Origin of the sequence: Oxalicibacterium sp. (assembly GCF_035565035.1) — a bacterium.
GTDB lineage: Bacteria > Pseudomonadota > Gammaproteobacteria > Burkholderiales > Burkholderiaceae_D > Oxalicibacterium.
On sequence record NZ_DATMTD010000037.1, the window covers coordinates 1 to 53760 of the forward strand.

Genomic DNA, 53760 nt, shown 5'->3' on the forward strand with positions numbered 1-53760 from the left:
CCAGGCCGTCGATTCCGTTGCATAAAGTGTGAAGCAACAATACGGGCAATAAAAAACGCCCCGGGAGAATTTCGCGGGGCGTTTTACGGGGAAAGCGGATCAGCGTGCCAGATGCGGCAGCTTGTTCTGCTTGTCCTTCCATTCGTCGGCTTCCGGCAAGGCAGCCTTCGTCTTGGTAATCGACGGCCAGTCGCGCGACAGTTCCGCGTTCAGCTTGATGAAATGCTGCTGATCGGCCGGAACGTCTTCTTCGGCATAAATCGCATTGACAGGGCATTCGGCCACACAGACTGCGCAGTCGATGCATTCATCCGGATCGATGGACAGGAAATTCGGGCCTTCGCGGAAGCAATCCACCGGACACACATCGACGCAGTCCGTATAACGGCAGAGGATGCAGGAATCGGTTACTACGTGGGTCATACCAGTCCTAACTTGAATATTTGGAAATAGCGGCAGGCTGTCAGAGGATGTGCAGACAGGCAGCAATCAGTCCCGCAGCCGCAGAACACAGCATTTTAATGCATATCGGCGACGCTCACAAACCCGGCTTATACGGATTTGGAATAAGCAAATGCGCTCCGGACGTGGAGATTTTTCGGTCGCATCGCGCTGCGCGGGGACTGCCGGCTCGTTGCCCGGAACGGCAATCGCGAAGCGTTTGCGATAAAATCCGGCCCTTTCATCACAGGCAGCAAGAGAAAAAGCAATGGCGGATATCAGCATCAGGCGCGAGCACCGGCTCTCGCTGCAACAATCGAAAGACGCAGCGCAACAGATCGCGGAAAAAATGGCGGGCGAGTTCGACATGACGACGCAATGGAACGGTGACGTGTTGTCGTTCCGACGCAGCGGCGTGGCCGGCACACTGGCCCTGCGCGAGAACGAGGCGCAGATCGACATCACGCTGGACTTTCTTTTCAAGGCGTTTGCGGCGACGCTGGAAGAAAAAATTGCGCGCAACATGGACAAGTTCTTCGGCGCACCGGCCTGACACCCATACCGGATGTACATCATTTCACACCAGTAAAAAAGCTCCGGCCGGCGTCTAAACGCCATGCACGGAGCTTGCGGGAAGAATGCGGGACAGCAGTTCGCTGCGTCCTACCCTTTGAGGCTTGCGACCAGATCGATGTACTGCTGTTTCGCTGCGTCCTGCGAAACGCCCTTGAGATTGTTCCACGCGTCCCATTTGGCGCGCGCGACGAAATCGGTCATCGCCGGTTGCTCGCCGTCGACGTCGCCGCCTGCCGCCTGTTTATACAGTGCATAAATTTTCAGCAGCGTCAGATTGTCCGGCCGTTCAGGCAGGTTCTTTGAATCGGCGACTGCCTGTTCGAACTGTTCCTGCAGACTCATGGGATCTCCCTTGTGACAGCACCGGCGTCGCTTGCGCCTTGATTTGCCGCTTGTTGGCAAGCGAGCGGGATTAAACGCCCAGCAATTCCACTTCGAAAATCAGCGTGGCATTCGGTGGAATCACGCCACCAGCGCCGCGCGCACCGTAACCCAGCGATGCCGGAATGACCAGTGTGCGGGTACCGCCGATTTTCATGCCTTGCACGCCTTCATCCCAACCCTTGATCACATGACCGGCGCCCAACGGGAACTGAAACGGATCGTTGCGATCCTTGCTGGAATCGAACTTGGTACCGGCGCTGCCGTCAGGATTCTGCAGCCAGCCCGTGTAATGCACGGTAACGTAGTTGCCCGCGGCTGCTTCTGCGCCGTCGCCGACGATCTTGTCTTCGTATTGCAGGCCGGATGATGTCGTGGTGGTCATGTCTTTTCCTTGAAAGTGTTGTCAAAAAGCCGACAGATTGTAGCAGGTGAAGCTGCGGCATCTCACGTGCCCGCCGTGTTGCCGAAGTGCATCGGCACGGTTGTCGTCGCCAGCGTCGTACGGGGGCGCACGGTAAAATGCGGCGACTATTTTCAAAAGGATGCATCTTTTCATGCGACCGATACTGATTGCATTCGGCCGGGCGACTTACTCGCAACTCCATATCCGCATGGTGATGCTGACAGTTGTTCCGTTCATTCTGTCCGTCGCGGTGTGGGGCTTCGTGCTGTGGCTTTACCTGCAGCGGATGATCGACTGGCTGCAGGATTATTTTGTGCAGAACGACGGCTTTGCCGTTGCCGGTGGCGTGCTGGCAATGGTCGGCATGGGCGCACTGAAAACGGTCATCGTGCCGCTGATCGCAATGTGGGTGCTGTTGCCGTTGATGATCCTGACGGCGCTGCTGTTCGTCGGCACGATGGCGATGCCGGTCATCGTCAGGCATGTCGGCAGACGCGGTTACGGCGAACTGGAGCAGCGCAAGGGCGGCACGTTCATCGGCAGCCTGTGGATGTCCTCCTCATCGTTCGTTGTTTTCCTCGTGTTGTGGCTGGCAACGCTGCCGCTGTCGCTGTTCCCGCCGCTGACGTTCGTGATCCAGCCTTTGTTGTGGGGCTGGCTCACGTATCGTGTAATGGCCTACGACGCGCTGGCAGATCATGCCGATGCGGAAGAGCGTAAAACGATTCTGAAACAGCATCGCTGGCAGTTGCTGGCAATCGGCGTGATCACCGGCGCGATGGGTGCTGCACCGACATTGCTGTGGTTGGGCGGCGCACTGTCGGTCATCTTCTTCCCGGTGCTGGCGGCGGGGGCGATCTGGTTGTACGTGCTGGTATTCGTGTTTACCGGATTGTGGTTCCAGCATTACTGCATGCATGCATTGCGACAGCATCGATCAATGCAGCCGAATGCACAGCCGAATGTACAACCGGCAGCAGAATCGCAAGTGCAAGCGGCTGCGATCGAAGAAGGAACATGATGTCATCGGCGTCGTATCCGGTTTTTCCATCTTCGGCATAATGATGGGCGCTGGATATCAACGTCAGCGCAAGGAAATCTCATGGCATTCGGACTCATCATCATCGGCGACGAAATTCTCTCCGGCAAACGGATCGACAAGCATTTTTCAAAAGTTGTCGAATTGCTGGGTGCGCGCGGGCTGTCATTGGCCTGGTCCGAATGCGTGGGTGACGATCCGGCGCGTATTACGGCAACCTTGAAGCGCACATTCGACAGCGGCGATATCGTCTTCAGTTGCGGCGGCATCGGTGCAACGCCGGACGATCACACGAGGCAATGCGCGGCCGATGCCCTTGGCGTACCGCTGGTTCTGCATCCGGAAGCGAAGCAGAAAATCCAGGAACGCATGCTCGACATGGCGCGTGAAGCGAACGTCCCGTTCGATCTGAACAAACCGGAAAACCTGCATCGCCTGAAGATGGGGGAGTTTCCGCAGGGCGCGGAGATCGTTCCGAATTCTTACAACAAGATCCCGGGTTTCGCGATCCGTCACAAGGGCAGCGCTGGCGGCGTGCATTATTTCGTGCCGGGTTTTCCGGTGATGGCATGGCCGATGATCGAATGGGCACTCGATACACATCATGCCGATCTGTTCCATCGAAAGCCGCATCTGGAAAAATCGGTGCTGGTGTTCGAAGCAATGGAGTCGGCGTTGACACCGTTGATGGAAGCGATCGAAAGCGCGTTTCCGCAGGTGAAGGTTTTCAGTCTACCCAGCGTCGGTGATGTGCAGACGCGACGACACATCGAGCTGGGCGTCAAAGGCGATCCGCAACAGACCGAGCAGGCATTCGACAAACTGCTGGCCGGATTGACGCAGTTTGGCAGCGAGATCCGTCCTGTCTGATTTTTGTCACGCAACGCAATGCCCATTTGGGCGTCGCGCGGTTTCGCGTTCGGCGCATCGTTGGCAGACGCATGATGTGCGATGACGCCCCATGGATCAAAGAATGAATTCCACAATCAAACCGCTTCCTTCCGCTTCATCAGATTCCCCCGTCCGGCATCCCTGGCTGGCTGCAGTGCCGTTCCTGTTCGTGATCATCTGGAGCACCGGATTCATCGTTGCCAAATTCGGTCTGCCGTATGCACCGCCGCTGACGTTTCTTTCGCTGCGTTTCGCCGGCGTTCTGATTTTTCTGCTGCCGCTGGTATTGATGATGCGCGCCCCGTGGCCAACGGGAAAAATTCGTCATATCGCGGTCGCCGGGATGCTGGTGCAGGCCGGGTATCTTGCCGGCGTATGGTGTGCAATCCAGCTCGGCATGCCGGCCGGACTGTCCGCGCTGATCGTCGGCATGCAACCGGTGCTGACGGCATTTGCCGCACCGCTGATTGGCGAGCGTGTGCGCGGTCGCCAATGGATCGGACTGGTCCTTGGATTGTGCGGTGTGGCGCTGGTTGTCGCCAACAAGATTTCACTGATCGGCTTGTCATGGCAAAGCATCGCGTTATGCGTAATGGCGCTACTGTCGATAACCATCGGAACGATGTATCAAAAACGATATTGTCCGCATTTCGATTTGCGTACCGGTACCACGATCCAGTTTGCTGCATCGCTGGTTCTAGTGTTGCCGCTGGCGATCGTGTTCGAGGGCATGTCGCCGGCACTGTCATCGGTGCAATGGACATGGAGCTTCGTCGCTGCATTGCTGTGGTCGGTGCTGGCGCTGTCGGTGGGTGCGATCTTCCTGCTGTTTGCATTGATTCGAAAAAGTGCAGCAACGCAGGTGACGAGTCTCCTTTACCTGACGCCGCCGACAACAGCGGTGATGGCGTGGCTGGCTTTCGGCGAAGTGTTCAGCCTGACGGGCATGGTGGGCATGGTGCTTGCGATCATCGGCGTGGTGTTTGTGGTGAAGAAATGACGCTGTCGGAACCCGGAGGGCTGCTGAAACCTGACAGAAAAATGACAAACCGGAAATTAATCATTAGAAAATAGATTAATGAATAACGCTAACTATCTAATTATCTTGCGTATTTTCGCTGTTTTGCTACACTGCAAGCAATTTTCTTGGTACGAATCGGGAGTCGCAGATGGTTAAATCCGCGCTGGGGATACTCATTTCATTGCTCGTCATGTGCAGCGTTCCTTTTGCGAGCGCGCAGGAATCCGCTGCCTCGAACAAGAAAACAACGGCCAAGAAGTCCGCAACCAAGAAGCCGGTTACGGCTAAATCGGGCAAAGTAACCAAAACCGTCACCAAGACAAGCAAGCGTTCCACCACCGCCAGCAAGGCTGCGCCCGCCAAAAAGACTGCCAAAAAATCGACGCGCCAGAGTTCGGCACGTCAGACCGCATCGCTCAATTCCAAAGAAAAACTCGTTCGCAAGGTCGTCGTCGTTCGCGGCAAGCGCAAGGTGATTTACGAACGCGTCGCGCGGCCATCGGTGCCGGTTGTTCCTCCTGTCTTGTCGGCAGGCGATCTGGCCGGCCTGAACATGACACGCGATCCACTGGCACTGGCTTCGAATGTCGCGCTGGTGCTCGATCAATCATCGTCCGAAGTACTGCTCGAAAAGAACGCGAACGTGACGCTGCCCATTGCATCGATTACCAAGCTGATGACGGCGATGGTGGTGGTCGGTGCGAATCAGGACATGGACGAGATTCTTGAAGTGACCGACGACGACGTCGACCGCATCAAGCACAGTTCGTCGCGTCTGCGCGTCGGATCGCGCCTGTCGCGCGCCAACATGCTGCACATCGCGCTGATGAGTTCGGAGAATCGTGCCGCGTCGACGCTGGGTCGCAATTATCCCGGCGGCGTGCGTGCCTTCGTCACGGCGATGAACGCCAAGGCGCGCGAACTCGGCATGACCGGTACGCACTATGTCGATCCGACCGGCCTGTCGAGCGACAACGTGGCGACCGCGCGCGATTTGTCCAAGCTGGTGATGGCGGCGTTGCAATATCCTGTGTTGCGCCAGTATTCGACCGATACGCAATACGTGGTCGAGCCAAGCGGCCGTTCGCTGCATTATGCAAACTCGAACCGGCTGGTTGCCAATGCGGACTGGGATATCGGAATCCAGAAAACAGGCTATATCAGCGAAGCGGGACATTGCCTGGTGATGCAGGCGAATATCAACAACCGACCGATCGTGATGATCTTCCTCGATTCGAAAGGCAAGTATTCGCGGATTGGCGATGCGCAACGCATTCGCAAGTGGCTGGAGAAGGATCCGAAGAATGCGATCGTCGCGCATGCGGCGCATGTGGTCGAAAGCTGACCATATTGATGCTCTCTTTGTACAAATAAAAAAGGCGAACTACGGTTCGCCTTTTTTATTTCGCCATCACATTGCCGATCGAATTGTTTGTGTTCGCAGGTGCTGACATCAGGTTGGTGAATTATATTCCGCTGTTTTCCGCATAGCCGAGCGCGACGGAAATCTGTTTTGCCGTCGTCATCAGGTCATCCAGCCAGGCATCCTGCAGGCGATCTGCCGGCGCCGAGATCGACAGGCCGGCGATCAGTCGCCCGCTGTCGTCATGGATGCCGGCCGCCATGCAGCGCACACCCAGTTCGAGTTCCTCGTTATCGCGCGCATAACCGTGTGCCCGAACCTGCCCCAGTTCGCTTTCCAGTCGCGACAGTTCGGTGATCGAATTCTTGTTGTGACCTGCGAGGCCGGTGCGCTTTGCATAGTCCTGCACCATGTTCGGCTCGTCGATGGACAGGAAAAGCTTGCCGGTCGAAGTCAGATGCAACGGTGCGCGACCGCCGACGGCGCGCACGACCTGCATGCCGGAGCGTTCGGAAAAGGCACGGTCAATGTAGATGATTTCGTCGTTCTGCCGAACCGACAGGTTGACCGTCTGGTTGGTCTTGCGGTGCAGCGCACGCATCAGGTCGATGGCGGCATCGCGTACGTTGAGGCGACTCTTCACGATATTGCCCAGTTCCAGCAGGCGCATGCCGAGACGGTAAGTGCCGGGTTCGGAGCGATCGATGAAGCGTTTGAGGACCAGGTCGTTCAGGATGCGGTGCGCGGTCGATGGATGCAGGCCGGTGACGCCGGCGAGCTCTTTCAGACTGACCGGGTCGGGATAGGTTGCCAATGCGTCGAGCAGCGATACCATGCGCTCGATGACTTGAATGGAGGTTTTTTCGTCTGCAGTTGGTGCCGTTTTCATGTCTTGTTTCATGCAATGCAGTGGCATCTGTTATACCACATTGTGAAAGATCGAAAAAGGTCATGTCATCTTTGCAATAGAAAACGACTGCAGTAAATGAAGCAAAATTAACGCGATGTTCACGCGAAACATCGATAATCTAGCTGCGCTTTCAGAATTTCCTCGCAATGGCGGCGCGATAGCACCTTGCGTTCATGTCGTGCTCGTCATATTCCTTAATCAACCGTACCCGCGATGATCAATACCGAACAATCCGCCGGCGAACAGCCGGTCAGCGAATTCAAAAGCAAGAGCGGTCTCAAGCGCATTTTTCCTGCGCTCGTCTATTCGATGGCGGGATTTCGCGCGGCGTGGCGCGGTGAGCATGCGTTTCGCCAGGAAGTCTGCGCTTTCATCATTGCCACATTCGCCGCTTTCATGCTGCCGGTCATGCCGTGGGAACGTTTGCTGATGATTGGTGTATTCGTGCTGGTGCTGATCGTCGAACTGATCAACTCGGCGATCGAAGCCGTTGTCGATCGCGTTTCGCTGGAGCGTAATTCACTGTCGAAGAATGCGAAGGATTTCGGCAGCGCTGCCGTGCTGCTGACGCTGATGCTGGCGGGCGTAACCTGGCTGGTGATTCTGTGGCCGCTGTTCTTCGGCAGATAAAGCTGCATATCGGCTACATATCGATTTGCTATGAAAAAAAGCCGGGGTGGCATTGTGCTACCCCGGCTTTTTTCATGTGCAGTTGCGCGTAGGCGTCAGGCTTCCTTGTTGCGCTCGATCCAGTTCGCAAATGCATTGAGGAACTTGTCCATGAACTTGATGGTGGAGGCATCGATCAACGTGCCATCTGCATCGAATTGTGCGGCGGCATTGCCGACGTAGGCTTCCGGTTGCGACATCGTCTTGATGCCGACAGCCGTCATTACCTGACGAAGATGATGATTTGCACCAAAGCCTGCCAGCGGTCCTGGCGATACGCTCACCACAGCTCCCGGTTTGCCGATCCATGCGCCTTGACCGTACGGCCGCGATGCAACGTCGACGGCGTTCTTTAACACGCCCGGTACCGAACGGTTGTATTCCGGCGTCAGCAGCAGAACGGCATTGGCTGCCTTGATCTTTTGACGGAAGTCGAGCACGTTCTGTGGCGGATTTTCTTCCCAGTCCTGATTGAAATGCGGCAGATCGGCGATCTCCACGATGGACATCGACAATGATGGTGGCGCCATCTTGATCAATGCGTTTGCCAGTTTGCGATTCAGCGAATCCTTGCGCAGGCTGCCGACGACGATAGCCACAGTATGAGTAGTCATAACGATCCTTTTTCAATGAATAGTGCAGTTGCCAGCGTAATCCGAACGAACGGAAAACAGATATCCGGCAAAAATTCTTGTACGAAAACTTTCCTGAAAATGTCTCACGAGCCTTTATGCATCAACGTTATGCGTAAAACGCATATGCAACGGTGAAACAATTCGTTCTGTTTTCCCCTGCAGCATTTTAATCTGCACCTCTCGAAACAAACGCTCAGGGGAAACAAAATGCTGATTAAAAAATTTGCAGCTGCGAAATTGACCACTGCGGTTCTCGCACTGACATTGATCGCACCAGGCCTGCATGCGGCAGAAGTGTCTCTGCTCAATGTCTCTTACGATCCGACACGCGAACTGTATCAGGAATTCAACAAGGCCTTTGCCGCGGAATGGAAGGCAAAGACCGGTGACGACCTGAAGATCAAGGCATCGCACGGCGGTTCCGGCAAGCAGGGGCGCGCAGTCATCGACGGTCTGGAAGCGGACGTCGTCACGCTGGCGCTGGCCTATGACATCGATGCGATCGCGGAACGTGGCCTGATTGCAAAAGACTGGCAGAAACGACTGCCGCACAACAGCGCGCCATACACGTCGACCATCGTCTTCCTCGTGCGCAAAGGCAATCCGAAACACATCAAGGACTGGAATGACTTGGTCAAGCCGGGCGTTTCCGTCATCACGCCGAATCCGAAAACTTCTGGCGGCGCTCGATGGAATCACCTCGCTGCATGGGGCTATGCGTTGAAGCAACCGGGCGGCAATGAAAAGACGGCAACCGACTTTATCACCAGGCTGTACAAGAACGTGCCGGTGCTGGATTCCGGTGCACGCGGTTCGACCACGACCTTCGTTGAGCGCGGCATCGGTGACGTTCTGCTGGCATGGGAAAACGAAGCGATCCTGGCACAAAAGGAGCTTGGTCCGGACAAGTTTGAAATCGTTGCACCATCCGTCAGCATTCTGGCCGAGCCGCCCGTCGCGGTCGTCGACAAGGTTGTGGATCGTCGCGGCACGCGCAAGGTAGCCGAAGCGTATCTGCAATATCTGTACACGAATGCCGGCCAGGAAATCGCTGCACAAAATTACTACCGTCCTATCGATGAAAAAGTTGCGAAGAAATACGCAGCACAGTTCCCGAAAGTGAAACTGTTCACGATCGATGAAGTGGCTGGCGGCTGGACCAAGGCGCAGAAGGATCACTTCTCCGACGGCGGCGTGTTCGATCGCATCTATCAGCCCGGAAAATAATTCGGGCAAGTAATCACCGATAACGCCAATCGAACCGTTTCATTCTGGAATGCACATGAACATCCTGTTACTTGCCGGCAGTCCATCTGCACCGTCCCGCTCCACGCGTCTGCTGTATCACGTCGGCGAAAGGCTTGCACTGTTAGGGCACCGTTATGCAAAGCTGAATGTGCGAGACCTGCCGGCGCAGTCGTTGTTGCATGCCGATTTCGGTGACGTGGCATTGAAGGCGGCGCGTGAACAGGTTGCCGCAGCCAACGCGGTCGTGATTGCCACCCCGGTTTACAAGGCGGCCTACAGCGGCATTCTGAAAGCGTTTCTCGATCTGCTGCCGCAGGATGGTTTGAAAGGAAAGCTGGTGTTGCCGTTGGCTACCGGCGGCAGCCAGTCACACATGCTGGCGCTGGATTACGGCTTGCGTCCGGTACTGTCCGCACTCGATGCGCGACATGTTCTGCCGAGCATTTACGCGACCGAACAACAGATCGCATGGTCGGAAGAAGCGGGCCTGACGATCGATGAAGTCATCGCCAGGCGGGTCAGCGATGGCGTGGAAAACCTGTCTGCCAGCCTGATCGCATTGCAGGATACTGCGTTGAGCGGATTCGAATCGATTCCGTTTTCCAGCGTGCGATGTAGCGTGTGACGTTGAACATCAACACATGAACCATGCGGCGAGCTGAAGCGTTCGGCGCCGCTAAAGAAAACCCCGATTCTGTTTCAGAAAAACGGCACGACTGTGCCGACGGGATTCCTTTTGTCAAAAATCTTGAATGTCAGGAAAAGCGCAATGAATGATTCAATCGATAACGTGGTTGATGCAGCAGACGAACCATTGGAAAACAAACGTGCCGGCAGACGGCGCACACTGGGTTACCTGTCTGCCGCCGCGCTCGGTGCGCTGGCCGCCGGTTTGCCGAATTCTGTCACGGCCCAGACGAAAACCGTCTTGCGCATCGGCTATCAAAAGTACGGCACGCTGGTGATCTTGAAAGGTCGCGGCTCGCTGGAGAAACGTCTGGCAACAGAAGGCGTGGAGGTGAAGTGGACGGAATTTTCCGCCGGCCCTGCGTTACTGGAAGGCTTGAACGTTGGCAGCATCGACTTCGGCACGACAGGCGAAGCGCCGCCGATTTTTGCCCAGGCCGCAGGAGCCGATCTTGTCTATGTCGGTAACGAGCCGCCATCGCCGCTCAGTGAAGCGATTCTGGTACCGCACAACTCGCCGTTGAAAACGGTGGCCGATCTCAAGGGAAAAAAGGTTGCGTTCAATCGCGGCTCCAACGTGCATTACCTGTTGGTCAAGGCGCTGGAAAAAGCCGGGCTTGCCTATTCCGATATCCAGACGCTGTTTCTCGCGCCGGCCGACGCGCGCGCGGCATTCGAACGCGGCAGTCTGGATGCGTGGGTCATCTGGGATCCGTTCCAGGCCGCTGCCGAAGTGCAGTTGAAGGCGCGTGTGTTGACCGACGGCAGCGGCCTGGTGGCGAATCATCAGTTCTTCCTCGCTTCCCGATCCTACGCGCAAAGGAATCCGAAGATCGTCGCCATCCTGCTGGACGAACTTGATCAGGTCGATCAGTGGAGTAGCAAAAATCTGAAGGAAGTCGCCGGCATCCTTGCCGCGCAAACCGGACTCGATCGACCGACGGTCGAACTGGCGACGAAGCGTCTTGCCTACGGCGTTCGCGCCGTCACGCCATCGGTCATTGCCGATCAGCAGAGGATTGCCGACGCGTTCCATCAACTGAAACTGATTCCGAAAAAGATCAGCGTCAAGGACGCGGTGCTTCCGCTTGCATCCTGATGCACACGCACGGATTGCGCACGGAACGGTCAGCGCGACCCAAGTTCACGAACAGGTTTTGAAGGATTGCATGATGAGTTTGAACGTATTCTGGTTTTTGCCAACGCATGGCGATAGCCGTTATCTCGGGACGTCGAAGGGCGCGCGACAAGTCGATTTCGATTATCTGAAACAGGTCGCGACCGCGGCCGACACGCTCGGTTACGACGGCGTGCTGCTGCCTACCGGGCGCTCGTGCGAAGACGCATGGGTGACTGCATCCAGCCTGATCGGCGAGACGAAAAGGCTGAAATTCCTGGTCGCGATCCGACCGGGGTTGAGCACGCCGGGTTTGTCGGTGCGCATGGCGGCCACGTTCGATCGCCTGTCGAAAGGCCGCTTGCTGATCAACGTGGTGACCGGCGGCGATCAGGCGGAACTGGAAGCCGATGGATTGCACGCGAACCATGCGGAACGTTACGAAATCACCGATGAATTTCTGCGCGTCTGGCGTGCATCGCTGGCTGGAGAAGGTGGCAATGCCGGTTTCGATTTCGACGGCAGGCACATTCAGGTGAAGGGCGCAAAGACGCTTTATCCACCAATGCAGAAACCCTATCCGCCGCTATATTTCGGCGGCTCGTCGGAAGCAGCACACGAACTGGCGGCAGAACAGGTCGATGTCTATCTGACCTGGGGTGAGCCGCCGGCTGCGGTTGCGGAAAAAATTGCCGACATGCGTACCCGCGCTGCCAGACATGGCCGTACATTGAAGTTCGGTATTCGCCTGCACGTCATCGTGCGCGAAACGAATGAAGAAGCATGGAAGGCCGCCGATGAATTGATCAAGTACGTGGACGACGATCTGATCGCGCGTGCACAGGCATCGTTCAACAAGATGGATTCGGAAGGACAGCGGCGCATGGCAGCGCTGCATGGCGGCAAGCGGGACAAGCTGGAAGTGTCGCCGAACCTGTGGGCGGGCGTGGGTCTGGTGCGCGGCGGTGCAGGCACGGCGCTGGTTGGCGATCCGGAAACGGTCGCGGCACGCATGCAGGAATATGCCGATCTCGGCATCGAGACATTCATCCTGTCGGGCTATCCGCATCTGGAAGAATCGTATCGCTTTGCTGAACTGGTATTCCCGTTGCTGGGCAAGGGCAGGGAAGGTGCGAATGAACCTGTGCTCACAGGCCCCTTCGGGGAAGTGATTTCCAACGACATTCTGCCCAAGGTATCGCAGAGCTAGGAAGGAGCAACCATGAGTGCAATTCCAGCCAATCTCTCCGGCGCACCCACAACATCCGGTGTGGCCGTCAAACCGATATCGACATGGCGCGGTGCGTGGTGGAAACGCGTGCTGCCATGGATCGTGCCGGTCCTGCTGCTGACCGTATGGCAGGTCGCCGCGCATGTCGGATGGTTATCCAGCCGCATTCTGCCCGAGCCGTTCGCAGTAGCGAAAGCGGCGTGGAGTCTGGCGGGCTCGGGCGAGCTGTGGACGCACGTCAAGGTCAGCCTGTGGCGCGCGGTGGTCAGCTTTGGCGTGGGCGGAGGACTGGGGTTGTTGCTCGGTCTGCTGACCGGCACCTTCAAGACTGCGGAAACACTGCTCGATACGACGCTGCAGATGATCCGCAACATTCCTGCGTTGGCGTTGATTCCTCTGGTGATTCTGTGGTTTGGAATTGAGGAAGCATCGAAGATATTTCTGGTCGCGGTCGGCGTGTTTTTTCCCGTGTACCTGAATACCTTTCACGGCATTCGCGCGGTCGACAAGGGTTTGATCGAGATGGCGAAGAGTTACGGACTATCGGGCTGGCCGCTGTATCGCGATGTGATTCTGCCAGGTGCGTTGCCCTCGATTCTGGTCGGTGTGCGTTTTTCGCTCGGTCTCGTCTGGGTGTTGCTGATCGTGGCGGAAACAATTTCCTCGCAATCCGGCATCGGCTACATGACGATGAATGCACGCGAGTTCCTGCAGACCGACGTCGTGCTGGTGGGCATCCTGTTGTACGCATTGCTGGGCAAACTGGCTGACGTCGTCTCGCGTTTGCTCGAGCGTTACTGGCTGCGCTGGCATCCCGGTTACCGCCACTAGACCGGCATTGAGGAGCAGATCATGCAAAGCAATCAAACAGAACAGAAACAGGTGCAGGCAATGGAAACGTCGGCGACGAAGCGCGGTATCCGCGTCGCGCTCAAGAGCCTGTTCAAATCCTACGGAGGTCGGGACGTGCTGAAGTCGGTCGACCTGACGCTGAAGCCGGGCGAGTTCGTCGCGGTCGTCGGTCGTAGCGGTTGCGGCAAGAGTACGCTGCTGCGGCTCATCGCGGAGCTGGAAACGGCCGACCGCGGCACGCTAGTGTTCGATGACGGCGTCAAGCGTCCGGAGACGCGCATCATGTTTCAGGATTCGCGTCTTCTGCCGTGGAAGCGCGTACTCAACAACATCGCGCTCGGCCTGCCGAAGAACAACCGCGCATTGCGTGCGTTGAAGCAGGTCGGGCTGGCCGAACGCGCAGGCGAATGGCCGGCCGTGCTGTCCGGTGGGCAGCGACAGCGCGTCGCACTGGCACGCGCATTGGTGCACGATCCCGAACTATTGTTGCTTGATGAGCCGCTTGGTGCACTCGATGCCTTGACGCGTATTGAGATGCAGCAGTTGATCGAATCGCTGTGGCAGCAGCGCGGTTTTACCGCCTTGCTGGTCACGCATGACGTGCAGGAAGCGATTGCACTGGCCGATCGCGTGGTACTGATCGAGGATGGCCGCATCACGCTGGATGAACAGATTGCGTTGCCACGGCCGCGTGCACGCGGTAACGCAGCATTCGCGCAACTGGAAGAACGCATCCTGTCGCGCGTGCTGCAACAGCCGGCATCGGCCAACGATCAGGATTCGTTGCTGGGCGACGTTTCACTATTGAAGGCCGTCAACCAGTTTGCGTGGGCGGTGTGATTCCCGGTAGCCATTCTTTATTCGTTTTGCAGGTTCGTATTTAAATCATTTATCTATCAAGGAACAATCATGGGTATCGAAAAAATCAACGCACGCAATCAGTTCAAGGGCAAGATCAGCAACATCATTCTGGGCGACGTATTGTCTGAAGTCGACGTCGATACACCGGGCGGCACTGTCACATCGGTGATCACCACGCGTTCGGTCAAAGATCTGGAATTGAAGGTCGGCACCGAAGTCGTGGCGCTGGTCAAGGCGACCGAAGTATCGCTCGCCAAGCTGCTGTAAATCGCATGCTGCTGCGTGATCTCGCATACCACGCGGTCCGTCATGCAGCGCATTTCACTGGAAACAAGACCATGACCTTTCCCGCACTGCAGGATTACCTGGCGCGACTGCGCGATGCGCCGGTCGATACGTCGCTGTGGCTGGACAAGCAGGGCAAGGCGCATGGCCGCTACCTCAATTCCACGCTGACCAGCGTATTTCAGCCGATACGTGCATTACAGAACAATCGCGTCGTCGGCGTGCAGGGTTTCATGCGCAGCTACGCACGTAATAACGCATGTAACAACGCGTGCAGCGATGAAGGATTGAGTATCTGGAAACTGCTTGATACGACGGCCACCGATGATCAGTCGATCGAACTCGATCGGATGTGCCGCCTGCTGCATACCGTCAATTTCTATCGACAACCGGAAATGGCCGACGCCGACCTGTATCTGAGTGTGCATGCACGGCTGCTGGCAGCGGTCGACAGCAATCACGGCATGTCGTTCCGGCATGTGCTCGATCTACTCGAACTGCCGCATCGCAAAGTGGTGTTGCAGTTGCCGGCGATACAGACACGGCAGGCATGGATTGCGCATTATGTTGCGGACAATTACAGGCGCAACGGCTTTCGTCTGGCGATCAATGTCGCTGATGCAAAACAGGGGCTGGAACAGATACGCCAGATCGAACCGGACGTCATCAAGCTCGATGCACGCGAATTGACCGATGACGCTGCCGTGTTGCGTCTGCTGGAGGAAGCTGCCGGCAGCAATGTGGCCGTCATTTTCAAGCGCGTCGAATCGTCGAGCGTGCAGGAAAAATTATGCAGGCTGGCAGAACAGACGCCTCACACGATTCTGGCACAGGGTTATCTGTTCGATCGTCCACGCGCCGTGTTTGCCGATTCGGCTGAAGCCGAACAGGAATTGCCGGAGGAAGTCACGCCGTGAATCATGCGTCCTTGCAGGCGTATCGCGTGCTGGTCGTGCCGGGCCTGCACGGCAGCGGTCCCGATCACTGGCAGACACGATGGGAGCGGCGGTATCCGTCGTTTCAACGTGTGCAACAGCACGACTGGAGCAAGCCCGATCTTCCGCAATGGTCGCATCGCTTGCAGCAGGTATTGCGGGAGAGCGAGCGTCCGACCCTGATCGTTGCGCATAGCTTCGGCTGTCTGACGACGATGCATGCGGCAAGCTGCGGCCGCTTCAATCTGGCTGGCGTGCTGCTGGTTGCGCCGGCCGACCCGGACAAGTTCGGTGTTGCCGATGCTTTGCGTTCCGCACATATCAAATGCCCCGCCATCGTGATCGGCAGCGTCAACGATCCATGGATGGATGCGACGCGTGCGGCTTATTGGGCGGACAACTGGCGATGCGGTTTCGTGAATGGGGGATCGCTGGGCCACATCAATGCCGAGTCCGGATTGGGGGACTGGGAGCAGGGCTTGCAGCAGTTCGGCTATTTGCTCGACATGGCGGATACGCTGGCGGCGATCGGTGAAAATTGATTGTTGATAAGAAGCAATGTCGCAATAAAAAAGCAGCAAAGCTATGACGCTCATTTGCCGCTTCAATCAAATCCCGCTCCTTGGCGGAATAGGCACCTAGATTGGCAGGATTTCGCGCTGCGAGAAGATTGAGACACCCGGACGTTCTTTATAGACTGAAATTCCCATCATTCATCAGGAGAAGGACATGTCTATCGTCATCGGTGGCATCAGCGTACCCGACAGCAAGCTCGCCCGGGAAATCACGGAACTCGTGCGCGATACCGAATCGCCACTGTTGTTCCATCATTCAAGCCGCGTCTATTACTTTGGCGCGCTGGCAGGGAAGAAAAGGGGATTGAAGTTCGATCCCGAATTGCTCTATGCCGGCGCCATGTTCCACGACATGGGACTGATGCATCAGCACAGCAGCACGCATGATCGCTTTGAAGTCGATGGCGCCAACGTGGCGAGCGACTTTCTGCGTCAGCGCGGCATTTCAGAGCACGATGTCGAAACCGTCTGGACCGCGATTGCCTTGCACACCACGCCGGGTATTCCGCAATACATGCGTCCCGAAATTGCGCTGGTGACTGCCGGTGTGGAGATGGACGTGCTGGGCATGAAGTACGATGATTATTCCGACGACATCAGAAACGCCATCGTCGATGTCCATCCAAGAACGCCGAACTTCAAGGAAGACATCATTCAGACGTTCTATAACGGCATTAAGCACAAGCCCGATACGACGTTCGGCAACGTCAAGGCGGATGTGATCGCGGACAAGGAACCGCATTTTTGTCGCGGGAATTTCTGCTGCGTCATTCGCAATTCCGCCTGGAAGGGATGATGGCTCAAGCTCGTTTTACGAAACGAGCTTGAGACCGATCACGCCGGCAAGGATCAGCACGATGCAGAGCAACCTGAGCGGCGCGGTGGAATCGCCGAGCATGATCATGCCAAGAATGGCCGTGCCTGCCGCACCGATACCGGTCCACACCGCGTAGGCCGTCCCGATCGGGAGTGTGCGCAGCGAGAGCGAAAGAAGAATGACGCTGGACAGACCGGTAACGATCGTGAACAGCGCGGGCGTCAGCCGTGTGAAACCTTCAGACCATTTCATGCCGAACGCGAATGCGATTTCGAAGATTCCGGCGATGCTGAGTAATATCCATGCCATCAGTGACAGATCCGTTCATTGAGTCGCCACGTGTGACATGGCGATTTGATCAGGGCGCAATTGACGGTGCGCGAACCGTGCCGCACGATGCGTAAGCATCGATGCAGCAATTGGAAAAAAACGAGCGCACGCATGTCATTACTGACGCAAGAAGCGCTTGCTTGTCGTGCTTCAGGCTTGTGCGGCAGCCGGAGGTACTCGGAACGAAATGCCGAAGCGATTGAAGGCGTTCATCAGGCCGATGGCGTAGGTCAGGTCGGCGAGTTCCTTTTCGTTGAACTCGGCAATCGCGGCTTCGTAGTCGGCATCGGGAACGCCGGTTTCAGAGACGCGGGTCACGGTTTCTGCCCAGGAAAGTGCAACGCGTTCGCGCTTGCTGAAAACATTGCCGGATTCGTGCCATACCGGAACCAGTACCAGTTTTTCCACGCTCAGTCCGTTCTTGAGCAGATCGCGTGAATGCATGTCGATGCAATACGCACAGCCATTGATTTGCGATATGCGCAGGTAGACGAGGTCGACTAGTTCTTTCGGCAAACCGCTTTTCTGGACGGCGACATAGACACCTCCGAAAGCCTTGTACCCGTCGGGTGAAGCGTTGGCATAATCGAGTCGTTTGCTCATGATGAATCCTTGTGTTTGTTGATGTAGGGATTCCATCTTGAGACATCCCGGCCTATTGGAGTAGGTCCAAGATCGACATTTTTTTATGGGCCATGCGTTAGTCCGGTTTTTATGTTTGATTGATTTACGGACATGCATTTCAATGCCTGGTGGTGAACAGATTCAAAGAGGCGACGCCGGGAAGCAGAGATTGATTGCGCGATTTGCTGGTAGCAATTTTCGTCATGGAATGACAAAGAGATTGCAGAGCACACTATGTAATCCCTCTGTCCCTTCACGCGCTACTTTGCCGACAGCCCCTTCAGCAACGCTTCGTGAAAGCGTGCCGGATCCTGCATCTGCGGTGCATGTCCCAGATCGTCGAATTCAACAAGCGTTGCATGAGGAATGGCCTTCGCGGTACGTTTCCCCAGTTCGGCATACTTGCCAAGTTGCGGACGAATTTCTGCAGGCGCGGCATCCTTGCCGATGGCCGTAGTGTCCTTGGTGCCGATCAAAAGCAGGACGGGCATCTTCAATAATGGAAATTCGTACACCACTGGCTGGGTGTAAATCATGTCGTACAACAGCGCTGAATTCCACGCGACGATTTGCTTGCCCGGCCCGCGGTACATTCCTGCTAGCATTTGCACCCACGGTTCATATTCGGGCTTCCATTGATTCACGTAGTACGTCGATTTTTCATAGTTCCGAATCTTGTCTGCGGAGGTTTGCAGTTCCCGCGCATGCCATTTATCCACGCCGAGCGACGGAACACCCAACGCTTTCCAGTCTTCCAGGCCAATTGGATTGACGAGCGCAAGCTGTTCGGTTTGCTGTGGATATAACAGCCCGTAACGCACGGCCAGCATGCCGCCTGTCGAATGACCGATGACGGTCGCCCGGCTTACACCGATCGACTCGAGCAGTGCATGCGTGTTCGCCGCCAGTTGTTGGAAGGTGTATTGATAATGTTCCGGTTTGCTCGACTTGCAGAAGCCGATCTGGTCCGGCGCGATTACCCGATAACCGGCACGAGACAGTACGTCGATGCTGGAGGCCCACGTCGCCCCGCAGAAATTTTTGCCATGCATCAGAACCACGGTGCGACCGTTTGGTATGTTCGGCATTACATCCATGTAGGCCATGTGCAACGGAATGCCTTGCGATGTGAACTGGTATTGCTGGACCGGATAGGGATAGGTGAAACCTTCCAGCTCGGGGCCGTAGACCGGATCGTCGGCAGCGAACGTGGTCAGACATGCGGACGACAGGCCCGCTGCGAGCAGACCATGAAGAAAACGGTGAACGAGAGACATGTGAACTCCTTGTATGAGGACACGCCAAGTATAGTTTCGCTTCGCGATTATTGTCGGAACAAGGGAAATTGGTTGACGCGGTTCATGTCGTTCTGAATGCGATGAAAAAAGATTTCTCTTTCGCCATCGATCACGCTTGCACCGGTCGCGTCCGAAGCGGGATCACGTCGCATTGAAGCTTATTGTTCGGCTGCGCTTGCGTCGGCTTGAACGAGCGTTTTCCAGTCGCTGGCATGCAGATCGGCAGGGTTTGACCGCAGGAAACTCTGGTCATGCACGTTCGATAATGTCTGTTCCCAGCGATAAATATCGTCCGGCGTCTGGAGTCTGGAATCGTCGAGAAAAGGTTTGAGCGTCGCCAGAATATCCCGCGTCAACGAGGCGTTGAATGGCGTCGTGGTGTCTTTGGTCACCTTGCCCATCTCATACTTCAAAACATGTGTGGATTGACTGGCTGATTGCGTTGACGATGCGTTGGTCAGTTTTCCTTTTGTATAGGCAATCTCGGTCGAGCTATTCGCCGTATCGTCGATCTGCTTGTAATAATAATTTTGTGACTTGTTCTCGGTGGTCAGCTCCAGTCGCACATCCGGAATGAGCGACAGGTGGTAACTTGCGCTCAGATGCGATTGCTGTTGTTGCGAGATCGATCGGTTCAGTTGATTCGTTCCCTTTACGGTCGTGCTCTGGGATACCTGATAGGAAAACGTATCCAGCTCGCTCAAATGCATCGGATTAGGACTCTTCGGCACCTGGCCGATCGATGCATTGAAATCGGCCAGACCCGTCAACATTGCGTGATCGGCATCGGCCAGCGTGATGGCAGGATGCCGCTGCAGTTGTTGCTGTTGCGGCGCAGCAGCATACGAACTGTTCATCTGCGTAAAGGCATCCTTGAACATTGCCATCAGCGATTTGTCGGCATTGCCGCGAGAGGCAGCTTGATCGAACTGCTTCAGATAACTATCAATGGCATCGGCGCGCTGCTTCGAACTGCCCCAGATCGAAGGATCGTGCATGTCGATGCTGACGTTCATCATGCCGGTCGGCCCGTCCAGATTCAAGGTTCGGGTCGTTGCATCAGCATGGAAGTCCAGTGTCTGGGAAGCCTGATCGTCAAGCGTGATCCGCGAGTGAAAATCCACCGATGACAGTGCCGTCGGATCAAATTGCGTCAACCCGGCGAGATCGAGACGGGGAGGCTTCGCGCTCAGTCCGTCGATGGCGTCCTGAAATGCGGCGGAGAGATTTCCCAGGGCAGCGCGTTCGGCGTCGCCGAGTTCGCCGCTGCTATCCATCGCAACTTCCAGATGGTCGTCCTGGTTGCTCAAAGAGATCGTTACTTCGACACCGCTTTTTGTTTTGACGACAAGCTTCTCGTTGGCCAGCGGGAAAGGGGGGATCTGTTGACTTGAAGAGGAGATTGCCGCCGATCCTGCAGACGATCGCGTTACCGATTGCGAGAAATTGCTTGTACCGTTCTTCAGCATATCCAGCAAAGCGCTTCCAAGACCCGTGAAGCGATTGGTCAGCGAGCGGGAGAAAAAATTGCCCGCCATCCGGGAAGATATGGCGTCATTCGCGTTCGTTTTCCAGACCGGTGATGAGGATGCGACGGACGTGCGGGGTATCGAATACGTTTGCTCCGGCACACGTTCCGGGTTGCCCGCACCGACCGTCACGATCGCGGACTGCTGTGACGATTGCGCTTCAGTGTTGCCCGGTAATACGCGGGACAAAACGGTATTTGTCGATGGCGCACTGGGTGAACGATTTGCCGGCTGCAATGAAGACAGGGATGTCATGAAGGAATGTCCAGGCCTTTGTCATGTTGTTGCCGGAACAGCATGAGTACGCTGCTGGCACGCGTACTCCTCGTGGCTTCCCGGTTCTATCCCTGCATTGAAAAAGGGACATCTTCTATAACGCCCAATTTGGAGAAAACTTGAATGCGTTGAATAAATCGAAAACGCAACGGAACACAAATGTGCTTGTGCGAGGGTGTTCCGTATCGATTGTCGACGCGCTAGCCGAGCGCCAGCGCGGACACCCCGACAGCAATGAACAGGGCGCCGATAAAGCGTTGTACGCGGTCGCCTTCATTCAACAAATGGCCGCCGATGATCGCAGCAAACAGCATGGATACTTCCCGTGCCGGAGCAACGTGCGAAATCGGTGCCAGGCGCATTGCGTACAATACAAGAACATAAGAGACCGGACTGATGACACCAACCGCCAACGCGTATTTCCATTGCTGCTTCCAGAGCGCGACGGCGGAAACCTTGTCGACGAAATAGGCCGGTGCCAGCACAGCCAGGCGGACAAAGTTGCCCATGTAGTCCACCAGAATCGGTGACATCAACATGAACTTGACCGCGTAACCATCAACCACGGTATAGCTGGAAATGAAAACGCCCGTGAGCAAGCCATAGGCGATGCCGACATGGACGCGCTTGCGATGTGCCGGGTCGCTCGCCTTGCGCAAGAGCTTGGGACCGCCTGCGATAAGAAATACGCCGAGTACCACACCGGCGATCCCCGCTATCCCAAGGCCGGAAACTTCTTCATCGAGAAAAATCAGTGCAACCAGGGACGACAGCAATGGCCCCGAACCTCGTGCCATCGGGTACACGACGGTAAGGTCCGCCTTGCGATAGCCGCGCAGCAGGATGACGTAATAGCCAACATGCAATACGCCGGTCACAACGATCAACAGCCATTCCCGCCATCCCCATCCCGGCACGACATCCCAGGCAATCCATATCCCGACCGGAGCCCAGAATATCGCAAGGAAAATGCTGGTGAAAAGCGCAAAGCGTGCATCGCCGCTCGCCTGCTTTGCCAGGATGTTCCAGCTTGCATGGATCAGACCGGCGACAAGGACAAGAGCAAGTGCGGAGGCGGGCATGGATAGTCAGGGTGATTTGATGCCGAGAAGTTGAATTCTAAGCCCAGCGGGCGTTTTTGATGCGAACCGGGCCTGAGCTCGCTGGACGGTTTGCCGGACAATGTTCAATGCGTCATTGGCGGCTGCGTTATCCAATGTCCAATCACTTGGACATTAAGTCTGCTTTTGTCGACTTCCGGCTTGATGGTGCAATTGGTAGGATTCTCTTTCGGAAAATGCGATAACAGCCGACGGGAAGCGCAGGTGTTTTTGGGACGCAAAAAGATGGTTCAAGAACTTGATGATCAGCGACATCCTGATCAAGGAGTCCGGTGCAATTTTTCGTTGGATGCCGGTTCGGATCATCCCAGGATGATTCGACGCCATTTGTAATAGGTGCACGCAAGAACCTTCGGAATCGGTTTTATGATCAGTGTATTTTCGAAAGCGGTGCGTATGTGTCCGGCGATGGATATATACATTCAAGGCTCAAATTCAGGAGCAACGACATGGTGGTAGACGGAAGCGGCAATCAATTGATAGGTATTGTTACCTTACTGGGCGCTGCGGTGGTAGGCGTGCCCCTGTTCAAGCGGCTCGGTCTTGGATCGGTCCTGGGTTACCTCATATCGGGACTGGCAATCGGGCCGTTTGGATTGGGCCTGATAGCGAATGCGGACACCATCATTCATGTCGCGGAACTTGGCGTAGTGATGTTTTTATTCATCATCGGTCTGGAGATGAAGCCGTCACATTTATGGAGCTTGCGCGGTCAAATATTCGGACTGGGAAGTCTGCAAGTCGTGTTCAGCCTGATCCTGCTGACCATTGTTGGCATCGCTTTCGGCTTTACATGGCAGGTCTCGTTCGTCAGCGGTGCGGGTTTCGTACTGACATCGACAGCCATCGTGATGAAAGTACTTGCAGATCGTGGCGATATTCAATCAACGGGCGGTCAAAGAATCGTCTCCATTTTATTGTTTGAGGATTTGTTGATCGTGCCGTTACTTGCGATCGTTGCCTTTCTTGCGCCTGCAGCGGTATCCACATCAACGGCAACGTCGCTCTGGGAGCGTGTCGGCTTTGCCGGATCGTCGCTGGCAGCGCTGATTGCGGCGGGATTGTGGCTGTTGAATCCGATGTTCAGAATTCTGGCGAAGGCAAAGGCGCGCGAAGTGATGACGGCCGCCGCGTTGCTGGTCGTGCTTGGCGCTGCATTGCTGATGGAACTGGGCGGACTGTCGATGGCAATGGGGGCATTCGTTGCCGGCGTTCTCTTGTCCGAATCGACATTTCGCCATCAACTGGAAGCGGACATTGAACCGTTTCGCGGCCTGTTGTTGGGCCTGTTCTTTCTTGGCGTCGGCATGGCGTTGAATGTGGACGTCGCAACACAGAACTGGCAGCTCATCATGGCCGGCGTCCTTGCCTTGATGGCCGCCAAGGCTTGTTGTGTATATGGCGTTGCGAGATTGGCCAGGAGTAGCCACGAAGAAGCGATCGATCGCGCCATACTGATGGCGCAAGGCGGCGAGTTCGCGTTTGTGCTGTTTGCGGAAGCGCTCAAGCTCAATGTGATCTCGCCTGAAGTCAACGCCAACATGACAGCGGTCGTCGTTCTTTCGATGGCATTGACGCCGGCGTTCGTCATGTTTTACAAACGTATTGGCCCACGCAAAATTGTTTCGCTCGAAGGGGCGGAAGAACCGCAGGATCTGAAAGGAAACGTCCTCATCATCGGCTTTGGCCGAGTCGGCCAGATCGCCAGTCAGGGCCCTCTCGCCAGAGGTGCGACGCTATCCATTATCGACAATGACCCGGACGTGACGCGTGTAGCGGAACCCTATGGATTCAAGGTCTACTATGGCGACGGCACACGTGCCGACATACTGCGTGCCGCAGGTGCACAACATGCCAGCGCGATTTTGATATGCGTTAACGATAAAGAGGCAAGTACCAGGATCGTCGACATCCTGCGTCGACAATCGCCAAAAGCGAAGTTGATCGTAAGGGCCTTTGACCGCGAGCATGCGCTTGAACTCGTCAAGCACGAAGCAGATTACGTGATGCGTGAAACCTTTGAATCCTCACTGCTGATGGCTAGACAGGCGATACTCGCGCTCGGCGCAGAGGAGCAGGAAGCAGATGACCTGATTGTGGAAGTTCGTCGACGCGATGCAGAACGGTTTGCGTTGGAAACGTCAGGCGGTCTGTTTGCCGGGCGTGCGCTGGTACTGGGAAATATTGACTACATTGATCCGCCGCTCAGCAGCAGAAAAAATAATACGCATCCCAAATAAGCATGGGCCTCATATCGGCTATCTGATCGTCGCCCCTATTCTTGCCGGCCTCAGTTCTGGTGAACGCAGGGACTTAGAGGGCGTCGTCCATTCTGGTCAGGGCGGTTTGAGACGATTCAGCCGGTTATTGAGTCAAATTCATCTTTAACCTTGGCGATTTTGGATGGACACTAGCCTTACCAACTCACAAGCCTTCGCATCCTGCCGGTTACGGCAAATCAATTGGAAAGCAGAAAATGACTCAACAACAATATGACTTCGACCTGTTTACGATCGGCGGCGGTTCCGGTGGGGTGCGTGCCAGCCGTTTTGCCGCGCAGTATGGAGCACGGGTCGCCTTGGCGGAAAAGCAGTATCTGGGCGGTACATGCGTCAACGTCGGTTGTATCCCGAAGAAATTGTTGTCGTACTCGGCGCACTATCACGACGATCTGCGGGATGCCGCCGGCTTTGGCTGGGACATTGGTGACACGAGATTTGACTGGAAGAAGCTCATCGCCAATAAAGACGAAGAAATCACGCGTTTGAACGGGATTTACGGCGATCTCTTGTCGAGTGCAGGCGTCACCACCTTCGATGGCCATGCAACGATTGAAGACGCCCATACCGTCCGCGTCAACGGACAACGAATTACGGCACGTTATATATTGATTGCGACCGGCGGTCGGCCGACCTTGCCCGGTGTTCCGGGAGAGGAATTCGGCATCGTTTCAGATGACTTTTTCCATATGAAAGAATTGCCGGATCACGCAGTCGTTGCAGGTGGCGGCTATATCGCTGTTGAATTGGCGGCGATCCTGAACGGACTTGGTACCAAAGTGACCCTGGTACATCGCGGATCGCAATTGTTGCGCGGAATGGATGCGGATTTAGGAAAATTTCTCGCCGAGGAAATGCGCAAGAAAGGTATCGACGTACGATGCGGAACGAAGTTTCGTTCCATTCAACTGAAAGATGACGGGACGCGACAGGTTCATTTCGAAAACGGTGAAACGCTCGATGTGAATACCGTGGTCTTTGCGACCGGCCGACACGCCAATACCGAAAACATGGGTCTCGAACAGGTCGGGGTGAAACTGACGCCGACCGGTGGCGTTGAGGTCGACGCCGATTTTCGCACGTCCATACCATCGATCTTTGCCGTAGGCGATGTGATCAACCGGATTGCGCTCACCCCGGTTGCATTAGCGGAGGGCATGGTCGTCGCATCTGCATTATTCGACAACGGATCGAGGAAAATCTCTTACGAAAACATTCCGACGGCAGTGTTCAGCCATCCGAATGTCGCGACTGTCGGCATCACCGAAGAAGCGGCGCGCGCGAAGTATGGACAGATCAAAGTCTTCAAGTCGGATTTCAAGGCACTCAAACATACAATCAGCGGTTCCAAGGAACGCGTCTTGATGAAACTGATTGTTGACGAGGCAAGCGATCGCGTTTTGGGCGTGCACATGATTGGCCCGGATGCCGGCGAGATCATTCAGGGGTTCGCTATCGCACTGCAAAGCGGTGCAACCAAGACGCACTTTGACATGACAATCGGCATTCATCCGACCATCGCCGAAGAATTCGTCACCATGCGTACACCCATACTGCAAACGGTTTGAACTGTGGATCAGCGGCGTCGTCGATAACGCCTGTTATCGACGGCATTTATCCGTTTGCGCAAGTTGTTCCATGCAAAGGGCTGATCGCCTAGCGGTCCAGCCCTTCGCTATCGATCTTCGAATCAATGTCTCAATTAAAGTATTCACAAGAATTGAGACATTTTTTCATTCATAAATAGCCATGCATTGTCCAATGCACGCTTTCGTCTGATTCATGATTTGCCTGTCGCAGCGTATTCGAAGTTGAATACGTTTTTGTGAAAGACAAATCATGCGCAATAAAATCCCCGTGACCATCGTTACCGGCTTTCTTGGAGCGGGCAAGACTACGTTGGTCAATCACCTGATCGAACAGATCGGCGCGGCCGGGATCGGCATCATTGTCAATGAATTCGGCGATGTCGGCGTTGACGGCGATCTCATCGTTGCCGAAGAAGAGGCGGTTGTCGAAATCAGCAACGGATGCATTTGCTGCACCGTGCGATCGGACTTGATTGCGGGCGCCAAGACGCTTCTCGAGCGCACCAAATCGGCACCGTTGTCCCATCTGATTGTTGAAACATCCGGCCTTGCAGATCCGGCACCCGTACTTCAAAGCTTCCTGGTGGATGCCGAATTGAAGGAGCTGCTGGATGTGGAGGCGGTGATCACCGTTGCGGATGGCGCGCATATCTCCGATCAATTGACCGACGAACTGACACGAGAGCAGATTACCTTCGCCGATCTCATCGTATTGAACAAGACTGATCTGATTGGCCCGGAGAACGTCGCCCGCGTCGTGGAGCAAATCAAAGGGATCAATCCGACTGCAACGATCATTCCTGCAGAAAGGTCCCGTGCGCCTGTCAACGAACTGATTGGCGTGCGCAGATTCTCCCTGCCGTCCTTGCTTGAAATCGAGCCGTCATTGCTGACGGATGACCACGATCACGAACATGACCAGTCGATTTCATCGTTCTCCATCATCGAGGACAGGCCGCTGGATGGTGCGAAGCTGGATCGCTGGTTGAACCAGCTTGTCATCCAGAACGGTAATGATCTTTTGAGAATGAAAGGAATCCTCCATCTCGAAGGAGAGGGGCGTCAGTTCTATTTCCATAGCGTGCACATGATTCTCGAAGGATATCCCGGCAAGCGATGGGAAAAGGATCAGACGCGGCAAAGCAGGATCGTATTCATCGGCATGAATCTCGACCACCAACAAATCGCCAGCGAATTCGCCAATTGCATCTATCAGGAAGAGCAAGCAAGCGTCGCATCACACTAAGGAGAATCACGTGAAGCTTCAACACTATATCGGCGGGTTGCAGAACCTTGGCCCCGTGAATACGGATACCCGCGTTTTCGCAGAAGAATGGGAGAAGCGGATTTTCGGCATCCACACCGTCATGATGGCGGAAAGCGCGCATCTGCCGAACGCGCGTCCCAAATATGACTTCAGTACATTCGATACCAGCTTCAAGGAATTCTGGACATGGGCTTCGCTTCGTACCGGCGCTGAAGGCATGCAGCCTTTCGAGTATTTCAAGTTTCGCTATTACGAAAAATGGTTGATGGGGATCACGCAGTTTTTTATCGATCAGGGTTACATCACCGAGAAAGAGCTGACGGAAAAAATCAGCAAGTACGCCAATAATCCGAAAGCGGAGTTGCCCGCACAACGTAATCCTGAACTGGCAAACCAGGTCCGGAAATATCTGACGCTGGGCGATTCGGCACGACAGCCGCGCAAACAGCCGGCAAAGTTCAGCGTCGGCGATCGCGTATTGGTCGCGGACCCGCAGGCCGTGGAACACACGCGATTGCCAGGCTTCCTGCGTAACAAACCGGGCGTCGTTGAACTGGTTTACCCGGATTCCTATGCGTACTTTGTGAAGACGGGCGATGGCATCGGCGAAGCGATGCCGGTGTACCAAGTGGCGTTCGAACCTGAAGTGATGTGGGGCGATTCGGCCCATGAAGACAACGTTACCGTCTACGCGGACCTCTTTGAAGCCTATCTCCTGCCATCCAATTAATCATTAGGAAAACAACATGTCTGAAATTTTTGGCTATGACGACGACCGTGAAACGGCCAGCGCTGCGAAGGTGCGCGCGCTTGAAGCGTTGCTCATCGAAAAAGGAATCATTGGCAGCGACTCGGTCGATACCGTTTTGAAGCATTTCGAGGTCAATGCAGGGCCGTTCAATGGCGCCAGACTGGTAGCACGTGCCTGGGTTGATCCGGAGTTCAAGAAGCGCCTGGTCAACGACACACCTGCCGCCATTGCAGAAATGAATTTCCCTGCCGGCATGACAGGCGCAGAAGGCGAGCACATGGCGGCGGTTGCGAATGGCGACGGCGTTCACAACCTGATCATCTGTACGCTGTGTTCCTGTTATCCATGGCCGATTCTGGGTCTGCCGCCTTACTGGTACAAGGACCCGGTCTTCCGCGCCCGCGGCGTGCGCGAACCGCGGAATGTCCTCAAGGAATTCGGCGTCGATATCACTGACGACACAGAGGTCAAGGTGTGGGACAGCAGCGCGCAGATTCGCTGGTTCGTCGTTCCGGAGCGGCCGGAACATACCGAACATCTATCGGAAGAAGAGCTTGCCGCGCTGGTCACGCCGGAAGCCATGATGGGAGTCGCTCTTGCAAGGGTGCCTGAAACGCGACGCGGCGCGTAACCATGTATTCCAACTTCGAGGAATACGCGGCATCATCCATGCTGGGACAGGGCGATTCTCCGCCCCGCATGGATGGAAAAATTCTGTTTGCCAATGAGTGGGAACGCAATGTGTTCGGCATCGCCGTGCACTTGTCAAAGAGTGGCTACTTCGAATGGGAAGATTTTCGTCAACATCTCATCCAGGCCATCGCCGAATGGGAACAGAAGCCGTGCGTTGGCCAGCCAAACTGGGACTATTACCAATGCTTCTTCGTTGCGCTCTCGCGCACGCTCAAGGATGCAAATCTGTTGTCCCCTGACGAGATCGCTGCGCTCGGGCTGCCGTTACTGGTGGATGCCAGTCAATGGAGCCGGGCGTGACCAGATTCCTGTCGGCAGACGCGTATTCGCACGCGCAGAAGAGGCTTTTATATTCCGTTATCTTGGGACTGAACATGGCTGCATGGACTGCAGCCATCTACGCGTTTCACGCATCGCCCGCGATGTTCGGGATTGCGATCGCTGCGTATGGATTCGGACTGCGCCATGCCATGGATGCCGATCATGTTGCAGCAATCGATAACGTTTCACGCAAGCTGATCAAAAGCGGCACAGATGCAACCTTTGTAGGATTCAATTTTGCGCTCGGACATTCCGCGGTGGTCGTGGCAGCCGTGCTCGGCATCGCTTTTTTTACTCGGGCTGGAGGCGGGGAGCAACTGTTCGAAGGAACAATGGCCGGTGGCATCATTTCTTCCGTCTTTCTGTTGACGATCGGGATCGGAAATCTGTTCTTGTTGAAGGACATTCTGCTGGCGTCGCACGACGTTAAACGGAATGCTCGGGACCCGGACCAAAAGCCGATAGGAATCATCGCTCGCTTCCTCAGGCCGTTAATCGACAACGTGCAATCTGCGAAATGGATGATGCCTCTTGGTTTCCTGTTCGGCCTCGGATTTGAAACTGCGACAGAAATAGCGATTCTCAGTGGCGCATCGTTTCATGCATCCCAAGGCATGTCGATCGGGACGATCCTGATTTTTCCCTGTCTCTTCGCTGCGGGGATGATGCTGGTCGATTCCTTGAACGCGACGATGATGATTGTCGCGTATACATGGGGATCGGAGCGCCATGTATCGCGCTTGAGGTACAACGTAGTCATCACGCTCATGTCCTCCTTGATCGCGATATTTATCGGTTCAGTACAGACAATCAGCATGCTGGCAGGGCACTTCTCGCCGAGCGAGCAACTGAGCGCGTACCTCGCCGATATGCAAGATCACATGTCGAATCTCGGTTACTACATGCTGGGCGTCGCGGTGATCTGCTGGGGAATCGCAGCACTCGTCGATCGACTCAGCGCATGCCCCCCGAACCCAGGATGATCTCGCCCGTTACCCAGCCGGCATCATCCGATGCAAGATAAGAGACGATCGGCGCAATGTCGTGCACCTGACCGATTCGGCCGAGCGGTGTCCGGTCCTCGTTCCATGTCTGGAAGTCAGAACCCATTACTCCGGCAGCGTGGGTGCCTTCGGTTTCGATCAGGCCGGGATTCACGGCATTAACACGGATGCCGCGCGGGCCGAGTTCGCGCGATAGAACAACAGTGATAGCGTCAATCGCACCTTTCGTGCCGGTGTAGATGGCACTCTCTGCGGGGTGAATGCGCGTGACGTTGGAACTGATGTTAATGATGCTGCCGCCCTTGCCTAAATGCGGCGCAGCGGCACCGACAACCAGCAGCGGCCCAAGAACGTTGATGTCGAACTGCTTGCGATAGAGTTCTTCCGTGCTTTCTTCGATTTTGGCGAACTGGTAAATACCGGAGTTGTTCACCAGAATGTCCAGGCGCCCGAATGTGTCGATCGTGACTTTGACCAGCAATTCGACCTCCGCCTTCTTGGTGACATCCGCACCGACCGCCACGGCATTCCCGCCGGCGGCTTTGATGTCCGCGACCACCTTTTCCGCACCGCTCTTGCCTGATGCGTAATTAACGACGACCTTGGCGCCGTCGGCCGCGAGCTGACGGGCTATGCCCGCACCGATACCTTTGGAGGCCCCCGTCACGATCGCGACTTTGTCTTTCAACTTGTTCATATGGATTCCAGATGAGGCCGACACGGAACGTGTCGACGCAGTAAAAAAACGCAATGGTGATACGTACAGAGTTTTCTGTGAACTTCCATTACTGTAAATTCAATGTACATTTTTGAACGGGGTCTCAGTATGGAATGGAGCGACGTCCGGATTTTTCTGGCAGTGGTGCGCAGCGGATCTTTCGGCGGGGCAGCCCGAACGCTGGGCGTGAGCCATCCGACGGTGGGTCGCCGGATAAAGACACTCGAAGATGCCGCAGAGCAGGCGCTCTTTCGCAGGACCAAGGAGGGGCTGGTTCTTACGGACACCGGGGACGCTCTGATGACGCTGGCGGAATCGATGGAAAATTCCGCGCTGGCCATTGAAAGGCGTCTGGCGGGAAACCACGAACGCCTCGAAGGTATCTTGCGGATATCTTCAGCTGAGTGGTTTGCAGGCTATGTTTTGGCCCCTGTACTGGCCGAATTGACGCGTCGGCATCCAGCCGTCGTGCCAGAAGTGATCGCAAGCTATCGTTTAACGAATCTATCTCGCCGCGAGGCCGACGTGGCTTTTCGCATCGTTCCATTCACCGAACCGGACATCGTGCAACGTCGCCTGATGAGCATGCCTTACGGTCTGTACGGGTCCGCCGAAACTGCCTATGCAATGCGGAACGATCCGGCTTCGGTAGGACTCATTCTCATGAATACGGCGCAATCCCACTACCCTGACGTTGCCTGGCTGCTCGATAGATTTCCACTGTCACGGCGTGTCTTCACAAGCACGAGCCGAGCCGTTCAGGCACAGATGTGTCTGAACGGGATGGGCATCGCAGTGCTGCCCAGGCCGTTAGGCGATGCGACTTCCGGATTGCAGCGTATCGAGATGCCGGATCAGCCTCCAAGCAGGGATATCTGGGTGGGCTACCATCATGACCTGCGGCATATGGATCGTCTGCGAGCGATGCTGGATATCGCCGATACGATGCTGTCGAATTCCTCAATTGCAGCACATTGAATCTCTACTTCCAGCTCACGCGTAATATATGGTTTGGTCAGAACATGCGGGTTTTTTCATTAACGGCCGCGAGTGCACGAGATGCACTGGGAACTGCAGTCGTTTCTGCATTGCAGATGCCTGGATGAACCGACATGTTGATGATGCTCATGCAACGATAGACTTATCCATCAACGATACCCCAACGTATCGGCTAGATAGCGGGCAGGAGATTTCCCCAACGCTTTCTTGAACATGGTGATGAAGGCGCTGACCGATTCATAGCCCAGATCCTCGGCGATGCGTTGCACCTGCACGCCCGCATACAGCCAACGCAATGCAACGATGATCTGCAATTGCTGACGCCAGCGTCCAAAGGTCATCCCGGTCTCTTGCGAAATCAGTCTGCTGAGCGTTCTTTCACTCACGGCAAGCCAGCCTGCCCATTCCTGTGCGGTGTAACGGCTGCCCGGATTGCAAATCAGTTCATTGGCGAGCCGGCGCAGCTTGGGATGATCGGAGACGGGAAAGTACAGCTGCTCGACCTGCATGCGTCCCAGTTCTTCCAGCAACACATGCGCCAGTCGTGCCGTCGGTCCTTCCGCTGGATACGCTTGCGATTGCGCCGCCAGATGCACGATCATCTCTCGCAACATCGGCGTAATCGACAGCGTGCAGCATTCGGCCGGCAACACGGCCGCATCCGGTTCGACAAAAAGCAGGCAGAGTTCAGTGTCCCTGCTGGCGCGCATACTGTGCGGCAGGCTGCTTGGTATCCACACCGCGCATTGCGGCGGCACCATCCAGTAACCGTGCGGCACTTCGCAAATCACGCTGCCGCGCAATGCGGCAACGAGTTGCCCTTTCCTGTGATGATGCATGACGGGATCGCGATCTTCTTTCGCGGTATGCGCACGCAGGGCAATCGCCGGTTGCAAAATGCGATCCAGGTCGTTGGTCGCTCTCAGGTTGGCAAGGATGGACATAACGGTGGCTAAATAAGGATGGCCGAATTTGGATATATTTTGTCAGGATAGCTAAATTCATTTCCGATTGCCATCGATAAGCTGCTTCCTACACATCTGTCGGAGGCACGTCATGCAATCCCCACTTCAAAAAACAAACATCCATCCCGCATGGGCATTGATCGGCATTCTGCTGATTGCCGCTAACCTGCGCGCTCCATTTACCAGCGTCGCGCCGCTGCTGGGCGAACTGAGATCGATGTTCTCGTTCAGTGCGACACAAGCCGGCCTGTTGATCACCTTGCCACTACTGGCCTTTGCCGCCGTCTCGCCTTTTGCCGCTGGATTGGCGAAACGCTGGGGTCTGGAGCGCGTGTTGTTCCTTTCCCTGCTCGGAATCGCCGCCGGCATTGCGCTGCGTTCGACAGGATCCGTTAGAACCCTTTTCCTTGGCACGTGCATCATCGGCGCCGCCATCGCTATCGGCAATGTGCTGTTGCCCAGCCTGCTGAAACGCGACTACCCAAAGCAGGTGGCGCCGTTGACTTCGCTGTACGTGCTGGTCATGGGGATCGCGGCGGCGGGTTGCTCCGTACTGGCTGTCCCGCTCTCGAATTTTCCCGGATTCGATTGGCGCGCCGTAATGGGCAGCGCGATCGTTCTGCCCGCCATTGCGGTGCTTGCATGGTTGCCGCGACTGCGCACCGGGAGCGGTGTGGCTCAGGTCGTGGGGACGCGTACTGAAAAAGCGCTGCTCAGGAAATCGCCGCTGGCCTGGCAGGTGACGTTTTATCTCGGACTCGACTGCTTTCTCTATTACGTCGGCGTCAGCTGGTTACCTGCCATTCTGCAAGATGCCGGATACACGACGACACAAGCCGGCTCGCTGCATGGCGTACTGCTTTTGTCGACCGCGTTACCCGGACTGTTGCTCATTCCGCTGGTACCCAAACTGCGCGATCAGCGCGCGCTGGCGAGCCTGCTGTCGCTCAGCATCGTGATCGGCCTGCTCGGATTGACTCTGGCTGCGCAATGGGCCGTCGTGTGGATACTTTTCTTCGGTTTCGGTGCGGGCGGCGGCTTGATTCTGGCCCTCGCATTCATCAGCTTGCGTACCTCGCACGCCGAGGATGCAGCCGGCTTGTCCGGCATGGCGCAGTGCCTGGGTTATTCGCTTGCTGCCGCAGGACCGCCGCTGATCGGGCGATTGCATGATCTTGGCGGGAACTGGTCGCTGCCACTCGGTCTTTGCGCGATTCTCGGGGTGAGCATGGCATGCGTCGGCTTGCTGGCCGGACGCAATCTGCAGATCGCGGTGCCGTCGCCCGCATGAGGTGTGAATTGCCCCAGGTTTCTCAATTTGCGTTGTATCGCCTTGTCTTTGTATCTCAATGTATCCAGAGCGGACACAGACACAAAAGATTGAAAAAGTGGCTGACCGCGACACATCCCGGATACGTTGCGATCGTTAAATAGAGGCATACGACGAGATCGCAGAACAAGGCGGTGATTCAGGATCACGTCAGCGGTAAAAATGAAACGAACAACCAATCCTCTTCAAGGAAAGCACATGGCAACACCTAATCAAAAACGAAAAATCGCACTGGTATTCGGCGGTTCACGCGGCATCGGTGCGGGCATCGCCATGCGCCTGGCACGTGACGGAGCCAATGTGGCATTGACCTATGCATCGGCAACGGGCAAGGCAGCTGAAGTCGCTGCCACCCTTTCGCAAAACGGTGTGGAAGCATTGACGATCAAGGCTGACAGCGGCAGCGCCGCAGATATTCAGGCTGCCGTTCAACAAACCGTTGAGCGTTTCGGCAGCATCGATATCGTTGTCGTCAATGCCGGCATTCTGCATATCGCCGACGTTGCCGATTTCAGTCTCGACAATCTGGACCGTATGCTTGACGTCAACGTGCGCGGTGTATTCCTCGCGGTGCAGGCAGTACTTCCTCATATGCAAGCTGGCGGTCGCATCATTACCATCGGCAGCAATTCGGCTGTCCGCAGCGGTCATCTTGGCTCCAGCATTTACTCGATGACCAAAGGTGCTGTTGCCGTCATGGTCAAAGGATTGGCTGTGGATCTGGCGCCTCGTGGCATCACCATCAACAACATTCAGCCCGGCCCGATCGAAACCGACATGACGGCAGACATGATCGACATGATCAAGGAACTCATCCCGTTGAAACGAGTTGGCCAACCTGGCGAAGTCGCCGGACTCGCAGCATATCTGGCCAGCGAAGAAGCGGGCTACATGACAGGAGCCAGCGTCACCATCGACGGCGGCATGTCGCTTTAATCACAAGGAGAACATCATGACCGAATCAACAAACCTGAAACGCAGAAGTTTCCTGAACACCGCGGCGCTGGGACTGGCGGCCGCGCAGCTGGGACTGGCAGGCAACGTGAGGGCGGCAACGCTTGGTAACGGCTCGTTGCTTGCGAGCGGCGGTATTTCGTCCGCCAGCAATACCTTCTCCGACATCAAGCAGATCAAGGCCGGTTTGCTCAACGTGGGTTATGTCGATGTCGGCCCGGCAGATGGTTATCCGATCCTGTTACTGCACGGCTGGCCTTATGACATCCACGCCTTCATCGATGTCGCACCGATCCTGACTGCTGCCGGATACCGCGTCGTCATTCCGCATCTGCGTGGCTATGGAAGTACACGCTTTCTTTCGAATGACACGCTTCGCAACGGACAGCAGGCGACGTTCACGGCCGATGCCGTCGCATTCATGGATGCATTGAAGATCGATAAAGCGGTGGTGGCCGGTTTCGACTGGGGCGCACGTATTGCCGACACGCTGGCGGCTCTGTGGCCGCAGCGCTTCACGGCCCTGGTATCCGTCAGCGGCTATTTGATCGGTAGCCAGGAAGCTAATCGCATGCCGATTTCACCGAAGGGTGAACTGCAATGGTGGTATCAGTACTACTTTGCCACCGAGCGTGGCGAACTGGGGTACCGTGCCAACACGCATGAATTCGCACGACTGATCTGGGAGCTGGCGTCGCCGCAATGGAAATTCGACGATGCGACGTTCGCCCGTTCCGCGAAGTCGCTCGACAATCCGGATCACGTTGCGATTTCGATCAGCAACTACCGCTGGCGACTCGGGCTGGCACCGAGCGAAGCAAGATATGAAAGTCTTGAACAGCAACTCGCCAGATTCCCGAATATTGCCGTGCCGACGATCACCATGGAAGGCGATGCCAACGGTGCGCCGCATCCCGCACCTGCCGCTTATGCGAAGAAATTCCTGGGTAAATATGAGCATCGATTGGTGACAGGCGGCATCGGTCACAATTTGCCACAGGAAGCACCACGAGAATTTGCGCAGGCCGTGCTGGATGTTGCCAAACTGGTTTGAGATGTGCTCCGCAAGCGAAACTGACTAACCTTCGACAGCCCATCTGCAGGAACAGATGGGCTTTTTATTTTCAATATCCAAACGTAACGCTAATTGACAGAAATAGTGAGTCGATTTGACGTTGAATATGAGATTTGTGATGAGGCTGCCAAATAAAGTGAGATTTTCTTTACGTCGCTTTTAGCGGCTCATTTTCGCCATATCGCGGTTTTCCTGCCAGCATATCAAGAGGACTTTGCGACCAGCATGTCTCGAAGGCTGGAAACGTCTGCCAATAATCTCTTTATCGTTTCGATAGGAAGGTCGACAGCGTTTTCTGCGCACTTCGGAATCGCACGAGCAGGTTCCTTCAGCATCTCGCCTTTTTTTGTCAGTCTTATTCGCACTTGCCGTTCATCTGCAGGATCGCGGTTGCGTGTGACATAACCAGCCGTTTCAAGACGTTTGAGCAACGGAGTGAGTGTGCTGGAATCGAGATGCAAGGCAAGGCCAATTTCTTTGACAGTTCGGTCATTCGAGGCCCATAAGACGACCAGCACGAGATATTGCGGATAGGTTAATCCGATCTGGTCGAGGGCAGGGCGATAAAGCTGATTGAAAGCATGGCCAGCGGAATAAATTGAGAAACAAAGAAGTTCATCCAATGCTGGAAAGGATTCGTCCATTTTCCTGGTTTTGCTCATGCTTCATCCGTAATTGATCAATTTCAAACAATAATAGTTTGTTCGCGATGCAATCGCAAGCTATTGACATGCCGGTTTTGCTCGAATACTATTTGTTGGCGATTAGATCGCACACAAACTAAATCCATGAATACACCGTAAAGGAATCAAAATGAACAAACTATTAAGAGGACTGCTTCTCGCCTCAGCGACCCTTATCAGTTCTGCTGTCTTCGCGCAGGACACCAAGCCGACGGCTGTTTTGGTTCACGGTGCGTTTGCCGATGGATCAAGTTGGAATGGCGTCGCCCAGATTCTTCTGAAGGACGGCTATCCGGTTGTCGCAGTCGCCAATCCTCTCCGCAGCGTGAAAGGTGATTCAAAATACGTCTCGGATATTCTCGCCACAATCAAAACCCCTGTCGTATTGGTCGGCCATTCTTATGGCGGCCCTGTGATCAGCGAAGCGGCCAACGGGCATTCGAACGTCAAGGCGTTGGTCTACGTTTCCGCATTTGCGCCAGAGGCGGGAGAGACGCCAGTTGGGCTGACGGGAAAATTCCCTGGCAGCACGCTTGGCGCGACAATCGACACTCCGGTCCAACTCGCCGACGGTGGCAAAGACCTCTATATCAAACAGGATAAATTCCATGAGCAATTCGCAGCCGATGTGCCGAAAGCTCAAGCCGCATTGATGGCTGCTGAACAGAGACCCGTTACGGAAGCCGCATTGAATGAAGCTGCTGTAGACCCTGCCTGGAAGAACCTGCCGTCTTTCTTCGTCTATGGCGACAAGGATAAAAATATTCCTCCCCAGGCACTGGCGTTTATGGCTGAGCGCGCTCAATCGAAGCAGACAATTGTTGTAAAGGGCGCATCCCATGTCGTCATGGTGTCCCATCCGAAAACGGTCGCCAAGTTGATCGAAACAGCGGCAGAAACCAAGTAAGAAGGCTGTCGGGTGAGGTGTCGGAACGAGCCGTTTCGACACTTTACGACGGCTGTCCTTATATGATTTTCTTCTAACAACATGCAAAAAGATTCGTTCTCTTTATAACGGGGCGGTGCAATTATTGCGCCTTGTTAGTTAAATTTGTAATAAGAGAACATTACATGTCTGCGGTCCTTCCCCTTCCTGTTCGGAAACAGACGATCACCAGAGTGCTTCCCGGCTTCCGTTTGTCGCTGGGATTCACGCTGTTTTACCTGTGCCTGATCGTATTGATTCCGTTGTCGGCCGTATTCCTGAATACGTTCACGATGAGCTGGGACGGCTTTGTCGCAGCCGTGACCTCGCCGCGCGTGATGGCGTCGTACAGGCTGACCTTCGGCGCTTCGTTGATCGCAGCGGTATTGAATGTCATTTTTGGCGGCATCGTGGCATGGGTGCTGGTTCGCTATGAATTTCCAGGCAAGAAAATCATCGATGCGCTGGTCGACCTGCCGTTTGCATTGCCGACTGCGGTGGCCGGTATTGCGTTGACTGCACTGTATTCGGCGAACGGCTGGATTGGTCAATATCTGGAAGCAATCGGCATCAAGGTGGCGTTTACGCCGCTGGGCGTAGTCGTGGCGCTGACGTTTATCGGCCTGCCATTTGTCGTGCGCACTGTGCAACCGGTGCTGGAAGATGCGGAGCGCGAGCTGGAAGAAGCCGCCGCCAGTCTCGGCGCAAGTCATTGGCAAACTTTCAGCAAGGTGATTTTCCCGACGGTTCTACCGGCGTTGCTGACGGGTTTTGCGCTGGCGTTTGCGCGCGCAACCGGCGAATACGGTTCGGTCATTTTCATCGCCGGCAACATGCCGATGGTGTCTGAAATCACGCCGTTGTTCATTGTGACCAAGCTGGAGCAATACGACTATGCCGGTGCGACTGCAATTGCGGTCGTGATGTTGCTGGTGTCGTTTGCAATGCTGTTGACGATCAATCTGTTGCAGGCATGGGCGCGCAAGCGCGGCCAGTCGGAAAAGGTCTGATATGGCGGCGATTCCTTCTCACGTATTGCTGTCCGAAGTTGTGCCGCGTCGCGCCGACGCCGTGCCGCCGGCAACACTGGAGCCGTTCTGGGTACGCGCCGTATTGATCGGCGTGGCGTTGGGATTTTTGACGCTGTTCTTGTTCGTGCCGCTGGTTTCTGTATTTGCCGAGGCGTTGAAAAAAGGCTGGGATGCCTATGTGGCATCGATTCTCGAAGAAGACGCGCTGGCGGCAATCCGCTTGACGCTCCTGACGGCGGCGATTGCAGTGCCGCTGAACCTGGTGTTCGGCGTGGCGGCATCGTGGTGCATTGCGAAGTTTGAATTTCGCGGCAAGAGCATCTTGCTGACGTTGATCGATCTGCCGTTTTCGGTGTCGCCGGTGATTTCAGGGTTGATCTATGTATTGCTGTTCGGTGCGCAAGGCTGGTTCGGTAGCTGGCTGCTGGATCACAACATCAAGATTCTGTTTGCGGTACCCGGCATTGTGCTGGCGACAATCTTCGTGACCTTCCCGTTTGTCGCACGCGAGCTGATTCCGCTGATGCAGTCGCAGGGCAGTGAGGAGGAAGAGGCCGCACTGGTACTGGGCGCATCCGGATGGAAGACGTTCTGGCATGTGACGCTGCCGAATATCAAATGGGGTTTGCTGTACGGTGTGATTCTCTGCAATGCGCGGGCGATGGGTGAATTCGGTGCGGTATCGGTCGTCTCCGGCCACATTCGGGGACAAACCAACACGATTCCCCTGCAGGTGGAGATCCTGTACAACGAGTACCAGTTTTCCGCTGCATTTGCGGTCGCCTCGTTGCTGGCATTGCTGGCACTGGTTACACTGGCGCTCAAATCATTCGTCGAATGGCGATTGCGGGACACACACGAACAGTTTCAGGAGCAGGGATCATGAGCATCGAAGTAAAAAACATTCACAAGCAGTTCGGCAATTTTGTTGCGCTGAACAACGTCTCGCTGGATTTTCCGGCGGGCGAACTGACGGCGCTGCTGGGACCTTCCGGCTGCGGCAAGACGACGCTGCTGCGCATCATCGCCGGTCTGGAACAGCCGGATCAGGGGCAGGTGCTGCTGGACGGTCAGGATGCGTCGGCGCGCCACGTGCGCGAACGTCAGGTCGGCTTCGTGTTCCAGCATTACGCGCTGTTCAAGCACATGAGCGTGTTTGAAAACATTGCGTTCGGCCTGCGCGTGCGTCCTGCTGCAACTCGTCCGTCGGAAGCGCAGATCAAGGAAAAAGTCACCAAGCTGCTGGAACTGGTACAGCTCGACTGGCTGGCCGATCGTTATCCGCCGCAATTGTCCGGCGGTCAGCGTCAGCGTATCGCATTGGCGCGTGCGCTTGCAGTGGAGCCGCGCGTACTGCTGCTGGACGAACCGTTCGGCGCGCTCGACGCGAAAGTTCGCAAGGAATTGCGCCGCTGGCTGCGTCGCTTGCACGACGAACTGCATGTCACCAGTATTTTCGTCACGCACGATCAGGAAGAAGCGCTGGAAGTGGCCGACAAAATCGTGCTGATGAACAAGGGCAACGTCGAACAGATCGGTGCACCGAAGGATGTGTACAACAATCCGGCATCGCCTTTCGTCTACGGCTTTCTCGGCAACGTCAACCTGTTCCACGGGCGTGTCCATGAAGGTGTGTTGCAGGCAGAAGGCATTCGTTTCGATGCGCCCGACTATGCACAGACGCAGGATACGAAAGGCATCGGCTACGTGCGTCCGCACGATCTGGAAGTCGATCGCTACACGTCCGGCGCCGAAGGCATCATCGTGCAATTGCGCCGCGCCCACGCCATCGGTCCGCTCGCACAGCTCGAACTGGAGCGCAATGACAACGGCGAGCTGATCGAGGCCGTGATTTCGAACGACCGTTTTTCACAACTGCATTTGAAGGAAGGCGAAACGCTGGTCGTGCGCCCGAAAAAACTGCAGGTCTTTATCGACGATTCCATCTAAGCGATCCGCACGGGCATTCATAGTGATGCCGTCGGATCATCGAGAAGTTGAGCAGATGATTTTTGCCAAACCGACGGCGTATTACCGGGGTGCCTCACGATGAATTTTCAACAATTACGATCGATCCGCGAAACCGCACGTTGCGGTTACAACCTGACTGAGGTGGCGAACGTGCTCTTCACGTCGCAGCCTGGCGTCAGCCGCCAGATTCGCGAGCTTGAAGAAGAACTCGGCGTCGATATCTTCGAACGCAACGGTAAGCGCCTGACCGGCCTGACCGATCCCGGACGTGGCATTCTGCAGATCATCGACCGCCTGTTGCTGGAAGCGGAAAACCTGCAGCGCGCCAGCCGCGAATATGCGGAGCAGGAAATCGGCACGCTGGCTGTTGCGACCACGCATACGCAGGCGCGTTACATGCTGCCGAAAGTGGTGCAGGCGTTTCGTACGGCGTTTCCGAAAGTGCGCATCGCCTTGCAACAGAGTTCTCCTGAACACATTGCCGAGTGGGTGCTGTCCGGCAAATCGGATATCGGTATCGCGACCGAAGGCTTGAGCCAGTTCGAGGATCTGGTGTCGTTTCCGTGCTATCGCTGGCATCACGCCATCGTTGTGCCGGATGGCCATCCTTTATTGAAAAAGGATCCAGTCACACTGGACGATCTGGCCGAATATCCGTTGATTACCTACGACCTCGGTTTTACAGGTCGCAGCCATATCGACGACGCATTCAGGCAGGCCGATATCACGACCGATATCGTGCTGACCGCAATGGATTCGGACGTGATCCAGCAATACGTCGCGCTTGGCCTCGGCGTGGGGTTGGTGGCATCGATGGCATTGCAGAATCGTCAGGGCGATACGCTGCTGGGCAACGGGTTGAAAGTGATCGACGGCGCACATCTGTTTGCGCAGAACGTGACGCGATTGGCCGTGCGACGTGGCGCGTATCTGCGCAGTTATACCTACGATTTCATTCAGCAATTCGCGCCGGAATTGTCGCGCGCGGATATCGAGGAAGCGATGAAGGCGGGAGGCTGACAACAGCCTGCATATAATCAAGTCGCAGAAACAAAAACGCCCCGGAATCGGGGCGTTTTTTATTGGAGCCTGACTGCGTGCGAAATTACTTCGCCGACATCAATGCCACCGTCGTATCCAGCATGCGGTTCGAGAAGCCCCATTCATTGTCGTACCATGACGATACTTTCACCAGACGTCCCGATACTTTCGTCAGCGTCGAATCGAAGCTGCTCGAGGCTGGGTTGTGGTTGAAATCGACAGAGACCAGTTGTTCGGTCTGATAGGTCAGGATGCCTTTCAGCGAACCTTCGGCGGCTTCCTTCATGATCGCGTTGACTTCATCGACCGTCGTATCGCGTGCAGCGATGAACGACAGATCGACGATCGAAACGTTGATGGTCGGTACGCGGATTGCGAAGCCGTCCAGCTTGCCGTTCAGTTCCGGCATGACCAGGCCGACTGCTGCGGCAGCGCCGGTCTTGGTCGGGATCATCGAGTGCGTGGCCGAACGTGCGCGGCGCAGGTCTTCGTGCATGACGTCGGTCAGCACTTGATCGTTGGTGTACGAGTGCACGGTGGTCATCAGGCCGTTGACGATGCCGAGCTTGTCGTTCAGCGGCTTGACCAGCGGTGCCAGACAGTTGGTGGTGCACGATGCGTTCGAGATGACGGTGTCGGTCGATTTCAATACCGTGTGATTGACGCCGTACACGATCGTCGCGTCGACATCCTTGCCGCCCGGTGCGGAGATGATGACTTTCTTCGCGCCGCCTTTCAGGTGGGCGGAGGCTTTTTCCTTTGTGGTGAAGAAGCCGGTGCATTCCATCACGACGTCGACCTTCAGGTCGCCCCATGGCAGCTTGGCCGGATCGCGTTCTGCGAAAACCTTGATGCGGTCGCCGTTGACGATCATGCAATCGCCGTCGACTTCGACGGTGCCGGGGAATTTGCCGTGAACGGTGTCGTAGCGGGTCAGGTGCGCGTTGGATTCCGGTTTGCCCAGATCGTTGATGGCGACGATTTGAATGTCGTTCTTTTTGCCGCCTTCATAGTGAGCACGAAGGACATTGCGGCCGATGCGGCCGTAACCGTTAATTGCAACGCGGATGGTCATCTTTTTCTCCAGAAAATTTCAACTCGGTTTCAACTGCAAAACATTCTTCAATAACGGAACACGGCGCTTCGGCAGTTATTTACTGCACGATTGTTGCAGCAGGGCCAGATCGCGCCAGCCATAACCGGCTTCAGTCAGTTCGAGGCCGTCCCATGTGAACGGTTGTTCGACCAACAACTCTGCGCCGAGTTCTTCATAAAACTTGCGTGCGGCCTGATTGGCGGCAATCACCCAGACCATCAATCCGCTGGCGCCCTGACGTTGCATCGCATCGGCAATCATTGCCAGCAGACGTCGGCCGACGCCGCCACGTTGTGCGATCGGTTTCAGGTAGATCGCAGTCAGTTCGGCATCGAAGCCCAGCTTTTCCGGATTCAACATCATGCCGGATGCAAAGCCGACGATTTCATCGCCGGCTTCTGCCACGCAGACGCAGACTGTCGGCACATCGGCCAGCAGAACCTGCGACCACATCGTCGTGCTTTCTTCTGCACGCATGCCGTCGAGATACGCATCGGGCATGACGCCGCGATAGGTGGTGCGCCAGCTGTCGACACGCAACGCGGCGATCGCCGCCGCATCGTCAGCCGTCGCGCGGCGAAACGTGATTTCGGTCACGCGGCGCTGCTTTGCAAAACGTTCTTGACGGCCGCGACCACGTTCTCGACGGTAAAGCCGAAGTGCTTGAACAGTACGCCGGCCGGTGCCGACTCGCCGAAGGTGTCGATACCGACCACGCCGCCTTCAAGGCCGACGTATTTGTGCCAGAAGTCGGTGACGCCGGCTTCGATTGCCACGCGCGGCACGCCTTTGGTCAACACGCTGGCTTTATAGGCAGCATCCTGACGATCGAAAACGTCGGTCGACGGCATCGAGACGAGGCGAACCGCCACGCCGTGCTTGGTCAATTCGTCTGCTGCTTTGCCTGCCAGTTCGATTTCCGAGCCGGTGGCGATCAGGATGATTTGTGCGTTGGCTGCATCGCGCAGTACATAACCGCCACGTTTGATGTTGGCGATCTGTTCTGCAGTGCGTTCCTGGAACGGCAGGTTCTGGCGCGAGAAGATCAGCGTGCTCGGACCGTTGTGGCGTTTGACCGCTTGTTCCCAAGCGACAGCCGATTCGACCGTGTCGCATGGACGCCAGTTGTCCAGATTCGGAATCAGGCGCAGGCTCGATACGTGCTCGATCGACTGGTGCGTCGGGCCGTCTTCGCCGAGACCGATCGAGTCGTGCGTGAAGACGAACAGCGAACGGATCTTCATCAGCGCCGCCATGCGCAGTGCATTGCGGCTGTAGTCGGAGAACGTCAGGAAGGTTGCACCGAACGGAATGTAGCCGCCATGCAGGGCGATACCGTTCATGATGGCGCTCATGCCGAATTCGCGCACGCCGTAATTAATATGATTACCGGCCTGGTCGGCACGAACAGCAACGCATTCCTTCCAGTTGGTCAGGTTGGAACCGGTCAGGTCGGCCGAGCCGCCGAGGAATTCAGGCAGGCTTGGTGCATAGGCTTGAATAGCGTTCTGGCTGGCCTTGCGGGTGGCGATCGTTTCTTTCTTGTCGTTGCAGGCGGCAATGTAGTCGGTGACGATCTTGTCGAAATTGCTTGGCAGTTCGCCTTTCATGCGGCGTACCAGTTCGGTCGCCTGCTGCGGGAATTTTTCGCCGTAGGATTTCAGCAGTGCATTCCAGTCGCCTTGCGACTTGGCGCCTTTTACCTTGGCGTCCCATGCGGCATAGACGTCGTCGGCAACGACGAACGGCACATCGCTCCAACCCATCGCTTCGCGCGTGGCGGCGATTTCCTTGTCGCCCAATGCTGCGCCGTGCACATTGTGCGTGCCGGCCATGTTCGGCGAGCCTTTGCCGATCACGGTTTTGCAGCAGATCATCGTCGGCTTGTCGGATTTCTTCGCCTGCGCGATGGCGGCATTGACGGCATTCACGTCGTGACCGTCGACTGCGCGGATGACGTTCCAGCCATACGCTTCGAAACGTTTCGGGGTGTCGTCCTGGAACCAGCCTTCGACATGACCGTCGATCGAGATGCCGTTGTCGTCATACAGCGCGATCAGTTTCGACAGGCGCAGCGTGCCGGCCAGCGAACAGGCTTCGTGCGAAATGCCTTCCATCAGGCAGCCGTCGCCGAGCAATACGTACGTGTGGTGATCGACGACGTCGAAGCCCGGACGGTTGAATTCCGCTGCCAGCAGTTTTTCGGCGAGCGCCATGCCGACGGCATTGGTGATGCCCTGGCCGAGCGGACCGGTCGTCGTTTCGATACCTGGCGTGATATCGACTTCCGGATGGCCAGGCGTTTTCGAATGCAACTGGCGGAAGTTGCGAATCTCATCCATCGACAAGTCGTAACCGGTCAGGTGCAGCAGCGCGTAGTGCAGCATCGAGCCGTGGCCGTTCGACACGACGAAACGGTCGCGGTTGACCCATTTTGGATCGGCAGGGTTGTGCGAATAGTGATTCGACCACAGTGCGACGGCGATTTCCGCCATTCCCATCGGCATGCCGGGGTGACCGGAATTGGCCTTTTGTACTGCATCCATTGCCAGCGCACGGATTGCGTTGGCCATTTTGTTCGTCGGGAGCGTGGAAGTCATGTTTGAGTAGATGGCGAGTCGAATGGAATAGAATCAATGCAGGCATGCGTGCAGCGAAACCTCTTTGCTGCGAAGCCGCATATTTTACCAGAGTGAGGCCTCGGACTAAAATCGCGTTCCGGCTCTTTTCTGTGAAAAGGCATGCCGGATCGACAACTTACGGACAATTCATGCCTCGTTTTTACTGCCCGCAGCCGCTTGCCATCGGCGGCATCGTTACCTTGCCGGATCACGTCGCCCATCATGTGCAGGTGGTGCGCCTGACGATCGGCGACCGCATTACGCTGTTCAATGGCGAAGGCGGCGAATACACGGCGACCATTGCCACCATCGAAAAAAAGCGCGTCACGGCTGAAATCAAGCTGTTCGAACCGCGCGAAGTCGAACTGCCATACGCGATCACGCTGGCCCAGGCCTTGCCGGAAGCGTCGAAGATGGACTGGATCGTCGAAAAAGCCGTCGAACTCGGTGTGCACGCGATCCAGCCGCTGGCAGCGCAGCGTTGCGTGGTGCGTCTGTCTGCCGAACGCGCAGAAAAAAAACTGCAGCACTGGCAGGGCATCGTCATCGCGGCGTCCGAGCAAAGCGGGCGTAACCGCTTGACGAATATGGTGGAGCCGGTCGATTTCGGCCAGTGGACGCAACAACAGGATCTGCATGTGCGCGTCATGCTCAGCCCGCGCGCCGACCAGTCATTGTCCGATTGGGCACGCCATCACCCGCCGCAAACGGTGGCATTGATGATCGGACCGGAAGGCGGGTTCACCGACAGGGAAGAAGAGTTGGCGGTTGCGCAGGGCGTACTGATGCTGTCGATGGGACCGCGCGTGCTCCGCACGGAAACCGCCGGATTGGCCGCCGTGGCGGCGCTGAATGCGGTTTGGGGCGCGATGTAGACACCTTCGTGCCCGTCCGAAAGCGGTGAAAGCGCGGGTGAAAGCATTTATAATTCAAGGTTTTGCGACGGGTTCCCCGTCAAATTCCAGCCAATTCAATGAAGGTATTTCGCGGACTTCCCAATGCTGCATCGCGCGCACCGTGTGCGCTGGCGATCGGTAACTTCGACGGCGTGCATCGCGGGCATCAGGCGCTGCTGGCACGCCTGCGCGAAGTGGCGTCGAACATGGGGCTGGAATCCGCTGTGATGACTTTCGAGCCGCATCCGCGCGAATTTTTCGCCGCGCGTGCAGGCGATCCGTCGAAGGCGCCGAAGCGCATCGCCGGTCTGCGCGACAAGCTGGAATCGTTGTCTGCCGCGGGCGTCGATCGCGTGATCGTCGAACATTTCAATGCGCATTTCGCTTCGTTATCGCCACAGGAATTCGTCGAGAAGATTCTGGTGCAGGGTTTGCACGTCAAGTGGTTGATCGTCGGTGAGGATTTTTGTTACGGCGCCAAACGCGCGGGCAATGTGCAAACGCTGATCGAAGCGGGGCGCGAATACGGATTCGAGGTTGAATCGCAGCCGACCGTGACCAGTCACGGCGACCGCGTTTCATCATCGGCGATACGCGCTGCGCTGGAGAAGGGTGATTTCGCCCAGGCAGAGACGCTGCTCGGTCATCCGTATGCGATGAGCGGCCACGTCATTCACGGCAAGAAGCTGGGACGCACGATCGGTTTCCCGACGCTGAACATGCGCATCGGGCACAAGCATCCGGCGTTGTCGGGCATCTATATCGTGCAGGTACATGGACTGGATGCGCGGCCGTTGCCCGGTGTCGCCAGCATCGGGGTGCGACCGACAGTGGACGACAGCGGCCGCGTCTTGCTGGAGACGCATCTGTTCGACTATGCGCAACAATGCTATGGACGCTTGATCCGTGTGGAATTCCTGAAGAAGCTGCGCGACGAAGAAAAATACATCGATCTGCCGACACTGACTGCTGCAATCGAAGGTGATGCGGTGCAGGCGCGTGCTTATTTCAAGCAGATGGCCGATGCGGCAACTTCTGCGACCGACCGAATTTGACGACCGAACGCTTTACTTTCCGTTCGTTCGATCCAACGAATTTTTAAAAAGAAAATCCCATGTCCGACAAGCCAAACAAACCAGCCAAGTCCGAGGGCAAGGCAGACGGTAAGCAAAGCAGCAAGTATCCGGTCAACATGACCGATACGCCTTTCCCGATGCGTGGCGATCTCGCCAAGCGCGAACCGCAGTGGGTCAAGCAATGGCAGGATAAAAAGATCTATCAAAAAATCCGCGAAGCGTCGAAAGGCCGTCCGAAGTTCATCCTGCATGACGGCCCGCCATACGCGAACGGCGACATCCATCTGGGCCACGCGGTCAACAAGATACTGAAGGACATGATCGTCAAGACGCGTCAGTTCGACGGCTACGATGCACCGTACGTGCCGGGCTGGGATTGCCACGGCATGCCGATCGAAATCCAGATCGAAAAATTGTATGGAAAAGGCCTGCCGACCACTGAAGTCATGGCGAAGGCGCGCGCCTATGCGAACGAACAGGTCGAGAAACAGAAGAAGGATTTCATCCGTCTCGGCGTGCTCGGCGAATGGGATCGTCCGTACAAGACGATGGACTTCGGCAACGAAGCCGATGAAATCCGCGCGCTCGGCACGCTGATGGAAAAAGGCTACGTCTATCGCGGCCTGAAGCCGGTCAACTGGTGCTTCGATTGCGGTTCCGCACTGGCGGAAGCGGAAGTCGAATATCAGGACAAGCGCGATCCGGCGATCGACGTCGGCTTTCCGTTTGCGGAACCGGAGAAGGTTGCCAAGGCATTCGGCCTGCCAGCGTTGCCGGTTGAAAAAGGGTATGCGGTCATCTGGACCACGACACCGTGGACGATTCCATCCAATCAGGCGCTGAACGTGCATCCGGAACTGCGCTATGCGTTGGTCGAGACGACGCGCAATAACGAACCGCTGTTGCTGATCCTTGCTGCAGATCTGGTCGAAAGCGTGTTGCAGCGTTACGGCTTCGAGGGCAGGACGATTGCAACGTGCGACGGTGCGGCGCTGGAAGGCGTTCGCTTCAAGCATCCGTTCGCATCCGAAGATGCAGCGTACAATCGCACGGCGCCGATCTATCTGGCCGATTACGTCGCAGCCGATAGCGGCACCGGCATCGTGCACGCGGCACCGGCCTACGGTATCGAGGATTTCATCTCGTGCAAAAAGCACGGTTTGCGCGACGACGAAATCATCGCGCCGGTGATGGGCGACGGCAAATACGCATCGTGGCTGCCGTTCTTCGGCGGCATGACGATCTGGGAAGCGTCGAAACCGATTTGCGCCAAGCTGGAAGAAGTCGGCGCGCTGTTCAAGCTGGTCATGTTCGATCACAGCTACATGCATTGCTGGCGTCACAAGACGCCGATCATCTATCGCGCGACGTCGCAATGGTTCGCCGGCATGGACGTGATGCCGAAAAATCAGGGTGCGACGCTGCGTGAAACCGCATTGAGCGCGATCGAGGACACGCAATTCTTCCCGAGCTGGGGCAAGGCGCGTCTGCACGGCATGATCGCCAATCGTCCCGACTGGACCTTGTCGCGTCAGCGTCAATGGGGCGTGCCGATGGCGTTCTTCGTGCACAAGGAAACCGGCGACCTGCATCCGCGCACGCCCGAGTTGCTGGAACAGATTGCGCAACGCGTCGAACAGCACGGCATTGAAGCGTGGCAGGCACTCGATCCGAAGGAATTGCTCGGCGCCGACGCCGACATGTATCTGAAGAACAAGGACACGCTGGACGTCTGGTTCGATTCCGGCTGCACGCATCAAACGGTATTGCGCGGTTCGCACAAGGACGAACTGGCGTTCCCGGCCGACCTGTATCTGGAAGGATCGGATCAGCATCGCGGCTGGTTCCATTCGTCGCTGCTGACGGCGTCGATGCTGGATGGTCGTGCGCCGTACAAGGCGTTGCTGACGCACGGCTTCACCGTCGATGGCGAAGGCAAGAAGATGTCGAAATCGCTCGGCAACACGCTCGCGCCGCAAAAGATTTCCGACACGCTGGGCGCGGACATCCTGCGTCTGTGGATCGCATCGACCGATTATTCCGGCGAGCTGTCGATCTCGGATGAAATCCTGAAACGCGTGACCGAAAGCTATCGCCGCATCCGCAATACGCTGCGCTTCCTGATGTCGAACACGTCGGATTTCGACGCGAAGAAGGATCTGGTGCCGGTTGCCGACATGCTGGAAATCGATCGTTACGCGATTGCACAGATGAACGCGATGCAGGCCGAGATTCTGGCGCATTACAAGATCTACGAATTTCATCCGGTGGTCGCCAAGCTGCAAGGCTACTGCTCGGAAGACCTCGGCGGCTTCTATCTCGATATCCTGAAGGATCGCCTGTACACCAGCGGTGTCACGTCGCACGCACGTCGTTCGGCGCAAAGCGCGATCTGGTATCTGACGCAATCGCTGTTGCGTCTGATGGCACCGATCCTGTCGTTCACGGCGGAAGAAGCATGGACCATCTTTGCCGGTGCAGATGCAGGGGATACGATCTTCACGCAAACGAACTATGTGCTGCCGCCTGTATCGGACAGCACAGCCCTGCTGGCGAAATACGCGGCATTGCGCGAAGTGCGTAATGACGTGACCAAGCAACTGGAAGAAGTGCGTGTTGCCGGTGGCATCGGATCGTCGCTGCAGGCAGAAGTTGAAGTGAAAGCCAGCGGTGACAAGTTCGATCTGCTGAACAGCCTGGACGACGATCTGAAGTTCGTGCTGATCACGTCTCAGGCGAAAGCTGTCAAGGTTGCCACGCCGGAAGAAGAATCCGTCACCGTCACGCCGTCAGGCGCGCAGAAATGCGAACGCTGCTGGCACTATCGTCCTGCAGTGGGTGCGCATGCCGAACACCCGGGGCTGTGCGACCGTTGTGTGGACAATCTGTTCGGCAACGGCGAGAAACGTCGTTACGCTTGAAGTAAAGCTGGATGCGGGACCGATGCAAACGCGCCGCTTCGGTTGGTCGAAGCGGTTTCATGACTTGGCAGGATGGATATCACATGGTTTTCAAACGCAAGACAAATACATTCGGCAGTTCCGGCACCAGCATCATGCCGTGGCTTGGTGTTGCACTCATCGTGATCCTGCTGGACCAGGTTACCAAGATCGCGATCTCGCGTCTGTTCGTGTACGGTGAATCGCAACCGGTGACATCCTTTTTCAATCTGGTTCTTGTCTACAACAAGGGTGCGGCATTCAGTTTCCTGGCCACCGAAACTGGCTGGCAGCGTTATTTCTTCACCGCGATGGGTATTGCAGCGGCGGTGTTCATCATCTACCTGTTGCACAAGCATGCCGGCCAGCGGCTCTTCAGCTGGGCGCTGTCGCTGGTGTTGGGCGGTGCCATTGGCAATGTGATTGACCGGATGCTGCACGGCCACGTGATCGATTTCCTCGATGTGCATGTCGGCGGCTGGCATTGGCCGGCTTTCAATATTGCCGACAGTGCGATCTGCATCGGCGCAGTATTGTTCATCTACGACGAGTTGCGCCGGGTCGGCAAATAGGCGCCCGCAGGATTTGAACTGATACACTAGCCCGCGACATCTTCAGGAGCCTTCGAATGGATCTTGCCGGTAAAAAAATCGTGCTGGGACTGACCGGCGGCGTTGCCTGCTACAAGGCAGCAGAATTGACGCGTGCGCTCGTCAAGGCCGGCGCTTCGGTGCAAGTGGTGATGACGAATGCGGCGACGCATTTCATCACGCCGGTGACGATGCAGGCACTGTCCGGCAATCCGGTCGTGACAGATCAATGGGATGCGCGCGTCGCCAACAACATGCCGCACATCGATCTGACACGCGGTGTCGATGCGATCGTGATCGCGCCATGCTCCGCCGATTTCATTTTCAAACTGGCACATGGCGCCTGCGACGATCTGCTGTCGACACTGTGCGTCGCACGTCACGAATCGCTGCCGTTGCTGATTGCTCCGGCGATGAATGTCGAGATGTGGCAGAACCCGGCGACGCGTCGCAATGTTGCGCAAGTGAAAGCCGATCGCATTGCGGTGCTTGGCCCGGACGCCGGTGACCAGGCATGCGGTGAGACAGGCATGGGCCGTATGCTGGAGCCTGAACAGTTGCTGGAAGAAATCGTCGCCTGTTTCCAGCCGAATCTGCTGGTCGGCAAGAGCGTGATGATCACCGCCGGACCGACGTTCGAGCCGATCGATCCGGTGCGCGGCATCACCAATCTGTCATCGGGAAAAATGGGTTATGCCCTCGCACGCGCGGCGCGTGAAGCGGGGGCCGACGTCACATTGGTTTCCGGACCGACGGCGCTGGATGCGCCGCATGGCGTGCATCGCATCAACGTGCAGACGGCCGAGCAGATGCATGACGTCGTGATGTCGCGCGTTTCTTCGCAGCATGTCTTCATCGCCGTCGCCGCCGTGGCCGACTGGCGCGTCAAGAATGTCAGCGCGCAAAAGATCAAGAAGGACGCGAGCGGCAATGCGCCGGCGCTGGAGTTCGAGCAGAATGCCGATATTCTTGCTGCCGTTGCTGCACTGGAAAAACGTCCGTATTGCGTCGGCTTCGCTGCCGAATCGGAAAACCTTGCCGAATACGGCGACGCCAAACGCAAGAAGAAAAACATCCCGCTGCTGGTCGGCAACATCGGTCACCAGACTTTCGGCCAGGACGACAACGAACTGATGCTGTTCGACGAAAAAGGCCATCTGCCGTTGCCGCGCGCCGACAAGCAGACGCTTGCGCGGCAGTTGATCGGCGAAATTGCACAGCGCCTGGCTGACTGATTTGCGTCATCACAATTAATTTCTCATCCTCTATTCCTGCCTGATGAAAACCATTGACGTCAAAATCCTCGATCCGCGCATGAAAGAACAGATGCCTGCCTACGCAACCCAGGGCAGTGCAGGCCTCGATCTGCGCGCCTGTCTCGATGCACCGCTCACGATTCAGCCGGGCGAAACGCATCTGGTTCCGACAGGTCTGGCGATTCACATTGCCGATCCGGGTTATGCGGCAATGATCCTGCCGCGCAGCGGCATGGGCCACAAGCACGGCATCGTGCTCGGGAACCTAGTCGGCCTGATCGACTCCGATTACCAGGGCCAGTTGATGGTCTCCACGTGGAATCGCGGACAAACCGAGTTCACGCTGAATCCGATGGAACGCCTGGCGCAGCTCGTGATCGTTCCGGTAATGCAGGTCGGTTTCAATGTGGTCGATGACTTCGATGCCAGCGAGCGCGGTGCCGGCGGATTCGGCAGCACCGGCAAACACTAATTTTCAGGAGAAGATTTCATGCAAGGCCTGCTTCATCCCTTCCTGTTTCAATTGAAGCGTGCGCCTTTAGTCAAGGCTGCGCTGCTTCCCGTCCTGTTTCCTGCTGCATTGCTGCTGGCTGGCTGCAGCACGGTTTCTCTCGATACACCGACCGGCGCAGCAGCGGGTTCAGGCAGCGATTCACCGCAATTGCAGATGTTGCGGACGATAACGTCGCAACAGGATCGCCTGTATCGTGTTGCAGCGCCCCTGCTGGTCAATAACACGTCGCTGTGCAAGGGCAATGTACGCAATCTGATCGGCTTCAGTGCCAAGACCAAATATTCTTATTCGGAAGACTATGTCGGTGCTGCCACTGCACTCGGACTTGAAGAGCGTCTGAAAGTGACCGGTGTGCTGAACGACAGCGGGGCCGCTCGTGCAGGCGTCAAGCGCGGCGATATCCTGACGTCGGTGCAGGATCAGCCGATGCCGCAAGGACCGAATGCGGAGCGCCAGGCGGCTTCCGTTCTCGGTCCCTTGGTCGGCAGCCGTTCGAATGTCAAACTCGGATTGAGCCGTAACGGCAGCCCGCTGTCGGTGAATGTGCCGTTGACGCAAGCTTGCGGTTTCGGTATCGAACTGGGCAATGTCGATAGCGTCAATGCCTATTCCGATGGTCGCCGCGTACTGGTGACGCGCGGCATGCTGAATTTTGCGCGCAACGATACGGAAGTCGCCTATGTGCTGGCGAAGGAACTCGCGCACAATGCACTGGGTCATTCGACACGTCAGCAGATGAGCGCCACTGTCGGCGGCATCATCGACAACATGACGCGCGTAACGCCTGACACGAGCATGTTGAGCGGTACTGCGGGCGTGAAGCCCATGCCGCAGGAACTCGATGCAGCCGCCGACACGCTGGCGTTGTATATGCTGGCACGATCGGGTTACAGCATCGATGGCGCGGCGGCATTCTGGCAGCGTCTGGCCGATCAATATCCGGTGACGGTGTTGAATGGTTACACAGCGGTTCATCCGGCGACCGCTTACCGCCTTGCAGCGATTCGCAAGACTGCGGATGAGATCAAGGCGAAACAGAAAGCGAAGAAGACCCTGAC

Annotated in this window: 55 protein-coding genes; 39 read left to right on the top strand and 16 right to left on the bottom strand. The window is 56.3% G+C overall.

The window, feature by feature from the left end:
• Window positions 1–99: 99 nt before the first annotated feature.
• Window positions 100–423, bottom strand: a complete 324-nt coding sequence (gene fdxA / locus VN114_RS03570; RefSeq protein ID WP_325512066.1) for a ferredoxin FdxA — start codon at window positions 421–423, stop codon at window positions 100–102.
• A 286-nt stretch (window positions 424–709) separates the two neighbouring features.
• Between fdxA and VN114_RS03575 the strand changes: the two genes are divergently transcribed.
• On the top strand, window positions 710–994 hold the full coding sequence (locus VN114_RS03575) for a polyhydroxyalkanoic acid system family protein (protein ID WP_325512068.1): 285 nt from the start codon (window positions 710–712) through the stop codon (window positions 992–994).
• A gap of 110 nt (window positions 995–1104) precedes the next feature.
• Here VN114_RS03575 and VN114_RS03580 read toward each other — a convergent pair whose 3' ends face one another.
• Window positions 1105–1359 carry an acyl-CoA-binding protein gene (locus VN114_RS03580; RefSeq protein ID WP_325512070.1) on the bottom strand — a complete coding sequence of 85 codons (255 nt, stop codon included), beginning with the start codon at window positions 1357–1359 and terminating at the stop codon, window positions 1105–1107.
• Window positions 1360–1429: 70 nt separating this feature from the next.
• Entirely contained in the window at window positions 1430–1783 is a 354-nt protein-coding gene (locus tag VN114_RS03585) for an FKBP-type peptidyl-prolyl cis-trans isomerase (protein WP_325512072.1), read from the bottom strand.
• Window positions 1784–1955: 172 nt separating this feature from the next.
• On the opposite strand from VN114_RS03585, the gene VN114_RS03590 reads away from it, so the two are divergent.
• The 4 genes from VN114_RS03590 (at window position 1956) to pbpG (ending at window position 6100) form a co-directional block, all read left to right on the top strand.
• On the top strand, window positions 1956–2825 hold the full coding sequence (locus tag VN114_RS03590; RefSeq protein WP_325512074.1) for an EI24 domain-containing protein: 870 nt from the start codon (window positions 1956–1958) through the stop codon (window positions 2823–2825).
• An 81-nt stretch (window positions 2826–2906) separates the two neighbouring features.
• Window positions 2907–3713: a competence/damage-inducible protein A gene (locus VN114_RS03595; RefSeq protein WP_325512076.1), complete on the top strand. Its 807-nt coding sequence runs from the start codon at window positions 2907–2909 to the stop codon at window positions 3711–3713.
• Between the two features lie 103 nt (window positions 3714–3816).
• Window positions 3817–4734 carry a DMT family transporter gene (locus tag VN114_RS03600; protein WP_325512078.1) on the top strand — a complete coding sequence of 306 codons (918 nt, stop codon included), beginning with the start codon at window positions 3817–3819 and terminating at the stop codon, window positions 4732–4734.
• Between the two features lie 169 nt (window positions 4735–4903).
• The gene (gene pbpG, locus VN114_RS03605; RefSeq protein ID WP_414694187.1) at window positions 4904–6100 is read left to right on the top strand and encodes a D-alanyl-D-alanine endopeptidase; all 1197 of its coding nucleotides are present in this window, start codon (window positions 4904–4906) and stop codon (window positions 6098–6100) included.
• 121 nt (window positions 6101–6221) lie between these two features.
• On the opposite strand, the gene VN114_RS03610 is transcribed toward pbpG, so the two are convergent.
• The gene (locus tag VN114_RS03610) at window positions 6222–7007 is read right to left on the bottom strand and encodes an IclR family transcriptional regulator (RefSeq protein ID WP_325512082.1); all 786 of its coding nucleotides are present in this window, start codon (window positions 7005–7007) and stop codon (window positions 6222–6224) included.
• A gap of 234 nt (window positions 7008–7241) precedes the next feature.
• Here VN114_RS03610 and VN114_RS03615 point away from each other — a divergent pair, with 234 nt between their 5' ends.
• On the top strand, window positions 7242–7658 hold the full coding sequence (locus VN114_RS03615) for a diacylglycerol kinase (protein ID WP_325512084.1): 417 nt from the start codon (window positions 7242–7244) through the stop codon (window positions 7656–7658).
• 95 nt (window positions 7659–7753) lie between these two features.
• On the opposite strand, the gene VN114_RS03620 is transcribed toward VN114_RS03615, so the two are convergent.
• Entirely contained in the window at window positions 7754–8311 is a 558-nt protein-coding gene (locus VN114_RS03620) for an NAD(P)H-dependent oxidoreductase (RefSeq protein WP_325512086.1), read from the bottom strand.
• A 228-nt stretch (window positions 8312–8539) separates the two neighbouring features.
• Here VN114_RS03620 and VN114_RS03625 point away from each other — a divergent pair, with 228 nt between their 5' ends.
• From VN114_RS03625 to VN114_RS03670, 10 genes are all read left to right on the top strand, one after another.
• Window positions 8540–9559, top strand: a complete 1020-nt coding sequence (locus VN114_RS03625) for a sulfate ABC transporter substrate-binding protein (RefSeq protein ID WP_325512088.1) — start codon at window positions 8540–8542, stop codon at window positions 9557–9559.
• 55 nt (window positions 9560–9614) lie between these two features.
• Window positions 9615–10205, top strand: a complete 591-nt coding sequence (gene ssuE / locus VN114_RS03630) for an NADPH-dependent FMN reductase (protein ID WP_325512089.1) — start codon at window positions 9615–9617, stop codon at window positions 10203–10205.
• A gap of 144 nt (window positions 10206–10349) precedes the next feature.
• Window positions 10350–11366 (top strand): sulfonate ABC transporter substrate-binding protein, encoded by a 1017-nt coding sequence (locus VN114_RS03635; RefSeq protein WP_325512090.1) that lies wholly within the window; start codon window positions 10350–10352, stop codon window positions 11364–11366.
• 79 nt (window positions 11367–11445) lie between these two features.
• Entirely contained in the window at window positions 11446–12594 is a 1149-nt protein-coding gene (gene ssuD / locus VN114_RS03640; protein WP_325512169.1) for an FMNH2-dependent alkanesulfonate monooxygenase, read from the top strand.
• A gap of 12 nt (window positions 12595–12606) precedes the next feature.
• Window positions 12607–13446: an aliphatic sulfonate ABC transporter permease SsuC gene (gene ssuC, locus VN114_RS03645; RefSeq protein WP_325512092.1), complete on the top strand. Its 840-nt coding sequence runs from the start codon at window positions 12607–12609 to the stop codon at window positions 13444–13446.
• A gap of 21 nt (window positions 13447–13467) precedes the next feature.
• A complete protein-coding gene (locus VN114_RS03650) occupies window positions 13468–14307 on the top strand; it encodes an ATP-binding cassette domain-containing protein (RefSeq protein ID WP_325512094.1) in 840 nt (279 codons plus the stop codon).
• Window positions 14308–14376: 69 nt separating this feature from the next.
• Window positions 14377–14595 (top strand): molybdopterin-binding protein, encoded by a 219-nt coding sequence (locus VN114_RS03655; protein ID WP_325512096.1) that lies wholly within the window; start codon window positions 14377–14379, stop codon window positions 14593–14595.
• A 71-nt stretch (window positions 14596–14666) separates the two neighbouring features.
• The gene (locus VN114_RS03660; RefSeq protein ID WP_325512098.1) at window positions 14667–15530 is read left to right on the top strand and encodes an EAL domain-containing protein; all 864 of its coding nucleotides are present in this window, start codon (window positions 14667–14669) and stop codon (window positions 15528–15530) included.
• Entirely contained in the window at window positions 15527–16090 is a 564-nt protein-coding gene (locus tag VN114_RS03665; protein ID WP_325512100.1) for an alpha/beta hydrolase, read from the top strand. Before VN114_RS03660 ends, VN114_RS03665 begins: the two co-directional genes overlap by 4 nt.
• A 187-nt stretch (window positions 16091–16277) precedes the next feature.
• Window positions 16278–16919, top strand: coding sequence for an HD domain-containing protein (locus VN114_RS03670; protein ID WP_325512102.1), 642 nt, complete (start codon window positions 16278–16280; stop codon window positions 16917–16919).
• Between the two features lie 15 nt (window positions 16920–16934).
• Here the strand turns inward: VN114_RS03670 and VN114_RS03675 are convergent, their stop codons facing one another.
• The 5 genes from VN114_RS03675 to VN114_RS03695 all read right to left on the bottom strand — a co-directional run bounded on the left by VN114_RS03675 (window position 16935) and on the right by VN114_RS03695 (window position 22079).
• Window positions 16935–17249 (bottom strand): DMT family transporter, encoded by a 315-nt coding sequence (locus VN114_RS03675; protein ID WP_325512104.1) that lies wholly within the window; start codon window positions 17247–17249, stop codon window positions 16935–16937.
• A gap of 171 nt (window positions 17250–17420) precedes the next feature.
• Window positions 17421–17873: a carboxymuconolactone decarboxylase family protein gene (locus VN114_RS03680; protein ID WP_325512106.1), complete on the bottom strand. Its 453-nt coding sequence runs from the start codon at window positions 17871–17873 to the stop codon at window positions 17421–17423.
• Between the two features lie 281 nt (window positions 17874–18154).
• Complete coding sequence (locus tag VN114_RS03685) at window positions 18155–19171, bottom strand: alpha/beta hydrolase (RefSeq protein WP_325512108.1); 1017 nt, start codon at window positions 19169–19171, stop codon at window positions 18155–18157.
• 179 nt (window positions 19172–19350) lie between these two features.
• Window positions 19351–20976 carry a hypothetical protein gene (locus VN114_RS03690; RefSeq protein WP_325512110.1) on the bottom strand — a complete coding sequence of 542 codons (1626 nt, stop codon included), beginning with the start codon at window positions 20974–20976 and terminating at the stop codon, window positions 19351–19353.
• 221 nt (window positions 20977–21197) lie between these two features.
• The gene (locus tag VN114_RS03695; RefSeq protein WP_325512112.1) at window positions 21198–22079 is read right to left on the bottom strand and encodes a DMT family transporter; all 882 of its coding nucleotides are present in this window, start codon (window positions 22077–22079) and stop codon (window positions 21198–21200) included.
• Window positions 22080–22567: 488 nt separating this feature from the next.
• On the opposite strand from VN114_RS03695, the gene VN114_RS03700 reads away from it, so the two are divergent.
• From VN114_RS03700 to VN114_RS03730, 7 genes are all read left to right on the top strand, one after another.
• On the top strand, window positions 22568–24358 hold the full coding sequence (locus VN114_RS03700) for a monovalent cation:proton antiporter-2 (CPA2) family protein (RefSeq protein WP_325512114.1): 1791 nt from the start codon (window positions 22568–22570) through the stop codon (window positions 24356–24358).
• 236 nt (window positions 24359–24594) lie between these two features.
• The gene (gene gorA / locus VN114_RS03705; RefSeq protein ID WP_325512116.1) at window positions 24595–25965 is read left to right on the top strand and encodes a glutathione-disulfide reductase; all 1371 of its coding nucleotides are present in this window, start codon (window positions 24595–24597) and stop codon (window positions 25963–25965) included.
• Window positions 25966–26236: 271 nt separating this feature from the next.
• Entirely contained in the window at window positions 26237–27232 is a 996-nt protein-coding gene (locus tag VN114_RS03710) for a GTP-binding protein (RefSeq protein ID WP_325512118.1), read from the top strand.
• Between the two features lie 10 nt (window positions 27233–27242).
• Window positions 27243–27983 (top strand): nitrile hydratase subunit beta, encoded by a 741-nt coding sequence (nthB, locus tag VN114_RS03715; protein WP_325512120.1) that lies wholly within the window; start codon window positions 27243–27245, stop codon window positions 27981–27983.
• 16 nt (window positions 27984–27999) lie between these two features.
• Entirely contained in the window at window positions 28000–28635 is a 636-nt protein-coding gene (nthA, locus tag VN114_RS03720) for a nitrile hydratase subunit alpha (RefSeq protein WP_325512122.1), read from the top strand.
• Window positions 28636–28637: 2 nt separating this feature from the next.
• The gene (locus tag VN114_RS03725) at window positions 28638–28997 is read left to right on the top strand and encodes a nitrile hydratase accessory protein (RefSeq protein ID WP_325512124.1); all 360 of its coding nucleotides are present in this window, start codon (window positions 28638–28640) and stop codon (window positions 28995–28997) included.
• A complete protein-coding gene (locus VN114_RS03730; RefSeq protein ID WP_325512126.1) occupies window positions 28982–30001 on the top strand; it encodes a HoxN/HupN/NixA family nickel/cobalt transporter in 1020 nt (339 codons plus the stop codon). Before VN114_RS03725 ends, VN114_RS03730 begins: the two co-directional genes overlap by 16 nt.
• Here the strand turns inward: VN114_RS03730 and VN114_RS03735 are convergent.
• Entirely contained in the window at window positions 29973–30719 is a 747-nt protein-coding gene (locus tag VN114_RS03735; RefSeq protein WP_325512128.1) for a glucose 1-dehydrogenase, read from the bottom strand. The two genes, VN114_RS03730 and VN114_RS03735, sit on opposite strands and share 29 nt — an antisense overlap.
• A gap of 129 nt (window positions 30720–30848) precedes the next feature.
• Between VN114_RS03735 and VN114_RS03740 the strand changes: the two genes are divergently transcribed.
• Entirely contained in the window at window positions 30849–31718 is an 870-nt protein-coding gene (locus VN114_RS03740; protein WP_325512171.1) for a LysR family transcriptional regulator, read from the top strand.
• A gap of 170 nt (window positions 31719–31888) precedes the next feature.
• Here VN114_RS03740 and VN114_RS03745 read toward each other — a convergent pair whose 3' ends face one another.
• The gene (locus VN114_RS03745) at window positions 31889–32683 is read right to left on the bottom strand and encodes a helix-turn-helix transcriptional regulator (RefSeq protein WP_325512130.1); all 795 of its coding nucleotides are present in this window, start codon (window positions 32681–32683) and stop codon (window positions 31889–31891) included.
• A gap of 112 nt (window positions 32684–32795) precedes the next feature.
• Here VN114_RS03745 and VN114_RS03750 point away from each other — a divergent pair, with 112 nt between their 5' ends.
• The 3 genes from VN114_RS03750 to VN114_RS03760 all read left to right on the top strand — a co-directional run bounded on the left by VN114_RS03750 (window position 32796) and on the right by VN114_RS03760 (window position 36042).
• On the top strand, window positions 32796–33995 hold the full coding sequence (locus VN114_RS03750; RefSeq protein ID WP_325512132.1) for an MFS transporter: 1200 nt from the start codon (window positions 32796–32798) through the stop codon (window positions 33993–33995).
• A gap of 237 nt (window positions 33996–34232) precedes the next feature.
• A complete protein-coding gene (locus tag VN114_RS03755) occupies window positions 34233–34970 on the top strand; it encodes a 3-oxoacyl-ACP reductase family protein (protein ID WP_325512134.1) in 738 nt (245 codons plus the stop codon).
• A gap of 16 nt (window positions 34971–34986) precedes the next feature.
• The gene (locus VN114_RS03760) at window positions 34987–36042 is read left to right on the top strand and encodes an alpha/beta hydrolase (RefSeq protein WP_325512136.1); all 1056 of its coding nucleotides are present in this window, start codon (window positions 34987–34989) and stop codon (window positions 36040–36042) included.
• Window positions 36043–36266: 224 nt separating this feature from the next.
• Here the strand turns inward: VN114_RS03760 and VN114_RS03765 are convergent, their stop codons facing one another.
• On the bottom strand, window positions 36267–36725 hold the full coding sequence (locus VN114_RS03765; RefSeq protein ID WP_325512138.1) for a MarR family transcriptional regulator: 459 nt from the start codon (window positions 36723–36725) through the stop codon (window positions 36267–36269).
• A 151-nt stretch (window positions 36726–36876) separates the two neighbouring features.
• Between VN114_RS03765 and VN114_RS03770 the strand changes: the two genes are divergently transcribed.
• The 5 genes from VN114_RS03770 to VN114_RS03790 all read left to right on the top strand — a co-directional run bounded on the left by VN114_RS03770 (window position 36877) and on the right by VN114_RS03790 (window position 41693).
• Complete coding sequence (locus VN114_RS03770; RefSeq protein ID WP_325512140.1) at window positions 36877–37653, top strand: alpha/beta hydrolase; 777 nt, start codon at window positions 36877–36879, stop codon at window positions 37651–37653.
• Between the two features lie 164 nt (window positions 37654–37817).
• Window positions 37818–38681 carry a sulfate ABC transporter permease subunit CysT gene (gene cysT, locus VN114_RS03775; RefSeq protein ID WP_325512142.1) on the top strand — a complete coding sequence of 288 codons (864 nt, stop codon included), beginning with the start codon at window positions 37818–37820 and terminating at the stop codon, window positions 38679–38681.
• 1 nt (window position 38682) lies between these two features.
• A complete protein-coding gene (cysW, locus tag VN114_RS03780; RefSeq protein ID WP_325512144.1) occupies window positions 38683–39588 on the top strand; it encodes a sulfate ABC transporter permease subunit CysW in 906 nt (301 codons plus the stop codon).
• Window positions 39585–40652: a sulfate ABC transporter ATP-binding protein gene (locus tag VN114_RS03785; protein WP_325512146.1), complete on the top strand. Its 1068-nt coding sequence runs from the start codon at window positions 39585–39587 to the stop codon at window positions 40650–40652. The genes cysW and VN114_RS03785 overlap by 4 nt, the downstream gene beginning before the upstream one ends.
• 99 nt (window positions 40653–40751) lie before the next feature.
• Entirely contained in the window at window positions 40752–41693 is a 942-nt protein-coding gene (locus VN114_RS03790; RefSeq protein ID WP_325512148.1) for a CysB family HTH-type transcriptional regulator, read from the top strand.
• 85 nt (window positions 41694–41778) lie between these two features.
• Here the strand turns inward: VN114_RS03790 and gap are convergent, their stop codons facing one another.
• The 3 genes from gap to tkt form a co-directional block, all read right to left on the bottom strand.
• Window positions 41779–42789 (bottom strand): type I glyceraldehyde-3-phosphate dehydrogenase, encoded by a 1011-nt coding sequence (gap, locus tag VN114_RS03795; RefSeq protein ID WP_325512150.1) that lies wholly within the window; start codon window positions 42787–42789, stop codon window positions 41779–41781.
• 75 nt (window positions 42790–42864) lie between these two features.
• Window positions 42865–43407 (bottom strand): GNAT family N-acetyltransferase, encoded by a 543-nt coding sequence (locus VN114_RS03800; RefSeq protein ID WP_325512152.1) that lies wholly within the window; start codon window positions 43405–43407, stop codon window positions 42865–42867.
• Window positions 43404–45410: a transketolase gene (gene tkt, locus VN114_RS03805; protein WP_325512154.1), complete on the bottom strand. Its 2007-nt coding sequence runs from the start codon at window positions 45408–45410 to the stop codon at window positions 43404–43406. Before tkt ends, VN114_RS03800 begins: the two co-directional genes overlap by 4 nt.
• Before the next feature lie 170 nt (window positions 45411–45580).
• On the opposite strand from tkt, the gene VN114_RS03810 reads away from it, so the two are divergent.
• The 7 genes from VN114_RS03810 to VN114_RS03840 all read left to right on the top strand — a co-directional run.
• Window positions 45581–46306, top strand: a complete 726-nt coding sequence (locus tag VN114_RS03810) for a 16S rRNA (uracil(1498)-N(3))-methyltransferase (RefSeq protein ID WP_325512156.1) — start codon at window positions 45581–45583, stop codon at window positions 46304–46306.
• Between the two features lie 98 nt (window positions 46307–46404).
• A complete protein-coding gene (locus VN114_RS03815; protein WP_325512158.1) occupies window positions 46405–47382 on the top strand; it encodes a bifunctional riboflavin kinase/FAD synthetase in 978 nt (325 codons plus the stop codon).
• Between the two features lie 59 nt (window positions 47383–47441).
• Entirely contained in the window at window positions 47442–50324 is a 2883-nt protein-coding gene (gene ileS / locus VN114_RS03820) for an isoleucine--tRNA ligase (protein ID WP_325512160.1), read from the top strand.
• Window positions 50325–50407: 83 nt separating this feature from the next.
• A complete protein-coding gene (gene lspA / locus VN114_RS03825) occupies window positions 50408–50914 on the top strand; it encodes a signal peptidase II (protein ID WP_325512162.1) in 507 nt (168 codons plus the stop codon).
• A 56-nt stretch (window positions 50915–50970) separates the two neighbouring features.
• Window positions 50971–52167: a bifunctional phosphopantothenoylcysteine decarboxylase/phosphopantothenate--cysteine ligase CoaBC gene (coaBC, locus tag VN114_RS03830; protein ID WP_325512164.1), complete on the top strand. Its 1197-nt coding sequence runs from the start codon at window positions 50971–50973 to the stop codon at window positions 52165–52167.
• 43 nt (window positions 52168–52210) lie between these two features.
• Window positions 52211–52660, top strand: a complete 450-nt coding sequence (gene dut / locus VN114_RS03835) for a dUTP diphosphatase (RefSeq protein ID WP_325512165.1) — start codon at window positions 52211–52213, stop codon at window positions 52658–52660.
• Between the two features lie 18 nt (window positions 52661–52678).
• Window positions 52679–53760: M48 family metalloprotease (locus VN114_RS03840; RefSeq protein ID WP_325512167.1), on the top strand; the 1082-nt coding region annotated here is incomplete at its 3' end.

What these genes read in the sequence shown, in the direction of transcription:
- fdxA (WP_325512066.1), bottom strand. Translation starts at nt 423, where the DNA reads ATGACCCACGTAGTAACCGATTCCTGCATCCTCTGCCGTTATACGGAC.
- VN114_RS03575 (WP_325512068.1), top strand. Translation starts at nt 710, where the DNA reads ATGGCGGATATCAGCATCAGGCGCGAGCACCGGCTCTCGCTGCAACAA.
- VN114_RS03580 (WP_325512070.1), bottom strand. Translation starts at nt 1,359, where the DNA reads ATGAGTCTGCAGGAACAGTTCGAACAGGCAGTCGCCGATTCAAAGAAC.
- VN114_RS03585 (WP_325512072.1), bottom strand. Translation starts at nt 1,783, where the DNA reads ATGACCACCACGACATCATCCGGCCTGCAATACGAAGACAAGATCGTC.
- VN114_RS03590 (WP_325512074.1), top strand. Translation starts at nt 1,956, where the DNA reads ATGCGACCGATACTGATTGCATTCGGCCGGGCGACTTACTCGCAACTC.
- VN114_RS03595 (WP_325512076.1), top strand. Translation starts at nt 2,907, where the DNA reads ATGGCATTCGGACTCATCATCATCGGCGACGAAATTCTCTCCGGCAAA.
- VN114_RS03600 (WP_325512078.1), top strand. Translation starts at nt 3,817, where the DNA reads ATGAATTCCACAATCAAACCGCTTCCTTCCGCTTCATCAGATTCCCCC.
- pbpG (WP_414694187.1), top strand. Translation starts at nt 4,904, where the DNA reads ATGGTTAAATCCGCGCTGGGGATACTCATTTCATTGCTCGTCATGTGC.
- VN114_RS03610 (WP_325512082.1), bottom strand. Translation starts at nt 7,007, where the DNA reads ATGAAAACGGCACCAACTGCAGACGAAAAAACCTCCATTCAAGTCATC.
- VN114_RS03615 (WP_325512084.1), top strand. Translation starts at nt 7,242, where the DNA reads ATGATCAATACCGAACAATCCGCCGGCGAACAGCCGGTCAGCGAATTC.
- VN114_RS03620 (WP_325512086.1), bottom strand. Translation starts at nt 8,311, where the DNA reads ATGACTACTCATACTGTGGCTATCGTCGTCGGCAGCCTGCGCAAGGAT.
- VN114_RS03625 (WP_325512088.1), top strand. Translation starts at nt 8,540, where the DNA reads ATGCTGATTAAAAAATTTGCAGCTGCGAAATTGACCACTGCGGTTCTC.
- ssuE (WP_325512089.1), top strand. Translation starts at nt 9,615, where the DNA reads ATGAACATCCTGTTACTTGCCGGCAGTCCATCTGCACCGTCCCGCTCC.
- VN114_RS03635 (WP_325512090.1), top strand. Translation starts at nt 10,350, where the DNA reads ATGAATGATTCAATCGATAACGTGGTTGATGCAGCAGACGAACCATTG.
- ssuC (WP_325512092.1), top strand. Translation starts at nt 12,607, where the DNA reads ATGAGTGCAATTCCAGCCAATCTCTCCGGCGCACCCACAACATCCGGT.
- VN114_RS03650 (WP_325512094.1), top strand. Translation starts at nt 13,468, where the DNA reads ATGCAAAGCAATCAAACAGAACAGAAACAGGTGCAGGCAATGGAAACG.
- VN114_RS03655 (WP_325512096.1), top strand. Translation starts at nt 14,377, where the DNA reads ATGGGTATCGAAAAAATCAACGCACGCAATCAGTTCAAGGGCAAGATC.
- VN114_RS03660 (WP_325512098.1), top strand. Translation starts at nt 14,667, where the DNA reads ATGACCTTTCCCGCACTGCAGGATTACCTGGCGCGACTGCGCGATGCG.
- VN114_RS03670 (WP_325512102.1), top strand. Translation starts at nt 16,278, where the DNA reads ATGTCTATCGTCATCGGTGGCATCAGCGTACCCGACAGCAAGCTCGCC.
- VN114_RS03675 (WP_325512104.1), bottom strand. Translation starts at nt 17,249, where the DNA reads ATGGCATGGATATTACTCAGCATCGCCGGAATCTTCGAAATCGCATTC.
- VN114_RS03680 (WP_325512106.1), bottom strand. Translation starts at nt 17,873, where the DNA reads ATGAGCAAACGACTCGATTATGCCAACGCTTCACCCGACGGGTACAAG.
- VN114_RS03685 (WP_325512108.1), bottom strand. Translation starts at nt 19,171, where the DNA reads ATGTCTCTCGTTCACCGTTTTCTTCATGGTCTGCTCGCAGCGGGCCTG.
- VN114_RS03690 (WP_325512110.1), bottom strand. Translation starts at nt 20,976, where the DNA reads ATGACATCCCTGTCTTCATTGCAGCCGGCAAATCGTTCACCCAGTGCG.
- VN114_RS03695 (WP_325512112.1), bottom strand. Translation starts at nt 22,079, where the DNA reads ATGCCCGCCTCCGCACTTGCTCTTGTCCTTGTCGCCGGTCTGATCCAT.
- VN114_RS03700 (WP_325512114.1), top strand. Translation starts at nt 22,568, where the DNA reads ATGGTGGTAGACGGAAGCGGCAATCAATTGATAGGTATTGTTACCTTA.
- gorA (WP_325512116.1), top strand. Translation starts at nt 24,595, where the DNA reads ATGACTCAACAACAATATGACTTCGACCTGTTTACGATCGGCGGCGGT.
- VN114_RS03710 (WP_325512118.1), top strand. Translation starts at nt 26,237, where the DNA reads ATGCGCAATAAAATCCCCGTGACCATCGTTACCGGCTTTCTTGGAGCG.
- nthA (WP_325512122.1), top strand. Translation starts at nt 28,000, where the DNA reads ATGTCTGAAATTTTTGGCTATGACGACGACCGTGAAACGGCCAGCGCT.
- VN114_RS03725 (WP_325512124.1), top strand. Translation starts at nt 28,638, where the DNA reads ATGTATTCCAACTTCGAGGAATACGCGGCATCATCCATGCTGGGACAG.
- VN114_RS03730 (WP_325512126.1), top strand. Translation starts at nt 28,982, where the DNA reads ATGGAGCCGGGCGTGACCAGATTCCTGTCGGCAGACGCGTATTCGCAC.
- VN114_RS03735 (WP_325512128.1), bottom strand. Translation starts at nt 30,719, where the DNA reads ATGAACAAGTTGAAAGACAAAGTCGCGATCGTGACGGGGGCCTCCAAA.
- VN114_RS03740 (WP_325512171.1), top strand. Translation starts at nt 30,849, where the DNA reads ATGGAATGGAGCGACGTCCGGATTTTTCTGGCAGTGGTGCGCAGCGGA.
- VN114_RS03745 (WP_325512130.1), bottom strand. Translation starts at nt 32,683, where the DNA reads ATGTCCATCCTTGCCAACCTGAGAGCGACCAACGACCTGGATCGCATT.
- VN114_RS03750 (WP_325512132.1), top strand. Translation starts at nt 32,796, where the DNA reads ATGCAATCCCCACTTCAAAAAACAAACATCCATCCCGCATGGGCATTG.
- VN114_RS03755 (WP_325512134.1), top strand. Translation starts at nt 34,233, where the DNA reads ATGGCAACACCTAATCAAAAACGAAAAATCGCACTGGTATTCGGCGGT.
- VN114_RS03760 (WP_325512136.1), top strand. Translation starts at nt 34,987, where the DNA reads ATGACCGAATCAACAAACCTGAAACGCAGAAGTTTCCTGAACACCGCG.
- VN114_RS03765 (WP_325512138.1), bottom strand. Translation starts at nt 36,725, where the DNA reads ATGAGCAAAACCAGGAAAATGGACGAATCCTTTCCAGCATTGGATGAA.
- VN114_RS03770 (WP_325512140.1), top strand. Translation starts at nt 36,877, where the DNA reads ATGAACAAACTATTAAGAGGACTGCTTCTCGCCTCAGCGACCCTTATC.
- cysT (WP_325512142.1), top strand. Translation starts at nt 37,818, where the DNA reads ATGTCTGCGGTCCTTCCCCTTCCTGTTCGGAAACAGACGATCACCAGA.
- cysW (WP_325512144.1), top strand. Translation starts at nt 38,683, where the DNA reads ATGGCGGCGATTCCTTCTCACGTATTGCTGTCCGAAGTTGTGCCGCGT.
- VN114_RS03785 (WP_325512146.1), top strand. Translation starts at nt 39,585, where the DNA reads ATGAGCATCGAAGTAAAAAACATTCACAAGCAGTTCGGCAATTTTGTT.
- VN114_RS03790 (WP_325512148.1), top strand. Translation starts at nt 40,752, where the DNA reads ATGAATTTTCAACAATTACGATCGATCCGCGAAACCGCACGTTGCGGT.
- gap (WP_325512150.1), bottom strand. Translation starts at nt 42,789, where the DNA reads ATGACCATCCGCGTTGCAATTAACGGTTACGGCCGCATCGGCCGCAAT.
- tkt (WP_325512154.1), bottom strand. Translation starts at nt 45,410, where the DNA reads ATGACTTCCACGCTCCCGACGAACAAAATGGCCAACGCAATCCGTGCG.
- VN114_RS03810 (WP_325512156.1), top strand. Translation starts at nt 45,581, where the DNA reads ATGCCTCGTTTTTACTGCCCGCAGCCGCTTGCCATCGGCGGCATCGTT.
- VN114_RS03815 (WP_325512158.1), top strand. Translation starts at nt 46,405, where the DNA reads ATGAAGGTATTTCGCGGACTTCCCAATGCTGCATCGCGCGCACCGTGT.
- ileS (WP_325512160.1), top strand. Translation starts at nt 47,442, where the DNA reads ATGTCCGACAAGCCAAACAAACCAGCCAAGTCCGAGGGCAAGGCAGAC.
- lspA (WP_325512162.1), top strand. Translation starts at nt 50,408, where the DNA reads ATGGTTTTCAAACGCAAGACAAATACATTCGGCAGTTCCGGCACCAGC.
- coaBC (WP_325512164.1), top strand. Translation starts at nt 50,971, where the DNA reads ATGGATCTTGCCGGTAAAAAAATCGTGCTGGGACTGACCGGCGGCGTT.
- dut (WP_325512165.1), top strand. Translation starts at nt 52,211, where the DNA reads ATGAAAACCATTGACGTCAAAATCCTCGATCCGCGCATGAAAGAACAG.